Here is a 57671-nt window from a genome sequence, read left to right as displayed (position 1 = left end):
GACACCGACCGCATGTGGGGCATGCGCCAGGGCGCCAAGGCCTACATCACCAAGCCGTTCTCGGAAGATGAACTGTCCGAGGTGCTGGAGCGCGTGTTCGCGGGCCAGGGCTGAGACGCGCGCGGTAGTGCCGGCCGCTGGCCGGCAATCAAACCTCTGCCGGCCAGCGGCCGGCACTACCGGAAGGCGTCTCAGATCGTCTCGCCAAACGCCTTGGCCAGGTTCCGGTAGGCCTTCTTCTGCGCCTCGTCGGTCGCGGCCGGGGCCACGATCTCGATTTCGACGATCTGGTCGCCGTCCGGGCTGCCCGGCAGGCCACGGCCACGCAGGCGCAGCTTGCGGCCGGCATCGGAATCGGCCGGAATCTTGAGTTCCACCGCACCACCCAGGGTCGGCACGCTGATGCTGGTGCCCAGCGCGGCCTGCCACGGCGTGAGCGGCAGCGTATAGAGGATGTTGCGACCATCGACCTCGAACTGCGGGTGGGCGGCGTATTCCACCTCCAGCAGCAGATTGCCGCCATGGTTGCCCTGCCCTGCCAAGCGGATCACCTGGCCCGGGCGGATGCCCTTGGGCACGCGCACGTCCAGCTGCTTGCCGTTGACGGTGATGCGCAGGCTGTCGCCGCTGTAGGCCGCTTCCAGTGGCACCGACAGCTTGGCGCGGGTATCGCGGTTGGGCGCATGGCCCTGGCTGCTGAAGCCCGGACCGCCCCCCGCGCCCGCTCCACCGCGCTGGCGCGCGAACAGGCTTTCGAAGAAGTCGCTGAAGCCGCCGTTGGGGCCGCCGCCACCGAACACTTCCTCGAAATTGAAACCACCGGCGCCACCGTAGTTCGGGGGTACGTTGAACTCCTCGCCCGGGCGATAGCCCTGCGCGCGCAGCTGGTCGTAGGCCGCGCGCTTTTCCGGATCACGCAGCGCCTCGTAGGCCTCGTTGACCGCCTTGAACTTGTCTTCGGCCCCGGCCTCCTTGCTGACGTCCGGGTGGTACTTGCGTGCCAGCCGGCGGTAGGCGGTCTTGATCTCCGCCTCGCCCGCGCTCGGTTCCACCCCCAGGGTGGCGTAGTAATCCTTGAATTCCATCCAGCTACCTCGATTCGCTTCGGCCGCGCCGGTGGCGCCGCCCCGGGTTCATTCTACGCGCCTGCGAGGCTACGCCGCCCCTCGTGCGGCCCCGGTGAGGCCGACTGATCCTGCGCAATGCGGCTGCCATCCCCGTGCGCCACGCTGTGGCTGGAAGCCCCTGCCACAAAGCCGGAAGATGGAGCCTGCACACCGGGTTTCCAATGTCTTGACGCCCCTCTCCCATCCGGCCCACTAGCCTGCCCCAGCAAGGAGTTCCCATGACCATCCATGTCGGCGACCGCATTCCGGAAGTGACCCTCAAGCGCATCCGCGAGGGCATTGAAACGCTTGATACGCATTCGTTGTTCGATGCGCGCAAGGTGGTGCTGTTCGCCGTGCCCGGCGCGTTCACCCCGACGTGCTCGGCACGTCACCTTCCCGGCTACGTCGAAAAGTTCGAGGCCTTCCGCCAGCGCGGCATCGACGTCTACTGCATGGCCGTCAACGACCCGTTCGTGATGAAGGCCTGGGCCGCCGACCAGAGCGTGCCCGACGGCCTTCTGATGCTGTCCGACGGCAATGCCGAGCTGACCCGCGCCTTGGGTCTGGAGCTTGATGCGAGCGCGTCGGGCATGGGAATCCGCTCGCGTCGTTTTGCCCTGTACGTCGACGACGGCGTAGTTCGAGAGGCCTGGGTTGAACAGCCCGGCCAGTTCGAAGTGTCTTCGGCCGAGTACGTGCTGGAGCATCTCCCCACCTGATTCCCCACCGCAGAAGGAAACGGCCAGCCATGTCCACGCAGCCAGCCAAAGCCAGCAAGCCCGCCGCGGAAATTGCCGGCATCAGCGACCGCAAGACCCTGCGCGAACGCGCCCGGCGCAACATCGAAGATGGTGCGATCACCGACAGCTACAGCGCTGACCGCGAGGTGGTGATCAAGCTGCTCAACGACGCACTGGCCACCGAGTACGTCTGCGTTCTGCGCTACTACCGGCACTACTTCATGGCCAAGGGCATGCTGGCCGACGCGGTGAAAGCCGAGTTCCTCGAGCATGCACAGCAGGAGCAGGCGCATGCCGGCAAGCTGGCCGAGCGCATCGTCCAGCTGGGCGGCGAGCCGGATCTCAACCCGGATACGCTGACCGCGCGTTCGCACGCCGAATACAAGGAAGGCAGCGACCTGCGCGACATGGTGCGCGAGAACCTGGTGGCCGAGCGCATCGCCATCGACAGCTATCGCGAGATGATCAACTTCATCGGTGACCGCGATACCACCACCAAGCGCATCCTTGAAGAGATCCTGGCGCAGGAGGAAGAACATGCCGACGAGTTCGCCGACCTGCTGGACGGGTGGATCGGGGAGTAATCGCTACGCCACGCGATCGCTGCCATCTACGGCGTTGTAGAACCGAGCCCATGCTCGGCTGACCGCTGCACGCACGTCGCAGGAGCAGCCGAGCATGGGCTCGGCTCTACAACAGCATGACGACATGCGGGAAGTGCCATCCAAGGTCGGCATCTAGCGCAGGACGTTGAACCGCACCTGCGTCCAGGCGCCGTCGGCTGCCAACGCGGTCAGGGTGTGCGTGCCGGGTTCGGCGAACTCTCGCTGCATCAGCTGCGCGCCGTGGGTCTGTGCAATCCAGCGTCCATCCAGCAGCCACTCCACCGCCTGCTCGCTGCCCAGCGCGCGCAGCTGCAGGCGTACGCCATGTTCCGAATTCGGCGCGCGCGCCAGCGTGGCGCCATCGTTGAGCCCATCGATGTGCAGCGCAACGCTGGCCTCGCGGCCATCATCACGGCAGTCCGGCGCCAGCGCCGGGAGCTGCGAGGCTTCGCGCGTGGCCTTGGACAGCCATGGCGACAGCAACGCTGGCCAGCGCGCGATCTCGCGCGCGACTTCTTCGTGCGGCAAGCGGCAATCGGCTGACACGCGCAGACCGGTACGCGCATCGGCAAGGTAGCGCTGCCGACCTGGTTGCCAGCGCCGTGCTTCGCGCTCGGGGAAGGTCGGTGGTGCCGCGCCTTCCAGCAGATAGGCTGGCATCAGCCGCTGGCAGAGCGCAGCAGGCAGGCCTTCGGCACGCTCACCAGTCGGCCAGCAGATGTCTTCTTGGCTGACGCTGGCCGGCATCGGCGCAGCGGCCGAGTCACCGCGCTGGCGCGGCAGGCTGTCCACCACCTCGAACATCAGCGGCAGCGCGGTCACCGCGCCGTACTGGCCCGGTAGCGGTGTGCCGTCCGGCCGGCCCACCCACACGCCCACGGTGTAGTGGCGGGTGCTGCCAATCGCCCACGCATCGCGGTACCCGTAGCTGGTGCCGGTCTTCCACGCCACGCGCGGGCGGCCACCGACATCGAACGTCCCGACGCTGTACCCCGGCCGCGGATTCGATTCCAGCATCTCGCGCACGATCCAGCTGGCGCCGGGCGAAGCGAGGCGCCGCTCGATCATCGGCTCGTCATCGGTGTAGCGCACGCGCCCGGCGATGCCGTTGCGGTTGAGCGCGGCGAACGCGCCGACCAGGTCTTCCAACCGCGCGCCGGTGCCGCCCAGGATCAGCGACAGATTGGGCGTACTGCCTGGCGGGAAGCGCAGCTGGATGCCCGCGTGCGACAGACGTGCAGCGAAGCGCGCGGCGCCGACCCGCTGCAGCAGGTCCACCGAGGGCACGTTCAGTGACAACCGCAAAGCGCTGGACGCGCCGATCGGCCCGTTGAAGGCCATGTCGAAGTTGCCGGGGCGGTAGCTGCCGAAACTCTGCGGCGCATCGACCAGCAGGCTTTCCGAATGGATCAGGCCATCATCCAGCGCCATCGCATACAGGAACGGCTTGAGCGTGGAGCCCGGCGAGCGCCAGGCCTGCACCATGTCCACGTGGCCGAGCCGCTGGCGGTCGCCGAAGGACAGGGTGCCGACATAGGCACGCGCCTGCAGCGTCTGGTTGTCGACCACCAGCAGCGCGGCCGAGGTGCGCTCGGGCAGCGTCGAGAAATAGCTGGCCACGCGTTCCTCCAGCGTGCGCTGCAGGCCGATATCAATGCTGCTCTGGATGCGCGCTTTGCCCGGCTGCGCTGAATGCAGCCTCTGCGCCAGCAACGCGGCGTGCAGCGGCGGCCGCAGCGAGCGCGCCACCACGTTCTCGATGCGCGCATCATCCACCTCTTCGGCTGTCCACGCGCCCAGCTCGGCCATGCGAGACAACACCTTGTCGCGTGCCTTCTGTGCCGCTTCCGGGTGGCGGTCCGGGCGCAGCCGGCTCGGCGCCTGCGGCAGCACGGCCAGCAACGCGGCCTCGGCATGGGACAGCTGCGCCGCCGGCTTGCCCAGATAGGCCCAGCTGGCCGCTTCCACGCCTTCGATGGTGCCGCCGTAGGGCGCGCGCTCCAGATACAGGGCCAGGATCTGCTGCTTGCTCAGGTGCACTTCCAGCTGCACCGCGCGCAGCATCTGCTTGAGTTTGCCCCAAGGCGTGCGCGAGTGCGGGTCGAGAATGCGCGCCACCTGCATGGTCAGGGTCGAACCGCCGGACACGATGCGGCCGCCGCGCAGCAGCTGGCCGCTGGCACGCAGCATCGCCACCGGGTTGATCCCCGGATGGCGCCAGAACCAGCGGTCTTCGTAGGTCAGCAACGCCTGCAGGTACAGCGGCGAGACGCTGTCGATCGAGGCAGGATAACGCCACACGCCCTCGGCATCGGCGAACGCACGCAGTGGCGTGCCGTCGGCGGCCACCACCAGAGTGCTGGTTTCGCGCTGCTTCGGCAGCGGGGGCGGGAAGGCGAAATCCAGCACCAGCAGCAGCGCCAGCGTGGCGGCCATGCCCCAGCGCAGCCACGGCCACAGAGGCTGCAGCCGGCGGCGCAGGGCTGCCAGCCGGGTCGTCATCCTGTTCTTCATTGCAGGTTGCCAGCAGGACGGGCCGCGCCGTCGCGGCCCGTCCGCGCGGTCACGGCTGTACCACCGTGATCGTGGTCGGGTTGCTGCGGCCAACGCCGCGCAGCTGCGGCCGGTACATGTCCTCCACCAGCGGTGGCGGCACCGAGTAGGTACCCGGGGTCACCGCGCGCACCAGGTAGAACACGTTGGCCTTGCTGCCACGCGAGAGCTTCAGCGCAGCCACGTAGCGGTCGTCGCGGAACTCCTCGTGCTTGGTATCGGCCGCTTCACCGCGGTCGCTGATGGTGATGCCATCGACCACCACATCGGCCCACTGCTTGGCGTCGCCCAGGTTGAAGTTCTCGATCTCCAGGCCCGCCGGCAGCAGGTCGGTCAGCAGCGCATCGGGCATCGTGGTGTCGGCGGTGACGGTGACGCGCACGATCAGTGCTTCGCCTTCCTTCAGCGGTCGCGGCGACCACGGTTTGCCATCGGTACCGAAGTAGCTCCGTTCAATACCCAGCACGCTGTTGTCCGGCGCCGGTGCGCTGCGCGGGATGCCGGCCACGTCGATGCTGGCGAACATCGGCGGCTGCCCCTGCGGAGTGAAGCGCACACCGCTGGCCAGCTCACTGGCGCTGAAGTTGCGGCCGAACAGCTTGCGCTCGCCGATGGCTTCGCTGTTGCCACCGATCACCAGTTCACCGGCCACCAGCGCCTTCTGGTTGGCGGCCAGGGCCTTGCCGAGACGTGCAATCGCCACCTGTTCCTGCGTGCTCAGCCACATCCAGCCGGCATTGCGGCGGGCATCCAGGCCACGGCCGAGATCGACCGCACGTGCGTCCCAGGCGGGCTTGGCCAGCTTGTTCTCGTGGGTCAGCGCGATCATCAGCGCGTCATCGCGGATCGCACTGCCGTAGTCGCCGAAGTACGAGGGGCGCTCGCTGCTGGACTTGGCGAAGGCCGCCGCCAGCGCGGCCTGGCCACGCTTGGCATCGCCCTGCAGCGACAACGCCACGCCCAGATGGACCAGAGACAAGCCGCCCACCGCCTTGCTGCGCTCGTTGTCATACAGCGTGCGCAGGGTACCCAGCGGCGCCCGGTTGACCCGGGCCAGCACATAGCCCGAATAGGCCTGGTTGGCGAACTTCAGCTTCTCGCGGTCGTCCTGGCCGTAGAACTGGTTGCCGCCGGACAGCAGATCCTCGCTAAGCCGGTTGAGCGCCTTCTGCAGCACGTTGTCGGGCACCGCGAAACCGGCATCCTTGGCGTCGAGCAGGAACTCGGCGATGTACGGGGTCAGCCACGGGTTCACGTAGCCGTCGTCACCCCACATCGAGAAGTTGCCGTTGGCCACCTGCATCGACGCCAGGCGACCGAACGCACCTTCCATGCGCTCGCGACGGGTCTTGGCATCCAGGCCGTCGGCACCGAGCATCGACGACGTCGCCTGGTCCAGGATCAGCGCCGCGTAACCCTTGCTGGTGGTCTGCTCGGCACAGCCATATGGATAATTCAGCGCGCCCTGCAGTGCACTGGCGAACGGGATTGGCGGCAGCGGGCTGACCAGCAGGCGCGCGTTCACCGACTCGGCCATCAGGCCGTCGGTCAGGCTGTTGTCGAGGCTGACCGCGGCCAACGGATCAAGCGTGCGCACCTGCGAGCGCAGCACCTGCGGCCACGCCGCACGCACCGGCAGGTCGTAACGGCGATCGGCCTTGAAGCCGTTGCCGTCCACCCGCACCCGCACCTTGGCTACGCTGTGGCCCTCACGCGCGGACAGCGGGAAACTCAGCGTGGTCTTGGCATCGGCATTCAACTGCACGCTGCGGCTGCCCTCACCCAAGTTCAACGGGCCCTCGCTTTCCACCTTCACGTTGAACTGCCCCGGCTTGCCGGTGAAGTTCTGCACGTCCAGGGTCACGGTGCTGCGGTCGCCCGGGGCCAGGACGCGCGGCATGCTGGCTTCGGCCAGGATCGGCGCGCGTACTATGGTTTCCACGTCGCGCTTGCCGTACTGGTCATCGCTGTAGACCAGCGCCGACACCCGCAGGGTGCCGTTGAAATCCGGCACCTTCAGGCGGATGCGGGCATTGCCCTTGGCATCGAGCTGCACCGGGCCGGAGAACAGGTCCACGGTCTGCACGCGCGCGGTCGGGCGCTTGGCCTGCGGCAATGCCTGCAGTGCCATGTCGCCACCGAACTTCAGCTTGCCGCTGCCACCATCGAAGCTCTCGATCACCCGGCTGTAGATGTCATAGGCATCGATGCCGAGGCGACGCTGGGCGAAGAAGTGCGCGCCGGCGTCGGGCACCGGGAAACGGGTGATGTTGAGGATGCCCACGTCCACCGCCGAGACGGTGACGTGCGCCATCTTGCCGGCCAACTGTGGTGCGCTGACCGTCACCGGCAGGTCCTGCTCCGGGCGCATCTGCTTGGGCGCGGCCAGGCCGACGGCCACGGTGCGGCCCTTGCGGTCCATCGGCACATGCACCACACCCACGGCACGGGCCGGAGTGATCTTGCTCGGCGCACTGCCGCCACGGAACACCAGCGCGGTGATGTAGACGTCGTGGCGTTCCCAGTCAGCGGTGACCGGAATCTTGAAGGTCGAACCCGGCTTGGCCTCGATGTCCTGCACGTACAGCATGCGGTCGGTCTCGACCATCAGGATGCCCTTGCCGGCATGCGGCGGGGTCACCGTCACTTCCAGGGTGTCGCCGGCCTTGTAGCCGGTCTTGTCCAGGCCCAGCTTGACCTTGTCCGGGCGCGCGTCCAGGCCGCGGTTGTCATCGCCCCAGCTCCAGCCGGCGCGGAACGGGTAGCGGCTGGTCAGGCCGGTGGACGGATCGAACACGTCCACGCGGTACTCGCCCCACTCCACCGGGAAATCGAAGGCGACCGCGCTGCCGCCGGCATCGACGGTGCGCGTTTCCTTGTTCTCGAAACGGCGGGTGAAATCGTAGTCCCAACGGTTGTCGTTGAAGGTCCAGTGGTAGTCGCGCAGTTCCCGCACCAGGGTGATCTTCAGGCCCTTGGCCGGCTGAGGCGCGCCGGTGGCATCCACGCGCATCAGCTCGAAGCGCGCGTTGCCGTTGGAGTCGGCACCGTCCTCGGGGTTGAACAGCGGGCGCACGCCGACCAGCGCATTGGCCGGCCACATCACCCGCTTCAGGGTACGGGTGACCGTGCGGCCACCGGTTTCATACAGGCTGCCGGACAGCACCACGGCAATCGGTGCCTTGGCCTTGGCCGCCTCTTCCGGCAATGCCACGTCCTCGCGCAGCTGGCCGTTGGCCGGCAGCGTGGTGTCGATCACGTCCTTGGCTTCGCGCGGCAGCTGCAGGGTCGGGTCACCGAAGAAGTAGCCCGGCAGGCCTTCCACCGGCTGCTGCTCGGCGGCCACCGCCATGCGCGCGGTGAAGCGGTTGCCATCGGCCGGTGCCCCGTACAGATAGGCACCATTGGCCTGCAGGCGCAGGTCCTCACCCGGCTTCAGCGTCTTCTGCGCGCTGTCCAGGTCCAGTTTCATGCGCTCGGGCAGGAACTCCTCGATGCGCAGGGTCATGCCCTGGATCGCTTCCTTGCTGGCCGGGTCGGTGCGGAACTCGACCTGCCAGCGCCCGGTCGGCGCCTCGGCGGGGATCACCTGCTCGAAATTGATGTAGCCCTGGTCACCCGGCTGCAGGCGGGTCTCGCGGAACGTCTTGCCGTCGGGCTGCTTCAGGCGCAGGAACACCGGTTGCGCCTTGACCGGCTTGCCATCGTTGTCACGCAGCAGCGCGGACAGGCGCACGGTCTCGCCCGGGCGGTACAGGTCGCGGCCGGACCAGGCATAGACATCGAACCATGCGTTGTCGCGGCCGGCCACGGCGAATTCGCTCAGGTCCAGCGCTGGCTGGTTGAACGGCAGGAAGCTGGTGTCCTTGCCGCTGCTGGCGACCAGCACGTGGGTGGCATCCAGGGTGTAGTTCAGCAGCGCATTGCCGTTGCCGTCGGTGCTGCCCTTCAGCACCACCTCGCCCTTGGCGTCGAGCACGCGCAGGTCGATGCCCTTCAGCGGCGCGCCGTCCTTGAGACCGGCGGTATGCACGAACAGCTTGTCCTTGTAGGCGCGGGTGTGCAGGCCGATGTCACTGACCGAGAAGAACGCGGTATCGAATTCGCCCTCATAGTCGCCGGTGCGCTTGAGCAGTGCGAAGTACAGGCCCGGCTCCTGCAGTTCCTTGATGTCCTGGGTCGGCAGGTAGGTCAGCACCCGCTCGTTCTGCTTGCCGCCAAGGATGAAGCGGTTGACGTAGACCGGCTCGGCCAGCTTGTTGATCGGGCTGCGCTCGTAGTCGCTGCTGAGCTCCCAGCTGCCACGGCGGCCACCGCGCTGGTACTGGCTGAAGAAGGTCGGCAGGTCCTTCTCGCGCACGCGCAGGAACTCGACGTCCACTTCCGGCACGTTCACCGAGACCACCGGCAGGCCACGGCTGTCCTTGGCCGGCAGCACGCTGCCCTGCGAGGCGAACCCAACCACCGGCTTCAGCTCGCCGCTGAACACCTTCTGCTTCAGTTCCTTGCCCAGTCGGCTGCCATCGGCGGCCAGCAGGTCCGGCGAGACCACCAGGCTGAATTCCTTGCCGGCCTCGACGAACGGGTAGCGCAGGGTCAGGCCGTCATCGGACAGCGTCCAGCTGCTGTCGTCGGTGCCGACCTTCTCCTCGAAGCGCACCAGCGTGTCGAAATCCTGGGTGCCGACCAGCGGGCGCGAGAACTCCAGCGCCAGCGACAGGCCGTCATTCTTCTGGTCCGGGTAGGCGCGCAGAAGGGTGAATTCCTTCACCTGCTCGGCCTTGGTGGTGATCGCCTCGCCACTGGCCTTGGGCAACTGCCCGCTGTCGTTGCGGCAGCCGGCCAGGCCCAGCAACAGGCCTCCTGCCAGTACCGCCGCCGCCCATCCCCACCGCTTCCGCCGTGCCGGACCGCTCATGTCGTCACTCCTTGATCGAGGTGGCCATTATAGGCAGGCCGCGTCAAGGTGTTGACGCGATTTCGGCAATTGCCGCGGGTGCGGGTGGTGCCGGCCGCTGGCCGGCAACCGGCATGGCAGGTTGGATGGGATTGCCGGCCAGCGGCCGGCACTACCGATCAAACTACCCCGGCAGGTACAGGTCCACGTAGTCGGTCACCGGCATCGCGGCCAGCGCCACCGGGTCCAGTGAAGCGGCCCAGATGCGCTGCTGCTGGACTGTCGGGAAGCGGTGGGCCAGGTGCCGGCGGAACTTGTCCATCAGCAGCGGAATGCCTTCCTCGCGACGGCGCGCGTGGCCCAGCGGGTACTCCACCAGCACCTCCGGCAGCGCGGTGCCATCGGTGAAGCGCACGCTCAGGCCGTTGGCGATGCTGCGCTTCTCAGGGTCCAGGTAATCGGCGCTGAGCTGCGGATCCTCATGACAGGCCATCTTCGCGCGCAGTGCGTCGATGCGCGGGTCGGCGGCAACGTCGTCCTCGTAATCCTCGGCCGTCAACCGCCCGTGCAGCAGCGCGATGGCGACCATGTACTGCACGCAGTGATCGCGGTCGGCCGGGTTATGCAACGACCCCTGCTTGTCGATGATACGGATGCAGGCTTCCTGGGTGCGGATGGCGATGTGCGCGATGTCCTCGACCCGCCGTTCCATCGCGCGCAGCTGCTGGTGCAGCGTGACCGCCGCCTCCACGGCAGTCTGGCCGTGGAACTCGGCCGGGTAGCTGATCTTGAACAGCACGTTCTCCATCACATAGCTGCCCAGCGGTCGCCCCAGCGTCAGTGCCTGACCGTGCATGGATACGGCCTCGAAACCCCATGTCGGTGCACTCAATACGCTGGGATAGCCCATCTCGCCGCTGGCTGCCATCAGCGCCAGACGCACGCCACGACTGGTCGCATCGCCAGCGGCCCAGCTCTTGCGCGAGCCGGTGTTGGGCGCGTGCCGGTAGGTGCGCAGCGCTTGGCCATCGACCCAGGCCAGCGACAGCGCATTGAGCATGCGCTCGCGGTCCAGCCCGAGCAACTGCGCGACCACGGCCGTGGTGGCCACCTTGACCAGCACCACGTGGTCCAGCCCGACCCGGTTGAAGGAGTTCTGCAGCGCCAGCACGCCCTGGATCTCGTGCGCCTTGATCATCGCCAGCAGCACGTCGTGCACGGTCGGCGGCGGGCGGCGCAGGGCCTGCGCGTTGCGCCCCAGCCAGTCGCAAACAGCCAGGATGCCGCCGAGATTGTCGGAAGGATGGCCCCACTCGGCAGCCAGCCAGGTGTCGTTGAAATCCAGCCAGCGCACCATTGCGCCGAGGTTGAAGGCGGCCTGCACCGGGTCCAGCACGTAGTGCGTACCCGGCACGCGCGCGCCGTTGACCACGCTGATGCCCGGCACCAGTGGACCGAGCAGCTTGCTGCAGGCCGGGAAGGACAGCGCTTCCAGGCCGCAGCCCAGCGTATCAAGCAGGCAGTAGTGCGCGGTCTGGAAGGCCAGCGGCGAGTCGATGCGGGCGTCGCGTACGTAATCGACGATGTCCACCAGCAGCGCATCCCACGCTGCACGCTCGTTGGATGGGGTGTGGCTGTCGGACATCGTCGATCTCCTCGTTGCGGTGCACGGTTGCCCGTGCACCATGCCAACCAAGGTTGGCATCTACCAAAGCAATCGATCTCTGCGGCCCGGTAGTCGCCAACCTTGGTTGGCGTTTACCAACGCATCACTCGGCCGGCACCCGCACCTTGCCTTCCATCAATACGCGGGCGCTGCGGCTCATGATGGCCTTGGTCACTGTCCACTGGCCGTCAACGAGACCTGCCTGCGCACCCACGCGCAACGTGCCCGAGGGATGACCGAACGTAACCGCTTCGCGTTCGCCGCCACCGGCGGCGCGATTGACCAGCGTGCCCGGAATCGCCGCGGCGGTACCGATCGCTACGGCGGCGGTACCCATCATCGCGTGATGCAGCTTGCCCATCGACAACGCGCGCGCATGCAGGTCGATGGCCGACGCCGGAATCGCCTTGCCACTGGACGACACGTAGTCCTGAGCCGGTGCAACGAATGCCACCTTCGGCGTGTGCTGGCGGGTGGCCGCATCTTCCAGGTTCTTGATCAGACCCATGCGCAAGGCGCCGTAGGCGCGGATCTTCTCGAAGCGCTCCAGCGCCCCCTTGTCCTCGTTGATCGCCGGTTGCAGCTCGATACCGGTGTAGCCCAGGTCGGCGGCGTTGAGAAAGATCGTCGGGATGCCGGCCGTGATCATGGTCACCTCGAAGCTGCCCACGCCGGGCACCTCCAGGGTATCGACGAGATTGCCGGTCGGGAACATCGCGCCCGCATCGCCGTCATCAGAAGGATCGATGAATTCCAGCTGGATCTCGGCCGCCGGGAAGGTCACGCCATCCAGCTCGAAATCGCCGGTCTCCTGCACTTCGCCATCGCGCATCGGCACGTGGGCGATGATGGTCTTGCCGATGTTGGCCTGCCAGATGCGTACGGTGCACAGGCCATCGCGCGGCACGCGGGCGGGATCGATCAGGCCATTGGCAATCGCGAACGGGCCGACCGCGGTGCTGAGGTTGCCGCAGTTGCCGCTCCAGTCGACGAAGGCGGTGTCGATCGAGACCTGGCCGTACAGATAGTCCACGTCGTGGTCCGGCACCGAGGCGGTGGAGATGATCACGCACTTGCTGGTGCTGGAGGTGGCGCCGCCCATGCCATCGGTCTGCTTGCCATACGGATCGGGCGAGCCGATCACGCGCATCAGCAGCGCATCGCGCGCGGCGCCCGGTACCTGAGCGGCTTCGGGCAGGTCCTGCAGGCGGAAGAACACGCCCTTGCTGGTGCCGCCGCGCATGTAGGTGGCGGGAATACGGAGTTGCGGGAGGAAGGTCATCGTCGAATCCACGCGTTTGAATTTCAGGAAATGTCTTGCATCAGTGCGTCAAGACCACGATCAACGCACCACACACGCATGATGTCCACGCGGTCCGGTAGATCGAGGTAATAGACGAGGTAGCGTTCGAAGCCCGGAACCAGCATGAACCGCAACGGCACCGGCAGCTGTGCTGCGAGGTCGGCGTGCCGGGTGGAACCCGAGCCTGGAAACACGGCGATGCGTTGAAGCGTGGTCTCCAACTCGGCGAGAAAGCGCCGACCCAGTACCAGCCCACCCTGCCGTGCAAACCACAGCGCGGCATCGGCTGCGTCGGCTTCGGCCCTTGGCCGCCATTCAATCGCCTTCACGCTCCAACCTTTCGGTCAGTTCGCGACGCATGCGCTCGAATGTGTCGGCCGTCACCGCAACGCCTGGACCAGAAGCCAGCCCCTCGGCTATCAACTGCTTGAGCAGCTCTTCGGCCTTGCTGCGCTGGCGCTGGCGGATCAGGTCACGCACGTAGTCCGACGTACTGGAGTAGCCGCCTTCACGCACTTCCTCGTCCACGAACTGCTTGAGCGGGTCGGTCAGCGAAATGTTCATGGTGGCCATGAGACTCTCCATTGGCAGTTTTTGCCAAGTCAGTGTGCGCCCTGCCCGGGTGTCGGACAAGCCCGCCCCCGGCCTCCGGGGGCAGGCATTCAGGCCGGTATCACGCCACCTTGGCCCCTTCCAGGAAGTCTTGGGCGAAGCGCTGCAGCACGCCACCGGCTTCGTAGATCGCCACTTCCTCGTCGCTGTCCAGGCGGCAGGTCACTGGCACGATCACATCCTGGCCGTCGCGGCGGTGGATGACCAGGGTCAGGTCGGCGCGCGGGGTGCGCTCGCCGATCACGTCGAAGGTCTCGGTACCGTCGATGCCCAGGGTCAGGCGGGTGGTGCCCGGCTTGAACTCCAGTGGCAGCACGCCCATGCCGATCAGGTTGGTGCGGTGGATGCGTTCGAAGCCTTCGGCCACGATCGCTTCCACACCTGCCAGGCGCACGCCCTTGGCGGCCCAGTCACGCGAGCTGCCTTGGCCGTAGTCGGCACCGGCGATGATGATCAGCGGCTGCTTGCGCTCCATGTAGGTCTCGATCGCTTCCCACATGCGCATCACCTTGCCTTCCGGCTCCACGCGCGCCAGCGAACCCTGCTTCACGCTGCCATCGTCGTTGCGCACCATTTCGTTGAACAGCTTCGGGTTGGCGAAGGTGGCGCGCTGTGCGGTCAGGTGGTCACCGCGGTGGGTAGCGTAGGAATTGAAGTCCTCTTCCGGCAGGCCCATCTTCGCCAGGTATTCGCCGGCGGCACTGGACGCCAGGATCGCGTTGGACGGCGACAGGTGATCGGTGGTGATGTTGTCCGGCAGCACCGCCAGCGCCCGCATGCCTGCCAGCGTGCGCTCACCGGCCAGTGCACCCTCCCAGTAGGGCGGGCGGCGGATGTAGGTGCTCTGCGGGCGCCAGTCGTACAGCGGGCTGACCGTCGCGCCGTGCTCCACGCGCACATTGAACATCGGGTTGTAGACGCGGCGGAACTGCTCCGGCTTCACCGAGGCCCTGACCACGGCGTCGATCTCGGCGTCGCTCGGCCAGATGTCCTTCAGGCGCACCTCGTTGCCGTCGGCGTCCACGCCCAGCACGTCCTTCTCGATGTCAAAGCGCACGGTGCCGGCGATGGCATAGGCGATCACCAGCGGCGGCGACGCCAGGAACGCCTGCTTCGCATACGGGTGGATGCGGCCATCGAAGTTGCGGTTGCCCGACAGCACGGCCGTGGCGTACAGGTCCCGGTCGATGATCTCCTGTTGGATGGCCGGATCGAGCGCGCCGCTCATGCCGTTGCAGGTGGTGCAGGCGAAGGCGACGATGCCAAAGCCCAGCTTTTCCAGGTCCGGCAGCAGTCCGGCCTCTTCCAGGTACAGCTGCACCGCCTTCGAGCCCGGCGCCAGCGAGGACTTCACCCACGGCTTGCGCAGCAGGCCGCGCTCGTTGGCCTTGCGTGCCAGCAGGCCGGCAGCGATCACGTTGCGCGGGTTGGAGGTGTTGGTGCAGCTGGTGATGGCGGCGATGATCACCGCGCCATCCGGCATCAGGCCCTGCGCCTGCTCGGCCTTGCCCGCTGCCAGCTTGGCCTCGTCGGCGATGCCGCGCTCGGCCAGCTCGGCGGTCGCCACGCGCTTGTGCGGGTTGGACGGGCCGGCCATGTTGCGCACCACGCTGGACAGGTCGAAGCGCAGCACGCGCTCGTACTGTGCGGTGGCCAGGTCGTCAGCCCACAGGCCGGTGGTGCGCGCATAGTTTTCCACCAGCGCGACCTGCGATTCCTCGCGGCCGGTCAGGCGCAGGTAATCGATGGTCTGCCCGTCGATGTAGAACATCGCGGCGGTCGCGCCGTATTCGGGGCACATGTTGGAGATGGTGGCGCGGTCACCGATGGTCAGTGCCGCCGCCCCCTCGCCGAAGAATTCAAGGTACGCGCCGACCACGCGCTCCCTGCGCAGGAATTCGGTCAGCGCCAGCACCACGTCGGTGGCGGTGATGCCCGGCTGCGGCCTGCCGGTCAGCTCGACGCCGATGATGTCCGGCAGCCGCATCCACGAGGCACGACCGAGCATCACGTTCTCCGCTTCCAGGCCGCCCACACCAATGGCGATCACACCCAGCGCATCCACGTGCGGGGTGTGGCTGTCGGTGCCCACGCAGGTGTCGGGGAAGGCCACGCCGTCCTGCACGTAGATCACCGGCGACATCTTCTCCAGGTTGATCTGGTGCATGATGCCGTTGCCCGGCGGAATCACGTCCACGTTCTGGAACGCCTGCTTGGTCCAGTCGATGAAGTGGAAACGGTCTTCGTTGCGGCGATCCTCGATGGCGCGGTTCTTCTCGAAGGCCTGCGGATCGTAGCCACCGCATTCCACCGCCAGCGAGTGATCGACGATCAACTGCACCGGCACCACCGGATTGACCTTGGCCGGGTCACCGCCCTTGTCGGCAATCGCATCGCGCAGGCCGGCCAGGTCAACCAGTGCGGTCTGGCCGAGGATGTCGTGGCACACCACGCGTGCCGGGAACCACGGGAAGTCGAGGTCGCGACGGCGCTCGATCAGCTGCTTCAGCGAATCGCCGAGCGTGGCCGGATCGCAGCGGCGCACCAGGTTCTCGGCCAGCACGCGCGAGGTGTACGGCAGAGTGGCATAGGCGCCGGGCTGGATCGCATCGACGGCGGCGCGCGCGTCGAAATAGTCCAGCGCGCTGCCGGGGAGGTTCTTGCGGTAATCGGTATTCATGGGCTGGCGGAATGCTTGGGGCGGGCCGGGTGCCGGCGGTGCGGCGGCGAAAGCATCCGGCCGGCACGCGGCCGGCCGGATGAGTACAGCAGGTGGATCAGACGCGCTTGTCGATGGCGACGAAGTCGCGGTCTTCCGGACCGATGTAATTGGCGCTCGGGCGGATGATCTTGCCGTCGATGCGCTGCTCGATGATGTGCGCGCTCCAGCCGGCGGTGCGGGCGATCACGAACAACGGAGTGAACATCGCGGTCGGCACGCCCATCATGTGGTAGCTGACCGCACTGAACCAGTCCAGGTTCGGGAACATCTTCTTGATGTCCCACATCACCGATTCCAGGCGCTCGGCGATGTCGTACATCTTCATGCTCGACTGCTCTTCGGACAGCTCGCGGGCCACGTCCTTGATCACCTTGTTGCGCGGATCGGACACGGTATAGACCGGGTGGCCGAAGCCGATCACCACTTCCTTGCGCTCGACGCGGGCCTTGATGTCTTCCTCGGCTTCATCCGGGTTGTCGTAGCGCTTCTGCACTTCGAACGCCACTTCATTGGCGCCGCCGTGCTTCGGGCCACGCAGTGCGCCGATGCCACCGCAGATCGCGCTGTACATGTCGCTGCCGGTGCCGGCGATGACGCGGCAGGTGAACGTCGAGGCGTTGAACTCGTGCTCGGCGTACAGGATCAGCGAGGTGTGCATCGCCTTCACCCACGAGTCCTGCGGCTTCTCGCCGTGCAGCAGGTGCAGGAAGTGGCCACCGATCGAGTCATCGTCGGTTTCCACGTCGATGGCACGGCCGTTGTGGCTCCAGTGGTACCAGTACAGCAGCATCGAGCCGAGGCAGGCCATCAGCTTGTCGGCAATGTCGCGCGCGCCTGGGTGGTTGTGGTCGTCCTTCTCCGGCGCCACGCAGCCGAGCACGGAGACACCAGTGCGCATCACGTCCATCGGGTGTGCCGACGGCGGCAGTTCTTCCAGCGCGGCCTTCACCGCGGCCGGAATGCCACGCAGCGACTTCAGCTTGGCCTTGTACGAAACCAGCTCGGCGCGGGTCGGCAGCTTGCCGTGCACCAGCAGGTAGGCGATTTCCTCGAATTCGCTGGTGTTGGCCAGGTCCAGGATGTCATAGCCACGGTAGTGCAGGTCGTTGCCGCTGCGGCCCACGCTGCACAGCGCGGTGTTGCCGGCAGCGGTGCCGGACAGGGCGACGGACTTCTTCGGCTTGAAGGTGGGGGTTGCGGTCGTATCGTTCATGTTTCCCTCCGAAACTTGATGGTGCAGGGTACTGCTTATTTCTTCGCGGCGAACAGCGCATCGAGCTGCTGCTCGAAGGCGTGATAGCCGATGCGGTCGTACAGCTCTTCGCGGGTCTGCATGGTCTCCACCACGTTGCGCTGATGGCCATCGCGGCGCACCGCCTGGTACACGTTCTCGGCCGCCTTGTTGGCCGCGCGGAACGCCGACAGCGGGAACAGCTGGATGGCGACGCCGGCCGAGGCCAGTTCATCGCGACTGAACAGCGGGGTGGCACCGAATTCGGTGATGTTGGCCAGCACCGGCACCTTCACCGCATCCACGAAGCGGCGGTAGGTGTCCAGATCGTAGGCGGCCTCGGCGAAGATGCCGTCGGCACCGGCCTCGACGCAGGCGATGGCGCGCTCGATCGCCTTGTCCACGCCGTCCACCTGGATGGCATCGGTACGCGCGATCAGGAAGAAGTCCGGATCGGTCTTGGCATCGGCAGCGGCCTTCACACGGTCCACCATTTCGCCCTGCGAGACGATTTCCTTGCCCGGACGGTGACCGCAGCGCTTGGCGCCAACCTGGTCTTCGATGTGGCAGGCGGCCGCGCCTGCCTTGATCAGCGACTTCACGGTGCGCGCGATGTTGAACGCACTCGGGCCGAAGCCGGTGTCGATGTCGACCATCAGCGGCAGGTCGCAGACATCGGTGATGCGGCGCACGTCCACCAGCACGTCTTCCAGGGTGTTGATGCCCAGATCCGGCAGGCCCAGCGAGCCGGCGGCAACACCGCCACCAGACAGGTAGATGGCGCGGAAGCCGGCGCGCTTGGCCAGCAGGGCGTGGTTGGCGTTGATCGCGCCGATCACCTGCAACGGCGATTCGGCAGCCAGCGCCTCACGGAAGCGGGCACCGGCGGAGAAAGGGGCGGAAGCGGTCATGCGGCGATCCAGGTTGAAGTACGGGACAGAGGGCGCAAGCCCCGTGCCAAGCTGCAAGCCTTTGATTTCACAGACATGACCACCCCGCAACAGTGAAACATATGAAACATTGAAACGGATGTATCATGAAACATTCCGACCAATTGCTGCCGTCATGTACCTGCCCCGCACCCCGCTGCGCCACGCCGATGCCGACCCCGGCCGTCCGGTGATCTGGACCGTCAGCGTTTCGCGCCTGACCGGCCTGCTCGGCGACGTCATCCCCGAGTTCGACCGCCGTGCGCGCATCGAGCAGATCAACCTCGGCTTCGAGGAAGCCGTGGACGTGATCGGCAAACGCCTGCGCCGTGAGCATTGCGACGTAGTGATCGCCGGCGGCTCCAATGCCGCCTGGCTACGCGGGCGGCTGGAGCTGCCACTGGTGCCGATCCAGGCCAACGGCTTCGACCTGATGGAAGCGCTGGCCCGTGCCCGCCGCATAGCCAGCCGCATCGGCCTGGTCACCCACGCCAGCGACGTGCCGGTGTTCAGCAACTTCCAGCAGAGTTTCGGCCTGGATATCGAGCATCGCCGCTTCGTCACCCGCGAGGACGCGCGCGACTGCATCGCCGACCTGCGCGCAAACGGCATCGAAGTGATCGTCGGCACCGGCATGGCCATCGACCATGCCGAACAGGCCGGCCTGCCCGGTGTGCTGCTGTACTCGGCCGACTCGGTGCGGCAGGCGTTCGAACATGCGCTGGAACTGACCCAGGCGCTGGCCCGCTCCAGCGGCAACCGAGCCGCCCCGCGCCGGCGCCCGGCAGCGCGTGCCGACACGCATGAACTGCTCGGCGACAGCCAAGCGATGGCCCAGGTGCGCGCACAGATCGCGCTCTATGCACCGCATGACAGCACCGTACTGGTGACCGGCGAAACCGGCACCGGCAAGGAGCTGGTGGCGCGGCAGCTGCACGCAGCCAGTGGCCGTCGCGGACGCTTCGTGGCGCTGAACTGCGGCGCCATCAGCGAATCACTGCTGGAAGCCGAACTGTTTGGCTACAGCGATGGTGCCTTCACTGGCGCACGGCGCGGTGGTCGCGTGGGCCTGGTCGAGGCCGCCGATGGCGGTACGTTGTTCCTGGATGAGATCGGCGAACTGCCGCTGCCGTTGCAGACCCGCCTGCTGCGCGTGCTGGAAGAACGCGAGGTGCTGCGTGTCGGCGCTACCGAATCGACCGCAGTCGACCTGCGCGTGGTGGCCGCCACCCTGCAGTCGCTGGAGCAGCGCGCGGCGACCGGCAGCTTCCGTCGCGACCTCTACTACCGCCTGGCCGCGCTGCGGATTGCCCTGCCCTCGCTGCGGGCGAGGCGTTCGGACATCCCGCTGCTGGCACAGCACTTCTTCCGCCAGCTGCGTGGCATCGACGCGCCATTGGATGAGGATGCACTGGCGGTGCTGAGCGCAGCCCAGTGGCCCGGAAACGTGCGCGAACTGCGCAATCTGGTCGATCGCCTGCGCATCCACTGGCAGCCGGCTGAAGGGCCTATTGATGCTTCGCGACTGCTGCAGCTTGCGCCCGAGCTGGCAAGCGAAGGCGCGACGGCACTGCCGCTGGAAAGCAACGGCAAACGCCCGCCGCGTGCGCAGCTGGAAGCATTGCTGCAGGAACATCGCAATGACCGCGAGGGCATGGCACAGGCGCTGGGCGTCTCACGCACCACGCTATGGCGCTGGCTGCGCGCGGAGGGTTTGTAGAGCCGATCCCATGCTCGGCTGCTTCTGCAGGGACAACAGCCGAGCATGGGCTCGGCTCTACAGCAGCCCCGGCACCGCCCTGACTTACGGATACAGCAGGCGCTTGCTCCAGCGCCCTTCGGCGCCGGCTTCATAGCACCAGCGTTCGTGCAGGCGGAACTGCGCGCCGTACCAGAACTCGATGCGGTCAGGCACCACGCGCAGGCCGCTCCAGCCGTCGGGGCGCGGCACGTCCTTGCCTTCGAAGCGCGCTTCGACCTCGGCCACGCGCGCATCGAATTCCTCGCGCGTTGCCAGCGTCTTCGACTGCTGCGAGGCCCACGCGCCGATCTGGCTCATGCGCGGGCGGCTGGCGAAATAGGCGTCGGCCTCAGCATCGGCGACCTGCTCGACACGGCCCTCGATACGTACCTGGATGCCGGCCTCGCGCAGGCTGCGCCACAGGAACAACAGCGCGGCCTGCGGATTGGCCTGCAGCTCACGGCCCTTGTGGCTGTCCAGGTGGGTATAGAAGACGAAGCCGCGCTCGTCGAAGGCCTTCAGCAGCACGGTGCGCGCCGAGGGACGGCCCTGCGTATCGGCGGTGGCCACCGTCATCGCGTTCGGCTCGACCTCGCGGCTCTGCCTGGCCTCTTCGAACAGGGCGGCAAACGTGGACAGGGCTTCTGCGTACAGGTCGCTCATGATTGCGTTCTTCTCACACGGATTGGGCTATTGTGGCTGCATGGCCGCTGCTGCGTATATGCCCCAGGTGAAAGGATTCCCCGAAACATTGGCCGAACAGATACTGGACGATGCACTGGGCAGCGGCGCAGCAGTTCCAGTATTGGCGATCAGCGGCCTGCAGGGGAGCGGCAAATCGACGCTGGCCGCGCAGGTGGTGGCCCGCGCCCAGGCACGCGGCCTGAGCGCCGCCACGCTGTCCATCGATGATGTCTACCTGACCCGCGCACAGCGGCAGCGGCTGGCCCGCCAGGTGCATCCGCTGCTGATCACGCGCGGCCCGCCGGGCACCCACGACCTGACGCTGGCCCACGCGGTGCTCGACGCCGTAACCGCACGCCAGCCTTTGGCGATGCCCCGCTTCGACAAGCTGGCCGACGAACGCGTGCACGAAGCGCAATGGCCGCGTATCGAGCAGCCCCTCGACCTGCTGGTGTTCGAAGGCTGGTTCCTGGGCACGCCGGCGCAGGATGACGCCGCGCTGGACAGCCCGTTGAACGCACTGGAGCGCGAAGCCGACGCCGATGGTCGCTGGCGGCGCTGGTGCAACCAGGTGCTGGCCCGCGACTACCCGGCGCTGTGGCAGCGCTGCGACCGCCTGTGGTTCCTGCAGCCGCCGGATTTCTCGGTGGTACCGCGCTGGCGCTGGCAGCAGGAGCAGAACCTGCAGGCCGCGCAGCCGGGCCGGCACGGCATGAGCCGGCCACAGCTGGAGCGCTTCGTGCAGTACTACGAGCGGGTCAGCCGCCAGGCGCTGCATGCCCTGCCCGCCCTGGCCGACCACGTGGTGGTGCTGGACGGCCAGCGACAGGTGCAGGACGTGCGCTGAGCGCGCCTATTCCACCAGGAAGGTCACCCGCAGGTTGACCCGCCATTCGGTGATTTCGCCGCTGCCATTGGTCACCACCTTGGTCTCGTTCACCCAGGCGCCCTGGATGCCCTTGACCGTCTCGGAGACCTTCTTCAGACCGCTGCGCACGGCGTCCTCCACGCTCTTCGGCGAGGAGGCGGTGATTTCGATGACCTTGGCGACCGTCATGGCCTGTACTCCGGTTGGCGCGGGAAACCCCGCAGGAACGCCTACCCTGACGTGAAGGACGTAAAGGCCGGGGCACGGAGGTGTTAGCATCAGAGGGCATGAATCCTGCTCCGAACCTGATCCTGATCGGCCCGATGGGCGCCGGCAAAACCTGCATCGGCCGCCGCCTGGCCGAGCGCTTCACGCTGGACTTCATCGATGTCGACCAGGCCATCGTCGACGCCGCCGGCGCCAGCATCCCGACCATTTTCGAGCACGCCGGCGAAGCCGGCTTCCGCAGCCATGAGCGGCAGGCCTTGGCCCGCGTGCTCGAAGGCCGAGGCCAACTGGTCTCCACCGGCGGCGGAGCGGTGCTGGATCCGGACAACCGCGCATTGATTGCCCGGCGCGGCTTCGTGGTCTACCTGCGGGTCGGCGTGGCCGCGCAGCTGGAACGCCTGGCCCGCGACAAGGGCCGGCCGCTGCTGCAGCGCCCGGACCGCGAGCAGGTGCTGCATGATCTGGCCGCACAGCGCGACCCGCTGTACCGAGAACTGGCCGACCTCACGCTCGATACCGACCCGTATACCGCTGCCGACGCGACTGCCCAACTGGTAGTCAAGCTGGCCACGCAATGGCAGCGCCAGGACATGACCACATGACTTCCCCCGCCTTGCTGCAGGTCGCCGTTGGCGGCGATCGCCCCTACTCCATCACCATCGGCGCCGGTGCCCTGGCCGATGGCGCTGCACTGGTTTCACACGTGCGCGGCCGCCATGTGCTGCTGCTCAGCGACAGCGAAGTGGCTCCGCGCTATCTGGCGTCGGCCAAGCAGACGCTGTTGGCCGCACGCCCCGACCTGATCGTCGGCGAGCACGTGCTGGCCGCCGGCGAAGCCTCCAAGACGCTGGCCGAATTCGGCCGTGCCATCGAAGCGCTGGCTGCGCTCGGCGCCACCCGCGATGCCTGCGTGTTCGCGCTGGGCGGCGGCGTGGTCGGTGATCTCGCCGGCTTCGCCGCGGCCTGCTGGATGCGGGGCGTGGACTGCGTGCAGCTGCCCACCACCCTGCTGGCGATGGTCGATTCGTCAGTCGGTGGCAAGACCGCGGTCGACATTCCCGCCGGCAAGAACCTGGTCGGCGCCTTCCATCCACCGCGCGCGGTCATCGCCGATACCCGCGTGCTGGCCAGCCTGCCAGCGCGCGAGCTGCGTGCCGGCCTGGCCGAAGTGGTGAAGTACGGCGCGCTGGGCGATGCCGTGTTCTTCGAATGGCTGCAGCAGCATGCCGATGCGCTGCTGGCCGGCGAGGATGCCACGCTGGCCGAAGCCATCGCGCGCAGCTGCCGGCACAAGGCCGCCATCGTCGAGCGCGATCCATTCGAGAAGGGCGAGCGTGCCCTGCTCAACCTCGGCCACACCTTCGGCCATGCCATCGAAACCGAGCAGGGCTACTCCGCGCCCGGCCGCGATGCGCTGAACCATGGCGAGGCGGTGGCGGTGGGCATGGTGCTGGCGGCGAAGCTGTCCACCGACCTGGGCCTGGCCGACGATGCCGACCGCGCGCGCCTGCAGGCACTGCTGGAACGCCTGGGCCTGCCGGTGGCAATCCCGGCCGGGCTCGACCCGCAGGCCCTGCTCGGCCGCATGCGCCTGGACAAGAAGAACGTGGCCGGCCGCCTGCGCCTGGTGCTGTGGCGCGGCATGGGGCGTGCCGAAGTGGTGCCGGACGTGGATGAGGCGGCGGTGCTGAAGGTGCTGTCGGGCCGGTAGAGCCGAGATGCGCGAGGGGATTGCCGGCCAGCGGCCGGCACTACCGGGATGCGCGGGAGGATTGCCAGCCAGCAGCCGGCACGACCGGGCTGCGCGGCAGGATTGCCGGCCAGCGGCCGGCACGGTCGCGTTGCGGCCGGGGTCACTCTGGCCCCGCTACAATCGTCGGCATGCACGTCTACCTGCAACATCCCGACGCCGGCGCGCAGGCACCGCGCTTCCTGCGCCTGAGCCTGCAGCCGGACCTGTTCGGCGGCTGGGAACTGTTGCGCGAGAGCGGTCGCGTCGGTGGCCGCTCGCAGCTGCGGCGCGAGCTGTTCCTGCAGGCCGACGAAGCCCGCCATGCCTTCGAGAAGGCCCGCGATGCCGAACTGCATCGCGGTTTCCAGATCCTCTCGCACGGCGACTGACGCCGCTGCCAACTTTCGTCCAAGGAATGCCCATCGTGACCAGCCCTCTCCGCAACGATCGCCTGCTGCGCGCCCTGCGCCGCGAACCGGTGGACTGCACCCCTGTCTGGCTGATGCGCCAGGCCGGCCGCTACCTGCCGGAGTACCGCGCGACCCGGGCCAAGGCCGGCAGCTTCCTGGCCATGGCCAAGACCCCGGAGATTGCCTGCGAAGTCACCCTGCAGCCGCTGCGCCGCTTCCCGCTGGATGCGGCCATCCTGTTCTCGGACATCCTCACCATTCCCGATGCGATGGGCCTGGAGCTGTACTTCGTCGAAGGCGAAGGCCCGAAGTTCCGGCACCCGGTGCGTGACGAAGCCGCCATCGCCCGGCTGGCGGTGCCGGACATGGAACAGGACCTGGGCTACGTGATGGATGCGGTACGGCTGATCCGCCGCGAACTGGACGGCCAGGTGCCGCTGATCGGCTTCTCCGGCAGCCCGTGGACACTGGCCTGCTACATGGTGGAAGGCGGTGGCAGCAAGGACTTTGCGCGCATCAAGGCCATGGCACTGAACCACCCGCAGGCCCTGCACCGCCTGCTGGAGGTCACCACCGACGCCGTGATCGCCTACCTTGGCGCGCAGCGCGCGGCCGGTGCGCAGGCGCTGCAGGTGTTCGACACCTGGGGTGGCGTGCTGTCGCCGTCGATGTACCGCGAGTTCTCGCTGCGCTACCTGCAGCGCATCGCCGAAGGCCTGGACCGTGGCCAAGGCAGCGAACGCACGCCGCTGATCCTGTTCGGCAAGGGCACCGGCCTGCACCTGGAAGCACTGTCGCAGACTGGCGCCGACGCGCTGGGCCTGGACTGGACCCTGGACCTGGATGAGGCCATGCGCCGCACCGGCGGCCGCGTCGCCCTGCAGGGCAACCTCGACCCGACCACGCTGTACGCCTCGCCGGATGCGATCGCCGCCGCTGCCGCGCGCGTGCTCGACACCTATGCCGCTGGCAATGGTGGTTCGCGCGAGGGCCATGTGTTCAACCTCGGCCATGGCATGTCGCCGGACATGGACCCGGCGCATGTACAGGTGCTGGTCGACGCAGTGCACGCGCACAGCCAACGCTGAGCATTCCGCATGCAGGTACGGCGCGACCTTGATCGCGCCGTGACCCGCAGTGCGCGATCATGGCGGCCCCCACGCTGCACCGGCCGCACCCCATGTCCACATCGCCATCGACCTACAACCGCCAGCGTCCCCTGCTGTGGCTGGTGTCCCTGGCGATCTTCATGCAGATGCTGGACTCGACCATCGTCAACACGGCGTTGCCGGCGATGGCGGCCAGCCTGGGCGAGAGCCCGCTGCAGATGCAGTCGGTGGTGTTCAGCTATGCGCTGGCGGTGGCCACCTTCATTCCCGCCTCGGGCTGGATTGCCGACCGCTATGGCACCCGGCGCACCTTCCTGGTGGCGATCATCCTGTTCACCCTCGGCTCGCTGGCCTGCGCGTTGGCCCAGCACCTGCACCAGCTGGTCGGTGCGCGCGTGCTGCAGGGCATCGGCGGTGCGATGCTGCTGCCGGTCGGCCGGCTGGCGGTGATGCGCTCGGTGCCACGCGAGGATTTCCTGCGCGCGATGAGCTTCATCGCCATCCCCGCGCTGGTTGGCCCGCTGATCGGCCCCACGCTGGGCGGCTGGCTGGTCGAGATCGCCTCATGGCACTGGGTGTTCCTGATCAACCTGCCGATCGGCGTGATCGGTTTCATCGCCGCGATGAAGATCATGCCCGACCACTACGCCAGCCATCGCACCCGCTTCGACCTGCGCGGCTACGTCATGCTGGCCTTCGCGATGGTGGTGCTGTCGCTGGCGCTGGACGGCATCTCCGGCCTGGGTACGCCACATGCGCTGGTGATGCTGATGACCGTGGCCGGCCTGGCTGCGCTGGTGGGTTACTGGCTGCACGCCGCCAACTCCACCGCGCCGCTGTTTTCGCTGGCCCTGTTCCGTGTGCCCAGCTACCGCATCGGCATCCTCGGCAATCTGTTCTCGCGCATCGGCAGCAGCGCCATGCCGATGCTGATCCCGTTGCTGTTGCAGGTCGGCCTGGGCCTGGGCCCGATGAACGCCGGCCTGATGATGGTGCCGGTGGCGGCGGCCGGCATGGTGTCGAAGAAGCTGGCGGTAAAGCTGGTCGAGCGCTACGGCTACCGCCGCGTACTGATGGTCAACACCGTGCTGGTGGGCCTGGCGATGGCCAGCTTCATCCTGATGACACCGGGCCAGCACCTGGCCTGGCGCCTGCTGCAGCTGGCGTTCTTCGGTGCGGTCAATTCGCTGCAGTTCACCGTGATGAACACCGTAACCCTGCGCGACCTGGACCGCGAGTTCGCCAGTTCCGGCAACAGCCTGCTGTCGATGGTGATGATGCTCGCCGCCGGTTTCGGCGCTGCGGCGGCCGGCAGCCTGCTGGCCGCGTTCGGTAACCACCTGGACAGCAACAGCGCGACCGCCGCGCTGCATGCCACGTTCCTTTGTGTGGGCGCGATCACCCTGACCTCGACGATGATCTTCTGGCAGCTGCCGGATACCAAGCCGGAGCCACGGCAGGTCGAGCACGTCGCGGAGTGAGGGTGGTTCGGCAGGGCCTGCGGCCCTGCACCTGCAGAGGCTTCAAGCCAAGGCAGCAGCAACGGCAAAAGCAGGCATTTCGTGGGATGGCGGGGCGGTGTGGGCTTGCAGGACACGCCGTAAACCCGTCCATGGGGGCTCGATGGCGCCATCCATGGCGCCAACGGTCCTGCAAGCCCACACCGCCCCACCTCTGACAGATTTTCGCGATTGGGTAGATCCACGCCATGCGTGGATGAGCGTCCATTGAAATCGAACATTTCGATATCTGTGAGATTTGAGCCGAGCATGGCTCGGCTCTACACAGGGCGCCGGCAGCTCGCGAGAATCTGTCGAAGGCGGGGTGGGTCCGGTTGCGGGGGCGTGAGCCGCATGGGCCCGAGGCATGCCTCGGGCGGGTTGGGCAGGACGCCCAACCCCGGTCTTGCCGTGTGCGCAGGATTGCGCACACGAGCAAGCGGCGACCGAGCTTACATGGGTGAGGGCGCTTTGCTTGCGAAGCACTGCTTCGCAAGCGCCCGAACGCACAGCCGCCAGCGGCTGGGCCGGGCCCCGGAGGGGGACTTGCAGCGCCCCCCGTAACCGGACCCACCCCGCCATCCCACAGGAAGCCAGCTTTTGCTTCGGCTGTTGCTGTTGCTCCGGCTTGCAGCAGGTGCAGGGCCGCAGGCCCTGCCGCCGCACCCTACCGCCCCATGACCCTGGCGATCGCTTCCAGCAGCAGTTCACCGGTCACCGGCTTGCGCAGGAAACCGCCGATGCCGGCCGCTTCCACCTGCTGCTGCAGGTCCGGATCGGTCCGCGCGGTCACGGCAAGCAGCGGCAGCATGTAGCCCTGGTTGCGCAGGTGCTGGGCCAGTTCGAAACCGCTCAGGCCCGGCAGGTCCAGGTCCAGCAGGCCGACGTCGAAATCGCCGGCACTGATCTCGCGCAGCGCCGCCAGCGCATGGCCTGCATGCACCACCTCATGCCCACGCGCACTCAGCAGCCCGCGTATCACATCGGCCACGGTCGCGTCGTCTTCCACCAGCAGTACCCGCAATGGCGGCATGTTGGCCGCTTCCTGGCGGTGCGTATCACCCTCTGCCTCGGCATGGGCATCGACCACCATCGGCAACGGCAACGTCACGCCGAAGCAGGTGCCACGACCGAGCTGGCTCTCCACCTGGATCCGCCCTTGCATGGCATGCGCCAGTTCGCGGCAGATTGCCAGGCCCAGGCCACTGCCACCGTACTGTGCAGCGGTGCGTGCGCCATCGGCCTGCTCGAAGCGGCGGAAAAGGCGCTGCTGCTGTTCCTGGCTGATGCCCGGGCCGGTGTCGCGCACTTCGAAATGCAGCGATCGCAGTTCGGCGTCGCTGCGGGCGTGCAGGGTGATGGTGCCGCGGCTGGTGAACTTGACCGCATTCGAGAGCAGGTTCAACAGGATCTGCCGTACCCGCATTGCATCGCCGTTGGCCTGCAGGCCGGCGGGCAGCTGGTTGTCGAGCGTGAAACGCAGGCCCTTCTGCGCCGCCAACGGCCCCATCAGCGCGGCCAGGTCCTGCAGCAGGCTGCCCAGTGCGAACGGCTTGTGCTGCAGCTCCAGGCGGCCCGATTCGATCCGCGCCAAGTCCAGCGCATCGTTGACCAGATGCAGCAGGTGCTCGCCGGCATGGCGGATCGATTGTGTATAGCCACGCTGCTGCGGATCCAGCGGCGAGGCCAGCAGCAGCTCGCTCATACCCAGCACACCGGTCATCGGTGTACGTATCTCGTGGCCAAGATTGGCCAGGAAGCGGGTCTTGGCCGCCGACGCCTGTTCGGCCAGTTCCTGCTTGTGCAGCGCAAGCTGGTAGGCGTGGCGACGTTGCAGGCGCCGACGGTAAAGCCAGGCGAACCAGCTGGTCAGCAGCAGCGCGAACGAGGCAAGCATCAACAGGCCGGACAAGCTGCGCCACCACGGTGGCTGCACGCGGAATTCCAGGCTCTGCACACGTGACCAGACATGGTCAGCCGACCGCGCCTGCACTTCCAGCCGATAGCTGCCCGGTGCCAGCCGCGAGAACAAGCGCTCACCGGCCGGCCCCACTTCCACCCAGTCCGGGTCATAGCCGGCCAAGCGGTAACGATAGGTGTTGGACGCCGAATCGGCGAACGACAACAGGCGCGCGACGATGCGCAGATCGCGGTCGCCGTCGGCGATCTGCAACGGCGCGTCGTGGGTGAGGTCCAGCACCTGCTCGTTGCGGCGCACCTCCACCCGCTCGATCACCAGCGGCGCACGCCGCATCGACGGACGTACCTGCTTCGGGTCGAACACCACCACACCGGCCGGTGTACCTGCCACCAGATGACCGTCTGCCGACATCACCAGCGTGTGTTCGCGGAATTCCTGGCTCGGCAGGCCATCGTGCACGCCATACAGGCGCACACTCTGGCCGTCGGCCCCGATGCGCACCAGGCCACGCGCACTGGTTGCCCACGCAACCCCCTGCGCATCGACCACCAGCCCCGAGGCGGAGATCGCCGGGTAGCCCTGCTCTGCACCGATCACGGCCTGCCGCTCCAGCCGGCCCTGGCTCCAGCGGTAGCGCGACAGGCGGCCATCTTCGGACAGCCAGACCTGGCCATCGGTGCCCACGTGCAGTGCATGGATCGCGGTCGCCGGCGCACCCGGCACCGGCTGGAAACGCTCGCTTTCCGGCAGCCACTGCAGCAGGCCACGGCTGCTTGCCAGCCAGATATGGTCCTGTGGCCCGCATTCCACGTCCAGATTGAGCTGGCCCTGCTGCAATCCACGCTGGCCATTATCCAGTTGGCGCCGCAGGCGCCCATCCAGATCGCGTTGCTGAAGCCCCGACGGCAGCATCAGCCAGAGACTGTCACCATCACAGGTCATCATGGATTCGATGACTCCTTCCATGGTCGCGTCGGCGCCGGCATCCCGGCCCCAGCGGCGCAGATCACGCCGCTTCGGGTCATAGCGCAGCAGTGCGTCGTTGGAACCGATCCAGACCTGGCCGCGGCGATCCTCGCGCACCGAGGTCAGCCAGTGCATGCCGTTGACCCAGGTACGGTGCTGTTCGATGCTGCCGGTCTTCGGATCGAAGCGGTCCAGCGCGCCGTGGCTGCCGACCGTCCAGATGCCGCCATTGCTGGAGGGGCTGGTGCCCAGCACGAAGGCATTGCGCAGCGAGCGCGGGTCGTCCTCCAGCCGCGACAGCACCGAGAACTGCCACCAGCGCGGCAACAGGTGCCACAGGCCGGCATTCGTGCTGGCCAACCAGATGCCGCCCTCGCGATCCTCGTAGGCACCTGTCCAGTTCGGGCGCACCGGGCCACGTGCCACCGCGCTGTACAGGGGCACGGCCTGGTACTGGCCATCGACCGCCCGGCCGAGGCCGGTGCGGGTGTCCAGCCAGTGCCCGCCCTGCTCGTCGCGCAGCATCATGCCCAGCACCTGCTCGCCTTCGGGCAGCTTCCAGGACGGTGCCTCGAAACGACCATCGGGACGGCGCACCATGGCACCGGCCATCGTGCTGATCCAAAGGCTGCCATCGGATTCGGCCGTCAAGCCATTGATCAGCAGGCTGGGAATGATGCCGGCCCCGACCCGCTCAAAGTCCGTGCCGGTCCAGCGCGCGACGCCATGCTTGGTGCCGATCCACAGGCTGCCGTCAGCCAGGGTGGCCAGGTACGGCACCGATGCCGCCGGCAGGCTGCGCGGGTTGTTCGCTTCAGGCAGGAAGCGCTGCAACCGGTCCTGGTTGTCCAGGCGGTACAGACCACCTTCGTGGGTGCCGAACCAGACCGAACCATCCGGCGTGGTGGCCAGGCTCCAGACCGTGTTGGTGCCCATCAACGGCTGGCTGCTGCGGTCGTAAAAGTGCAGCTGGCGGCGATCGGCCGACATCCGTACAAGGCCGGCGTTCTCGGTGCCGATCCAGAGCTGGTTGCGGGCATCGACCAGCACCGTCCAGATGCGGTTGTCGCGCAGGCCGTCTTCCGAGCGCCAGATCCGGTAGTTGCGCCCGTCGTAGCGGGCCAGGCCGTCATTGGTAGCGATCCAGAGGTAACCGTAACGATCCTCGGCCATGCGGTTCACGGTGTTGGACGGGAAGCCGTCGAACACCGTCACCTGGCGCGGGGTCGGTGGCACCGGCTGCGCCGCAGCGGGTGACAGGCCGCACAGGAGGACCAGCAGCAGCATCGCCGCCCGCAGATACACCACCGATTGCCTCCTCACGCTGCTTCTGATGATTCCCGCACTACGGGCGTCGGCATGGTAAACCGAAAGTCGCGACGTTCACGCCCGGCGCTGGCGCATTCAAAGGGCGGTTTGTCGTTTTGCGCGCGCCTGGGCAATGGCAGTCACCAGCATGTCACCGGTCACCGGCTTGCGCAGGAAGCCATCGAACCCAGCCGCCAGGACCTGGGCCTCGGCGTAGGCGTCGGACCGTGCAGTGACCGCCACCAAGGGAAGTTCATAGCCCATGGTGCGCAGCTGCCGGGCGATGGCGGTGCCGTCCAGCGCCGGCAGATCCAGATCAAGCAGGCCCACGTCAAAGCCATCGGTGGCGATCTCCGATAGCGCGCCCAAACCATGCAGCACGTGCACCACGTCGTGGCCACGGCCACGCAGCAGGCCGGCGATGACCTCGGCCACGGTCGCGTCATCCTCCACCAGCAGGATGCGTAGTGGCGGCAGCATCGGCAGTACCGGCAATTCGCCCGGCGCATTGGCGGCCTGCCGGTTCCAGGGCAGCGGCAGCCATACCCGGAAGCGGGCGCCCTTGCCCGGCTGGCTGTCCACTTCAATCCGCCCGTTCATGGCCACGGCCAGCTCCTGGCAGATCGCCAGGCCCAACCCGCTGCCTCCATAGCGCGACGCGGTGCGCGGGCCATCGGCCTGTTCGAAGCGATGGAACAGGCGGTCCTGCTGCTCGGCGTTGATGCCCGGGCCGGTGTCATGCACTTCGAAGCAGAGTCCACCACCGTTGTCTTCCAGCCGCACGGCCAGGCCGACGTGCCCGCGCTCGGTGAACTTGATTGCATTGCCCAGCAGATTGAGCAGGATCTGCCGCACGCGCATCTCGTCGCCACTGACGCTGATCGGCCCAGGTGGATCGTCCCCACGGCGGAACTCCAGATTGCGCTGCGTTGCCATCGGCTGCATCAACGCCTGCACCTGGTCGAGCAGGCTGGCCAGATCGAACGGGCGCAGGTCCAGCTCCAGCCGGCCGGCCTCGATGCGGGCCAGATCCAGCGCGTCATTGACCAGCCGCAGCAGGTGGCTGCCCGCCTGCTGGATCGAGCCTGCATAGCTGCGCTGCACTGGATCCAGCGGGGTGGCCAGCAGCAGTTCGCTCATGCCGAGCACGCCGGTCATCGGCGTGCGCACCTCATGGCCCAGCGTGGCCAGGAACCTGCTCTTGGCCTGTGATGCCTGCTCCGCCAGCTGCTGCTTGTGCACGGTCAACTGCCATTGCTGGCGGCGGCGCAGCCGCGCACGGATCGACCACACCACGATGAGCAGCAGCAACGAGCCGATCAGCAGGTAGCCGAAGATCGCCATGCCGCTGCGCCACCAGGGTGGCAAAACCTTTACCTGCAGCCGCTGCGAAGGTGTCCAGGCGCCACTGGCCGTCGCCGCCTGGACTTCAATGACGTAGCTGCCGGTCGGCAGCCGCGACAGCGTGCGTTGGCCGTCACCGCCCTGCTCCACCCAGTTCTGGTCGTAGCCCTGCACCCGGAAGCGGTAGCGGTTGCCCTGCGGGTTGGCATAGGAAAGCAGCCGCGCATCAATCTGCAGGTCACGGTCATCCGGCCCCAGCAACAACGTGCCGCTGGTCGGCAGCGGTTGCCAGCCACGGGCATCATCGCGCCGCACGCGGACCTCGGCGATCACCAGTGACGAAGGCGGCAGCGTGGTATCGGCGGCATTCACATCGAACTCGACCAGGCCGGTCTGGGCCACCGCCAGCACGCGACCGTCGGCATTCACCGCCGGCGGCCGGCTGGTGAACTCGGCGTCGGGCAGGCCATCGCGTTCGTTGAACTGCTGCAGGCGGCGCGCTTTCGGATCCCATCGCAGCAGGCCACGTGGCGTGGTCGCCCACAGGCGGCCGTCTTCGGCCAACGCCAGCCCCCCCATGCTCACCGGCGGCACGCCCGCACTGCCATCAATGCGCTGGATCAGGCGCAGGCTCATGCCATCCCACTGATAGCGCTCGAGCGCACCTTGCCGGGCCAGCCACAGCTGCTGCGGATCGACCCACACCAGGTCATAGATCAGCCCGCGCGAAACGCCCGGCACCGCTTCGAAGCGCCCGGCCTGTTCACGCCAGATCCCCATGTCGCCCATCACCCAGGCCTTGCCCTGGGCATCGAAGCGGATCTGCTCAATCGGTGAATCGGCCGTCTTGCGGAAATCCTCCAGCGGGTAGCTGCGCAGTATGCGGCCGTCGGCACTGCGTTGCTGCAGGCCGAGGTTCATCACCGACAGCCAGACCGTGCCATCGGGGGCCTGCCGCATCAGATCGACGCGCTGGCGCAGGTCCGCGCCCCCGTCGATACGCCAATCGTGCAACGCGCCGGTGGCCGGGTCGTACACGCTGATGCGGCCGGCACGCCCCAGCCACAGGCGCCCGTCCGGCCGCGGCAGCACCGACCACACCGCCCCGCTGCCAATCTCGCGATCGCTGGCCAGCAACCGCAGGGTCCCCTGCGCATCCAGCTGGTACACGCCATGTGCCGAGCCAACGTAGTAGTTCTGGCCATCGCTGGCTGCACTCAACAGGTACTGGCTGTCCAGCGGCTTGCCGTCAAGCTGGTTCCAGATCGAAAACCGGCGCCAGTCCGGGGGCAGGTAGGCCAGGCCCTGGGTCAGCAGCGCCACCCACAATCCGCCCTCGTGGTCCTGCAGCAGATCGAGCACACCACTCTGGGCAGTGAGGAAACCACTGCCGCGGTCGCCATCGAGCCGCCACAGCATGCTGGCATCTCCACGCAACAGGCCATCGGAGGTGCCTGCCCAGTAACCGCCCTGGCGATCAGCCAGCACCAGCGCCGAACGCAGGCGCGCACTGTCGGCCCAGCGTGGACGACTGACCCGGTCCTGCGGGTCGATACGGTAGAGGCCGTCATTCTGGCTGCCGGCCCAGATCGAGCCGTCGGGGTCGCGGCTCAGGCGCAACACGCTCAGCGCCCCCAGTTCGCGCGGTGCGACAGCCTCGAACCCAGTCCCGTTCCAGCGCGCAATGCCCGCCTCGGTGCCGATCCAAAGGCGTCCCTGCGCATCGACCAGGCTGCTGTAGATGGTATTGCTGGGCAATCCCTCGGGACGGGCCGGATCATGCTCGAAGAAGCGCAGGCTGCCATCTTCACCGAAACGGCAGACGCCATGGCCGCTGGTGCCGATCCACAGTGCATCCTCGGCGTAGGCCAGCGTCCAGAACTGGCTCATGCAGGGGCCGTTGACGGTATCAAAGGTCTTGAAGCGGTCGCGGTCGGCATCCAGCCGGGCCACGCCCTTGCCATTGATGCCGACCCAGACGCGGTCCAGGGGATCGACCAGCAGGGTCTCGATTTCGTTGCCGGGCAGCGAGCCCGGCTGCTCCGGATCATGTTCCCACACCCGCAGGTTGCCACCGTCATAGCGCACCAGGCCACCATCGGTGGCGGCCCAGACATGGCCCTGGCGATCCTCGGCCAGCGCCAGCACCATGCGCGAGGGCATGCCTTCGGCGGCACCGAAACGGCGCAGCCGCGGTGTCTCGGCCATGTCCGGGGCCGCAGCCGCCGCGGCAAATGCCATCAGCAGCAGCCCCACTCCCGCGATGCCCCGGCGCCACAGGCGCCAACCGCTCGTCATCCTGAACCCCCTGTCCTGCCCCGATTGTCACACAGCGCCGGGTTCATGGCTGCAACAGGCTGTTTCCACCGGTGGACCCACCACGAACTGTTGCAGCCATGCACGCAACGTTGGCGGGGGGCTGTGCGTATGATCGCAACGTCCCCTTCCGGAGCCCGCCATCGATGCGTCCCTGCCTGGCACTGCTGCCGATGCTGCTCGCCACCGCTCCCGCCTGGGCCGATGCGGATACCTATCGCCTCGATCCGGTGCATACCCGTGTGCTGTTCACCATCGACCACGCCGGTTACTCGCAGGCGATGGGCACGGTCTCCGGCAGTGAAGGACGCCTGCAGTTCGATCCCGACAACTGGCGCGAAGCCACACTGGACGTCGAGGTGCCCGTGTCGCGATTGGACCTTGGTGATGCCAAATGGAACCAGGCCACGCTGGCGCGCAGCCTGCTGGATGGTGAGCGCTTCCCGAAGGCACACTTCGTCTCCAGTCGGGTCGAACCGATCGATGCAAGGCGCGCCCACGTGATCGGCACCCTGACCCTGCGCGGGGTCAGCCAGGAAATCACGCTGGACGTGACCCTCAACGCCATCAAGCGCTACCCCCTGCCCCCATTCCGACGCACCGCCGGTTTCTCGGCCAGCACCACGCTGAGCCGGCGCGCGTTCGGCATCACCGCCTGGCCAGGCGTCATCGGTGATGCAGTGCAGTTGAGGATCGAGGCTGAAGCCACCCTCGACCGCAGCGACGCCCCGGGAACTCCCGCTCCCGTTCCGCACTCCGACCCCAAGATGGCCCGCTAGAGGACCTTTCATGACCGCCAAGAACACCCCCGCCGCCTGGGGGAGTGTCAGCCAGATCCTGCATTGGTTGATCGCACTGCTGATCCTCGCCCTGGGCGTGGTCGGCCTGACCATGGGCGAGCTGCCCAAGACCCCCAAGTATTTCTGGGTCTATACCGCGCACAAGTCGATCGGCATCACGGTGCTGGCGCTGGTGCTGTTCCGCCTGGGCTGGCGCCTGTATGCCGGTGCGCCGAAGCCGGTGCCGGGCGTGCCCAGCTGGCAGGAACGCATCGCCAGCGCCACCCACGTGCTGCTGTACGTGCTGATGTTCGCCATCCCCCTGTCGGGCTGGCTGTACGACTCGGCCAGCGGCCTGCGCCCGTTCCGCTGGTTCGGCCTGGTGGATGTGCCCAAGCTGAGCGGACCCGACCCGCAGGTTGTCGCGGTGTCACATGCCATCCACGAATACGGCTTCTGGCTCTTGATCGCGGTGGTACTGGCCCATGCCGGTGCCGCCTTCTACCACCACCTGTTCCAGCGCGATGCGACCCTGTCCCGCATGTTGCCGCGCGGCTGGCTTGCCTCCCCTCAGAAGGACTGACCGATGAACCTGAAACTGACCACTCCGGCCGCCGTGGCCGCCGCCCTGGCCGGCATGCTGGCTACCGCCCCGGCGCTCGCTGCCGACTATGCGCAGGCCCCCGGCGCCGGCTCGATCCTGGTGTTCGCGACCAAGTACGACGGCGAGGTGTTCACCGGCAGCTTCCCGGGCTTCGCCACCAAGCTCAGCTTCGACCCGGCCAATCCGGCCGCCGGCTCGCTGGACGTGGTGATCCCGCTGGCCGGTGCCAAGAGTGGCAACAGCGACCGCGACTCGACCCTGCAGGGTGCCGACTTCTTCAACGTCGGCAAGTTCGCCACTGCGCGCTACACCGCCAAAGGCTTCCGCGCGGTCGGCAACGACCAGTTCGCCGCCGATGGCACCCTCGAGCTGCGTGGCGTCAGCAAGCCGGTCACCCTCACCTTCACCTGGAAGCCGGGCGCCCAGCCGGTGCTGACCGGCAAGGCCACGGTCAAGCGCCTGGACTTCGGCGTCGGCGGTGGTGACTGGGCCGATACCAAGACCATCCCGGATGAGACCGCGATCAGCACGATCGTGAAGTTCGACGCGAAATAACACGCCTCCGGTAGTGCCGGCCGCTGGCCGGCATCACCGGGAACAGAGGGGTTGCCGGCCAGCGGCCGGCACTACCGATCGACGGCCAGCCAGGCCTGCACCGTGGCCGCGTCGAACGGCCAGTCCAGCTCGCGGTCATCGCGCTCGTCGCGGAGCACCGGCACCCGCGAGCCGTAGCGCGATTCCAGCGCCGGCTGGTCATCCAGGAACACCGATTCGAACTCCGGCGCCCGCGCCTTGGCCAGTTCGGCCAGGGCCATGTCGCACAGGTGGCAATCGTCACGCTGGAACAGAGTCAACACCGGTTTTGCTCCCTCTGCCGAAATGCTGCGCCGCAGCCATGGAAGTGCGGCGTGAGCCGCTAGAATAGCGGTCTCTTCCGGTACCCGCAGTACGGCATCCATGGCTGTCAGCACGTTCGACGTTTTCAAGATCGGCATTGGCCCGAGTTCCTCGCACACCGTCGGGCCGATGAAGGCCGCCGAGCGATTCATCCATCGCTGGCTGCTCGATCCGGGCCGCCTGCCCGAGGTCGCGCGCATCCGCGCCGATGTCTATGGCTCGCTGGCGCTGACCGGCCGCGGCCACGGCACCGACAAGGCGATCCTGCTCGGCCTGGAAGGCCAGCGCCCGAACCTGATCGACCCGGACATCATTCCGGCTACGCTCGAGCGCATCCGCAGCAGCAAGCGCATCCAGCTGATGGGCCAGCACGAGATCGCTTTCGACGAGAAGCGCGACCTGGGCATGAACAAGCGCCAGAAGCTGCCGTACCACACCAACGGCATGCGCTTCACCGCCTACAACGCCGAGGACGAAGTAATCGCTACCCGCGATTACTACTCCGTCGGCGGCGGCTTCGTGGTCAACCAGGACGACGCGGCCGACGACCGGATCGTGCCCGATGAGACCCCGTTGCCCTACCCGTTCAAGAGCGGCGACGAGCTGCTGGCGCAGACCGCACGCAGCGGCCTGAGCATTGCCCAGCTGATGTTCGAGAACGAGAAGTGCTGGCGCAGCGAAGACGAGATTCGTGCCCAGCTGCGCGAGATCTGGAGCGCAATGCAGTCTTGCGTGGCGCGCGGTATCCGCGAGGAAGGCGTGCTGCCGGGTGGCCTGAAGGTGGGCCGTCGTGCGCCGGCGCTGTACCGCGAGCTGTCGTCGAAGCCGGAAGCGGCAATGCGCGATCCGCTGACCACGCTGGACTGGGTCAATCTGTACGCACTGGCGGTGAACGAAGAAAATGCCGCCGGTGGCCGTGTGGTAACCGCGCCGACCAACGGTGCCGCCGGCGTGCTGCCGGCGGTGCTGCATTACTTCGACCGTTTCTGCCCCGGCGCCAATGAGCAGCGCGTATTCGACTTCCTGCTGACCTCGGCAGCGATCGGCATCCTGTACAAGGAAAACGCCTCGATCTCGGGCGCCGAAGTGGGTTGCCAGGGCGAAGTGGGCGTGGCCTGCTCGATGGCCGCCGGTGGCCTGGTCGCGGCACTGGGTGGCAATCCCAGCCAGATCGAGAATGCCGCGGAAATCGGCATGGAGCACAACCTCGGCCTGACCTGCGACCCGATTGGCGGCCTGGTGCAGATCCCCTGTATCGAACGCAACGCGATGGGTGCGGTGAAGGCGATCAATGCCTCGCGCATGGCGATGCGCGGCGACGGCAAGCACAAGGTGTCGCTGGACAAGGTGATCAAGACCATGCGCGATACCGGCCGCGACATGCAGGACAAGTACAAGGAAACCAGCCGCGGTGGCCTGGCGGTGAACGTCATCGAGTGTTGAGGTCGACCGGGCCCGGCGCGATGGCGCCGGCCCGCAGGTAGAGCCGACTGTCAGTCGACTATCGCGCGCAGCGCGGGATGTTCGCGGTCTGATCGAAGAGCAGTCGACTGACAGTCGACTCTACCCCGTTGTCCCTGGCCGGTCGGACGACACCATCACTGCGTTGCGGTTAGGCTCGGGGCTCCCCTGCCCAGGACTGCCCCATGCGCGTGATCGCTACCGCCCTGCTTGCCTGCCTTCCGCTGTCCGCCCTCGCCGCGCCCAGCTATGGGCCGCGCCTGGAGGGCTTCGACTACGGCTATCCAGTGAAGACCTTCGCGCTGGAATCGCAGCGGCAGCCGCTGGAGATGGCCTACCTGGACATCGCGCCGAAGAAGGCGCCCATCGGCGTGGTGGTGCTGCTGCATGGCAAGAATTTCTGCGCGGCCACCTGGAAGGAATCGATCAAGCCCCTGGTTGCCGCCGGCTACCGGGTGATCGCCCCGGACCAGGTGGGTTTCTGCAAATCCAGCAAGCCCGAGCGCTACCAGTACAGCTTCGCGCAGCTGGCCGCCAACACCCATGCGTTGCTGCAGCAACTGCAGCTGGGTGATGTGCCGGTGCACCTGGTCGGTCATTCGATGGGTGGCATGCTGGCAGTGCGCTACGCGCTGATGTTCCCACAGGACCTGCGCAGCCTGGCACTGGTCAACCCGATCGGGCTGGAGGACTGGAAGGCGCTGGGCGTGCCGTGGCGCAGCGTGGACGCGTGGTACGCCGGCGAAATGAACATCAGCTATGACAGCATCCGCCGCTACCAGCTGGACGTGTACTACGACGGCAAATGGAAGCCGGCCTACGAGCCGTGGGCGCGGATGCAGTCAGGCATGTATGAAGGGCCGGGCAAGCAGGCCGTTGCATGGAGCCAGGCCCTGGCCTCGGACATGGTGTTCAACCAGCCGGTGGTGTACGAGCTGAAGAACCTGCAGGTACCCACCACGTTGTTCATCGGCCAGAAGGACCGTACCGCGATCGGCCGTGACCTGGCGCCGCCGACGGTGAAGGCGACGCTGGGCAACTATCCGGCACTCGGCAGAGCGGCAGCCGCGGCGATTCCGGGCGCGACGCTGATCGAGTTCGCCGAACTGGGCCATTCGCCACAGGTGCAGGACCCGAAGCAGTTCAACAGCGCGCTGTTGAAGGCGTTGAAGTCGCGCTGACCGGCAAGCGTGTCCCTGTAGAGCCGAGCCCACGCTCGGCTCATGCGGCAAGATGGGGATTCTGCCAGGAGCAGCGGGGCGTGGGCTCGGCTACAGGAGCGGTGCGATCAGCCGACGATCCGCAACACATCATCCAGCAGCGCGGCCGCAGTCACTTCCGCACCCGCGCCCGGCCCCTGGATCAACAGCGGCTGCAGGCGATAGCGATCACTATGGATGGCGACGCGGTTGTCGGTGCCCGCGCCCTGCGCCAAGGGATGGTCGGCCGGAAGCTCACGCAGGCCCACTTGTGCACCCTCGGCATCAACGCGGCCAACGAAACGCAGCACACGACCATTGTCGCGCGCCTGCTGCCAGCGCGCCTGCAACGGCGCATCCAGCTGATCGAGCGCCGCCACCGCATCCTCCAGCGGCAGCGCTGCCAGCGCTTCAGGCACCAGTGAATCCACCTCTACCTGCGACGCATCCAGCGCCAGCCCGCTGCTGCGGGCCAGGATCAGCAGCTTGCGCCGCACGTCCTCGCCGGACAGGTCAAGTCGCGGATCCGGCTCGGTGTAGCCGGCCGCCAGCGCCTCGCGCACCGCCGCCGAGAACGGCGACTTGCCGTCATAGCGATGGAACAGCCACGCCAGCGAACCGGACAGCACGCCCTCGATGGCATGGATGTGATCACCACCGGCCAGCAGCGCACGCAGGCTGCTCAACAGCGGCAGGCCGGCGCCGACGGTAGCGCTGTCGCCGTAGCGCGCACCCGTGTCTGCGCAACGCTCGGCAATGGCCTGCGCGCGTGCCAGCTGCGCACCACGCCCCAGCTTGTTGGCGGTGACCACGTGCACGCCGCGCGCCAGCCACTGTACGTGGCGCGCGGCTACGTCTTCGCTGGCGGTGGCGTCGACCACCACGTCGCCACGCTCCAGTCCTTCGGCACTCGCCCACGGTGGCGAACTCTGGCCATCGCGCGGTGCACGCCGTGCCAGTTCCAGCGGCACCGCCAGGTCACGATCGATCTCCAACGCAGTGCGTGAATTGGCCAGCCACTGCACGCTGGGCAGTTCCAGCCCACGTGCCTGCAACGCCTGGTAGCGTTGTACGAAGGCCGAGCCGACCGTGCCGGTGCCAAGCAGCGCCAGTCGTCCCACGCCCAGAGCAGGAATCTCTGCGGCGAGCGCGCTCATGCATCCACCGCCTGTTTGCGGCGCGCAGCCGCATCAATCACCGCTTCGGCACGCTGCAGAGCGGCGCCGAGATCGGCCAACAGGTCACGCTCGGCCTCGATGCCGACCGACAGGCGCAGCAGGCCTTCGCTGATGCCGGCAGCGGCTCGCGCTTCGGCGCTCATCGCGGCGTGGGTCATGGTGGCCGGATGCGCGATCAGGCTTTCGACGCCGCCCAGTGATTCGGCCAGCGTGAAACAGCGCAGGCCATCGACGAATGCACGCACTGCGGCATGCGGATCGTCGCCTTCGCAGTCGGCCAGTTCGAACGAGAGCATCGCACCGAAACCACTCTGCTGGCGCGTGGCGATGCTGTGGCCTGGGTGATCGGCCAGCCCCGGGTAATAGACGCGGCCGACCGCCGGATGCTGGTCCAGCAGGGCAACGATCGACGCGGTGTTTTCCTGGTGCACGCGCAGGCGCGCATCCAGCGTGCGCAGGCCGCGCAGGGTCAGGAAGGCATCGAACGGTGAACCCGTCAGGCCCAGCGCGTTGCCCCACCACACCAGCTGCTCGTGCAGTGCCGGATCACGCGCGACCACTGCCCCGCCCACCACATCGCTGTGGCCGTTGATGTACTTGGTGGTGGAGTGCAGCACCAGGTCCGCACCGAACGACAGCGGTTGCTGCAGCGCTGGCGACAGGAACGTGTTGTCGACCACCACGAGTGCGCCGGCCTTGTGCGCGGCATCGATGACGAAGCGCAGGTCGGTGATGCGCAGCAGCGGGTTGGACGGCGTTTCGACCAGCACCAGCTTCGGCTGGGTGGCCAACGCCTGCGCCAGTGCACGCGGATCGGTCAGGTCGGCGGTGACCAGTTCAAAGTGGCCCTTCCTGGCCAGCGCATTGAACAGGCGCCAGCTGCCGCCGTACGCATCGTGCGGCACCACCAGGGTATCGCCCGGCTGCAGCAGTGCGTTCAGCACCAGGTTGATCGCGCCCATGCCGGTCGCCGTGATGACGCCACCGGCGCCGCCCTCCAGTTCCGCCAGCGCCTCGCCCAACAGGTCGCGGGTCGGGTTGCCACTGCGCGTGTAGTCGTACTGGCGCTTGTTGCCGAAACCTTCAAAGCTGAAGTTCGACGACAGCACGATCGGCGGCGTGACCGCGCCATGCGCAGTGTCCCGATCGATGCCGGCACGGACAGCGGCAGTGGTGCGGCTACAGGACGGCTCGTTGGCGTGCAGGCTCATGCGGACTCTCCAGAAGTACGGAAGGCGGTGGCGAGGATCGCGTCAATGCGATCGGTTTCTTTGAGGAAGGCGTCGTGGCCATAGGGCGAGCGCAGAACGCGCAGGCTGCCGCGCGGGCCCAGCCCTTCGACCAGGCCGACCAGGTCGGCCAGCGGCACCAGGCGGTCGCCCTCCACGGCCACCACCACGGTCGGCGGCAGGATCGCGGCCGGGTCGACGCGGTGCAGATCGATCGATTCGGACAGGCGCAGGTAAGCGGTCACCGGCGTGCGCGCGACGTACTGCGCGCCGGCCGCGTCGAGATAGTCTTCGGCAGCCACGCGCACGCGGCCATTGATCACTTCCGGTGCGGCATCGAAGCGCTCGCCGAATTCTTCCGGGGTACGGTAGCTGAGCATGGCAAACTGCCGCGCCAGGGCCAGGCCGTGGTCTTCGCCGCACTGCAGCTGGCCCAGCGCGACCGCGCGACGCTGCAATGCGCGCCAGGCGGCGGCATAAGGGTGCGGACGATGCGCACCGCTGGCCAGCACCAACTGGCGCACGCGGGCACGATGCCGGATCGCGAACTGCTGGCCGACCAGCGCGCCATACGAATAGCCGACGAAGGCTTTCAGCGCGCGAATGCCGAGATGATCCAGCACCAGCGCCAATGCGTCGGCCTGATCGGCGGTATCGATCGGCACGTCCAGCGCACCGTCGGCACCGACGAAATCGACGGCCAGCACGCGCAGCAGCTGCGGATCCAGCGCGCGCCCGCTGCCGACCAGGCCTTCGGCCCAGCCCTTCTCGCTGAACTGTGCATTGGACGCCACGTGGCGATGGGCGGAAATGCCACCGGCCAGTACCACCACCGGCGCATTGGCCGGGCCGACCCATTCATAGCGCAGGCGCACCGGACTGGGACCTGCGTGACGCATCGACAACACTGCGGCGAACTCGCCGCGCTCGGCATGCACGCGGTCTGCGACCGGCACGCTGACGGGGACAAAGGGTTCGGGGCGAATGGCGGTGCTGGCGGCGAAGCTCATGGCGGGATCCGGTTGGGGAATCGGCCATCGAGCCTTCGCGGGGCCCGCGTTCGAGATGCACGTGCGGTGCATGGTTCGAACCATCTTTCGGTGGACGCCACGGTCCCCGCAGGATTTGGCACCTACGCAGACGCTTGCGCGCCTGCGGGCTGCCCCGGCTTCAAAGGGCCTGTCCCTCTGCCGGTCTCGATGGTGGAGTCACGATGCCAGCCCTTTCCGGCACTGTCAATCCTTTCATGCGGATAAAGCGATAGATATTTCCAGGGTCACTCTGCGAGAGCCGTCCCGGTCGCCTCGTTCAGGATCGGGTACAGTCCCGGCGGTCCTCTCGCTGGAAACCCCGATGCCGCGCCTGCCCCTGTCCTGCCTGCTGTTGCCTCTGCTCGCGAGCGCGACCGTACACGCCGGCGACTGGCGCCAGGGCTGGGGACTGGCTCCCCCTTCCGCCCGTACCACCCGCGCAGGCAGTGCCGAGGGCGCCGCCCCCATGGCCCAGTTGCGCCTGCAGCCGGTCGGTACGCAATGGCAGGCGCGGATCGACAACGGGCTGGCAGGGCCGCTGCAGATCCAGCTGCGCGCCGCCCCCGGACACCCGGTCGAAGGCCTCCCGGTCGAGTCGCTGATCCAGGGCGACAGCAGCCTGGTGGTCGGCCACCTGCCCGCCCCGATCGATGGCCGCATGCTGGATCTGCGACTGCAGTCGGTGCCGGGCAACCCGGCCGCACAGGCCGAAGATGTCGCCTATCGCCTGCCGTTCGATGCGGCCCGCCTGCGTGTGGACCAGGCTCCGCAGGGGCGATTCAGCCATGACGACGAGGAGAACCGCGACGCGGTCGACTTCGCACTGCCGGAGGGCACCCTGGTGCTGGCCGCGCGCGAGGGCACGGTGATGCAGATCCAGGATGGCTTCCGTGGCAATGGCCAGGACCGCGTGCGCGATGGTGCCCGTGCCAATTTCATCCGCGTGCTGCACAGCGACGGCAGCATGGCCCTATACGGCCACCTCCAGGACGGCGGCATGCGCGTGCGCCGCGGCCAGGCGGTGGGAGCCGGGCAACCGATCGGCCTGTCCGGCAACAGCGGCTACAGCACTGCGCCGCACCTGCACTTCGTGGTGCAGGTCAACCGCGGCATGGGCCTGCGCTCGGTGCCGGTGCGCATCTTCGCCGGGCAGGGACAGCTGCAGTTCGCCCGCCAGGGCGAAGCAGACGGCGGTACCGGGCGCTGACCGGCCCCGGCCGGTATAATCGGGCGCTTATCTCTTTGAATAGCGCCCCGGGCGGGCGCCACTGCCATGTCCGAAGTCGCCAACGAAGCGTCGCGTCGCCGCACCTTCGCCATCATTTCCCACCCTGACGCCGGCAAGACCACGCTGACCGAAAAGCTGCTGCTGTTCGGAGGCGCGATCCAGATGGCCGGTTCGGTCAAGGGCCGCAAGGCCGCCCGCCACGCCACCTCCGACTGGATGGCACTGGAAAAGGAGCGCGGCATCTCGGTCACCTCCTCGGTGATGCAGTTCCCGTACGAAGGCAAGATCGTCAACCTGCTCGACACCCCCGGCCACGCCGACTTCGGCGAGGACACCTACCGCGTGCTGACTGCGGTGGACTCGGCGCTGATGGTGATCGACGTGGCCAAGGGCGTGGAAGAGCGCACCATCAAGCTGATGGAAGTCTGCCGACTGCGCGACACCCCGATCATGACCTTCATCAACAAGCTCGACCGCGAGGGCAAGGACCCGATCGAGCTGCTGGATGAAGTGGAAACCGTGCTGGGCATCCAGTGCGCCCCGGTCACCTGGCCCATCGGCATGGGCCAGCGCCTGAAGGGCGTGGTGCACCTGCTGACCGGCGAAGTGCACCTGTATGAGCCGGGCCGCAACTTCACCCGCCAGGATTCCACCATCTTCCCGTCCATCGATGCCCCCGGCCTGGCCGAGAAGATCGGTGCACAGATGCTGGCCGACCTGCGCGACGAGCTGGAACTGGTGCAGGGCGCCAGCCACCCGTTCGACCTGGACGCCTACCGCGCCGGCAAGCAGACCCCGGTGTTCTTCGGCTCGGGCGTGAACAACTTCGGCGTGCAGCCACTGCTGGACTTCTTCGTCGAGCACGCGCCATCGCCGCAGGCGCGCTCCACCACCGGCCGCCAGATCGCACCGGAAGAGAACAAGCTGACCGGCTTTGTGTTCAAGATCCAGGCCAACATGGACCCGCAGCACCGTGACCGCGTGGCCTTCATGCGGGTCTGCTCGGGCCGTTTCAGCGCCGGCATGAAGACCTTCCACGTGCGCACCGGCAAGGAAATGAAGCTGGCCAACGCGTTGACCTTCATGGCCAGCGATCGCGAGATCGCGGCCGAGGCGTGGCCGGGCGATGTGATCGGCATCCACAACCACGGCACCATCTCCATCGGCGATACCTTCACCGAAGGCGAAGCGGTCACCTTCACCGGCATTCCCAACTTCGCCCCGGAACTGTTCCGTCGCGCACGCCTGCGCGATCCGCTCAAGCTCAAGCAGCTGCAGAAGGGCCTGGCCCAGCTGTCCGAGGAAGGCGCAACCCAGTTCTTCCGCCCCCTCACCAGCAACGACCTGATCCTGGGTGCGGTGGGTGTGCTGCAGTTCGACGTGGCCGCCTACCGCCTGAAGGACGAGTACGGCGTGGAAGCCACCTTCGAGCCGGTCAGTGTGACCACCGCGCGCTGGGTCCACTGCAGCAACGAGAAGAAGCTGGAAGAATTCCGCGAGAAGAACGCGCTGAACCTGGCCCTGGATGCGGCCGGGCACCTGGTCTACCTGGCGCCGACCCGGGTCAACCTGCAGCTGGCGCAGGAACGCTCGCCGGACGTGCGCTTCTCGGCCACCCGCGAAGCGGCGCATACCGTTTCGGTGGGCTGATGCCACGGAGGCGGATCCGCGCCTGGTAGATCCACGCCATGCGTGGATAGGCGCGGATTCATCCCCCATACGGTGACGGGCGTGCACATGGCGGCCATCGCGGCGATGATAGGGGGACGCGGGTCCCCCTCCCCGCGAACAACGCCCATGCCCATGTCCACGACGTCCATTGCTTCGATCCGTGAAGAAGTCGCCAGCGCCCTGACCCATGGCCTGGGCGCGGTATTCGCCCTGGCCGCCAGTGCGGTGTTGATCACCCTGGCTGCGATCTACGGCGACGGCTGGCAGCTGGCCAGCGCGATCGTATTCGGTATCGCGCTGCTGCTTCTGTACACCGCCTCCACCCTGTATCACGCCATCCAGCATCCGGTCGCCAAGGGCCGGCTGAAGGTGTTCGACCACTGCGCGATCTACGTGCTGATCGCGGGCACCTATACCCCGTTCACCCTGATCGGCCTGCGCGGTCCGTGGGGCTGGGGCCTGTTCACTGCGATCTGGGCGCTGGCGCTGGCGGGTGTGGTGTTCAAGCTGTTCTACACCGGCCGCTTCAAGGTGCTCTCCACGGTGATCTACATCGCCATGGGCTGGCTGGTGATCGTGGCGATCAAGCCGATGTGGGCCTCGATCGACGGTGGCACCCTCGCCTGGCTGTTTGCCGGCGGCCTGTCGTACACGCTGGGCACCTATTTCTACCACCGTGAATCGATCCCGTACTCGCATGCGATCTGGCACCTGTTCGTGATCGGCGGCAGTGTCTGCCACTTTGTCGCGGTCACCATGCAGGTGTTGTAAACGACCGCTCGAACGCAGCGCGTGCACGCCATGCACATGGACGCTTCGCGCCCTGTCCACGAAGAGGGGGCAACCATGGCAGCGTGAATGCTGCCGCCTCCCCTGCTGCAAAGCGCACGCACCGCTGGCGCCTCCGCCGTCCCGGCCCACGTGGCCGGCGCTGGCTGACGATCCTGGTCTTCATGCTGGCGGCAATACTGGTGCTGTTCGCGTTGTGGGACTGGAACTGGTTCAAGGGGCCCGTGGAGCGTGCGGTGCAGGCACGCACCGGCCGCGCACTGCACATCGGGAACCTGGATGTCGACCTCGGCCGCACCAGCACGATCCGCGCCGATGCGATCACCTTCGCCAATGCCAGCTGGGCAAAACAGCCCGCCATGGCCACGGCGGACCGCGTCGAGATCGATGTGCGGGTGTGGCCCCTGCTGCGCGGCAGCGTGCAGCTGCCCGAAGTACGCCTGACCCGGCCGGATGTGCTGCTGGAAACCGCACCGCGCAAGGGAGACCCGGGCAACTGGGATTTCCTCGGCGGCAGCACCGGCGGGGCAAGCCCCCAACTCAAGCGGCTGCGCATCGACGACGGTCGCCTGCAATTCCTCGACACGCTGGGCCGCACCGACATCCTCGTGGACGTGCGCAGCGGCCAACCGAAGCAGGCCGACACTGCGCCACCGCTGCTGGTGCAGGGTAAAGGCCGCTGGCAGGGCAATCCGTTCACGCTGCGCGGCGGCACTGAATCCCCCCTGGAACTGACCGACAGCGACCACCCGTTCCGCATCCATCTCGATGGCCGGGCCGGCGCCACTCACGCAGTCGCCAGTGGCACGCTGACCAACCCCTTCCAGCTGCGCGTGTTCGACCTGCAGTTCGCGCTCAGCGGCCCGGACCTGGCCGATCTCTACCCTCTGCTCGGCATCGCCATCCCGCCCTCACCGCCCTATGCGTTGAACGGACGCCTCAAACGCGACCACGACGTCTGGCGTTACGACAGCTTCACTGGCAAGGTCGGCGACAGCGACCTGGGGGGCAACCTGCAGTTCGAGGTGGGACGCGATCGTCCACGGCTGACCGCCACGCTGCAATCCAGGCGCCTGGACTTTGATGACCTTGCCGGCTTCGTCGGCGCCCCGCCAAAAACCGGCGGCGGCGAAACGGCCAACGCAGAGCAGAAGGCCGAGGCCGCACGGATTGCCGCCCGTGCACGGGTGCTGCCCGACACGCCCTACAACCTGGGCAAGCTGCGCGCCATGGATGCCGACGTGCGCTGGAAGGCCCACCGCATCAACGCCCCTTCGTTGCCGCTGGACGACATGGATGCGCACCTGTTGCTGGATGACGGCGTGCTGCGGTTGGACCCGCTGAACTTCGGCGTCGCCGGCGGCGACATCCGCAGCACGATCCGCATGGACGCGCGCCGTCCGCAGATCAGCACCGCGCTGAAGGCCAGCGTGCGCGGCGTGCAGCTGGGCCAGTTGTTCCCTGACGCCAAGCTGGCTGAACAGGCCAAGGGTGGCATCGGCGGCGAGGTGGACCTGAGCGGCCACGGCAACTCGGTCGCCGCAATGCTCGGCAGCAGCAGTGGCAAGGTCGGCCTGGCGATGGGCCGCGGCCATGTCGGCAACCTGGTAATGGAACTGGCGGGGCTGGACATCACCGAATCGCTGAAATTCCTGGTGACCGGCGACAAGCAGATCCCCCTGCGCTGCGCCTTCGCCGACTTCGGCGTGCGCGACGGCCTGATGACCAGCCAAGCGATGGCGGTGGACACCACCGACACGATCCTCATCGGCGAAGGCACGGTGAGCCTGCGCGACGAGACCCTGGACCTGCTGCTGAAGCCACGCCCGAAGGACAGGAGCATTCTGGTACTGCGTTCTCCGCTGCACATCAGTGGCACCTTCAAGGACCCGTCATTCCGGCCCGACTTCAAGGCGTTGGGTATTCGTGGCGCCGTGGCCCTGGCGCTGGGCAGCATCGCGCCGCCGGCGGCGTTGCTGGCGACGATCGAACTGGGGCCGGGGAAGGATGCCGACTGCGGCGGGCAGTATGCGAAGTAGGTTTACAGCGTTGTTCGCGGCGCCTGCATTGATCGCGGCTTGAGGGGGACGGGTGACGCAGGCAGGACACGCCGTAAATACGTCCCTGTAGGCTCGGTCGGCGCATCCATGCGCCTCACGGTCCTGCCTGCCGCCTTGCTCCGGCTCCCGACAGTTTCCTGCGCGCGCGGAACGAGAGCGGAAATTCAAAGTCAATGAAAAAGCAAAGTCAAAAGCTGCTGCCAACCAAGGTTGGCAGCTACCAAAGGCGAGGCACCGCGCATGTAAACACCGCGCTCGCAGAAATGTATCCAGAGGCGGAGGGTGCGGCTGGGCAGGACCGTTGGCGCCATGGATGGCGCCATCGAGCCCCCATGGATGGGTTCACGGCGTGTCCTGCCCAGCCCCACCCTCCGCCTCCCAACGTATCAGGAAGGCGCTGCTTTGGCTTTGGCTTTGGCTTTGGCTTTGAGCTTCGAAAAGCGGGCCGGCGGGCCGCAGGCCCGCCAGCGACACCCTCACCCGGCGACGATGTACTGCTGCAGCTGGTCCAGCTCGCGCCGCTGCGCATCGATCACCGACTTCACCAGGTCGCCGATCGAGATCACCCCCAGCACCTGCGCGCCTTCCACCACCGGCAGGTGGCGGATGCGGTAGTCGGTCACCAGCTGCAGGCAATGCTCCACCTGCTCGCCCGGCGAGACCGTCACCACCTGTGCGGTCATGATCTCGGCCACCGCCGTATCTCGTGAGGAACGATCACGCAGCACGATCTTGCGCGCGTAATCGCGCTCGGAAAGAATGCCGACCAGCCGCGGCCCCTCCATCACCAGCACCGCACCAATACCCTTTTCCGCCATCAGCCGGATCGCATCGATCACCGCCGCCTCCGGCGCGACCGCATGCACTTCAGGAGACTTGCCGTCCAACAGTTGCCGTACCGTGGTCATCTGCCTGCCCTCCAAGGGTGGGTTGCAGGGCAGAGTCTGCCACGGCGGATGCTAGCCACGTGTCAACCAGGTACAACGGCCGCTGCTTGGACTCTTCGTACAGCCGCCCCAGGTACTCACCGATCAGGCCCAGCGCGATCAGCTGCACCCCGCCCAGGAAAAGGATCACCGCCATCATCGTCGGCCAGCCCGCCACCCGGTCGCCATACAGCGCCGCCTTGATGATCACCCACACACCGAATACGAAGGCCACCGCCGCCGTTGCCAGCCCCAGGTAGGTCGCCGCCCGCAACGGCACGGTGGAGAAGCCGGTAATGCCCTCCAGCGCGAAGTTCCACAGCCGCCACAGGCTGAACTTGCTGGTGCCGGCCACGCGCGCATGGCGGTGATAGGGGACCGCGATCCGCTTGAAACCCACCCAACTGAAGAGCCCCTTCATGAAGCGGTGGCGCTCACGCATCTCGCGCAGCGCGCTCAGCGCACGCGGCGACAGCAGGCGGAAATCACCGGTATCGGCCGGGATCGGCGTGCGTGACAGACGACCGATCACCCGGTAGAACATCGCCGCCGTGGCGCGCTTGATCCAGGCCTCGCCGTCGCGGGCCATGCGCGTGCCATACACGTTGTCATGGCCCTCACGCCAGCGCGCGACGAACTGCGGCACCAGTTCCGGCGGATCCTGGCCGTCGGCGTCGAGGATCATCGCCGCGCCTTCGCGCACCAGGTCCAGCCCGGCGGTCAGCGCCGCTTCCTTGCCGAAATTGCGCGACAGCTTCAGTGCGGAAACCCGCGCATCGGACTGGGCCAGCCCGGCGATCACCTCCCAGGTGTCGTCGTGGCTGCCGTCGTCCACATAGAGGATGTGGCCGTCGAGTTCGGGCATGCCGTCGAGCACCGCGCACAACCGCGGATGCAGCAACGGCAATGCCAGGGCCTCGTTGTAGGCGGCGATGACGAAAGTAAGCCGTTCGCGGGTCATGCCCGGATTGTACGTTGCCGCCGCCCGCAGATCAGGCAGCGCGCGCTCACTCTTCCGAAAGGTACGCGGCCCCACCCAGCTGCCGTGCCTGGCGCTGGATCCAGGCCGCACGCCGCTGCACGTACGGCCCTGGCTTTGCCGCGTTGTAGCGCCGCGGCGCCGGCAACACCGCCGCCAGCCGCGCGCTATCGGCCGGGCTCAACCTGGCCGCGTCCTTGCCCCAGAACTTCTGCGCCGCCGCCTGAGCTCCGTACACGCCATCACCGAACTCGGCGATGTTGGCGTACATCTCCAGGATGCGCTCCTTTGGCCACAGCGCTTCGATCAGCACGGTGTACCAGACCTCCAGCCCCTTGCGGATCCAGCTGCGGCCCTGCCAGAGGAACAGGTTCTTGGCCACCTGCTGGCTGATCGTGCTGGCGCCACGCAGTCGCCCGCCCTTGGCATTGTGGTCGCGGGCCTTCTCGATGGCCTGCAGGTCGAAGCCATTGTGGACGGGGAAGCGCTGGTCTTCGGCCGCCACCAGCGAGATCGGCAGGCTCGGCGCCATCTGGTCCAGGTCGCGCCACTGGTAATGCAGGCGATAGGACCAATCGGCCTCGCCCAGCGCCTCGCCATAGCGCCACAGCATGACCGTGGATACCGGCGGGTCGATGAACCGCAGCACCAGCACCTGCAGGCAGCTGAAGGCCGCCAGCAACACCGGCAGCCACAGCAGCCGTTTCCAGCGCCAGCGCCTGCGGCGTGGGCCTTCTGCTACGGCTTCCACCTTGTGCTGCTCTCCCCCTGCCCCCATTACTGGTGCATCCTTCTTCTATCTGGTTGTCGGCGCATTATCCGGCAACCGCCCCCGTTTACGCGCGATGTGAGCCGATGACCGCCAACCCCGATTCCCTGATCCGCTTCCTGCTGCCCGACGCTGGCGTCCGTGGCGTCCACGTGCGCCTGCAGGCCACCTGGCAGGAAATCCTGTCCCACGCCGCGTACCCGGACACCGCTGCCGAACTGCTCGGCGAGGCCTGTGTTGCCTCGGCGCTGTTCACTGGCCATACCAAGATCGATGGGCGCCTGTCGATCCAGCTGCGTAGCAGCACCGCCCTGCGCACCCTGTTCGCCGAATGCACCGCCGCCGGTACCCTGCGCGGCATCGCCCAGCTCAGCGAGGGGGCCGATGCGCCGCGCGACCTGTCCAGCCTGGGTGATGACGCCCTTCTCGCGATCACCATCGAAAACCCGGGCCTGGACCCGCGCGAGCCGCAGCGCTACCAGAGCCTGGTCGCACTGACCGCACCGGAGCTGGACGAGGCCTTCGAGGACTACTTCCGCCAGTCCGAGCAGCTGCCGACGCGCCTGCTGCTGGCCGCCGACCGCAATGGCGCCGCCGGCCTGCTGCTGCAGAAGCTGCCAGGCGATGAGGGTGACGAGGACGGCTGGGCGCGTGCCAGCGCCCTGTTCGAGACCCTGGGCAAGGCCGAACTGCTGGCCACCCCGGCCGAGCAGCTGCTGCACCGCCTGTTCCACGAGGAGAAGCCGGAACTGATGGGCGACAAGCCGCTGTCCTTCGCCTGCTCCTGTTCCCGCGAGCGGGTCGCATCGATGCTGCAGTCGCTGGGCGAGGACGAGGCACGTGCCGCGGCCGCGGACACCGGCGCCGTCGAGGTCCGTTGCGAATTCTGCGGGCGGGAGTATCACTTTCCTTTGACGGAGTTCGGCATACTGTTCCACGGTGCCGAGGGGACTGTACCGGCGCCCGAACGGCTTCAGTGAACAGCTTGTCTTGCATCTGGGGGGATCAAGGCTTGTTAAGAATTCATAAACACCCTACGATCAAGTTCCCGTCTCTACGGGAACTTCCGTTGTCCGTCCTTGTCTGAACTGGTCCGATGCGTACCTTCCTGCGTCTACCGCTGGCCCTGCTGATCGCCCTTGGCGCGATCACGGGCGCGCACGCGCAGAGCAAGGACACCCGGACCGTGCTGCCGGTATGGAACAAGGGCAGCGGCAAGGTCGAGGCATTGCTGTACCTGGAGCCCACCGGTGAACAGGCTGCCGGCGCCCGCTGGCACTTCGGCCGCAACTCGCTGGATGCGGCCTTCGGCCTGTCCTCCGGCGATTCGCTGGGCCTGCTCTGCAACAGCAGCAGCGGGACCAGCATGAGCGGCCTGGCCAGTCACTGCATGCTGGCCAGCCTGGGTGACGATGACGACCTCAACAGCCGCCGCTTCACCGGGACTGCCGCGCTGAACCGCGGCAGCGGCCGCCTCGGCATCACCGCGGGCGCGGGCCGTGAAACCCTGCCGGCGTGGCTGTCCGGCCCGAACAAGACACCCTCGCTGCGCGCCGAGCAGAACGATCTGACCGTGTTCGCGCAGAAGAACATCGGTCGCGAGGGTTTTGTCTCGATTGCCGGTACCTACGCCAAGGCGCGGCTGGTACCGTTGGCCGACGCAGCGCCGTCCATCGCCGACCGCTGGGACAGCAAAAGCCTGAGCATTGGCGCCGGGTACGGCAATTTCACCGGCAGCATCATCGGCCGCGTGATCGACGTGCCGGGCAAGCCTGGCAAGTGGGAAGGCCTGGGCATCGGCCTGACCTGGCGCACCCCGTGGTCCGGCCAGCTGACCGTTGGCGCCGAGAACGTGATCAGCCGGGGCAAGAATCCGTTCTCCCCGCGCAATGAAAGCAATGACGACGGCACCGTGCCGTACGTGCGTTACGAACAGGATCTCTGACCCGGCCCACGTGGGTCTTCACTGCACTGACTTCTTCCGGGCGCCGAAAGGCGCCCGTTGCATGTGCGCGCTCGTGATACACGCAGCGCGCTTTTCGGCGTACTGGATACCGCGCAACGCATGCCGACACACTGTGATACACATCAACGAGAACTTTTTTCGTCACTTTGCGCTAACAAACGAGACATCGTCAGCGCACGTGCACTTCAACCCTTTGATTTCCACTGTGAAATTTCATTTTTACCAAAATCACAGGCTTGATTAACGCAGCTTTAATTCTTGGCCAACGCCCGCTACTATCGGTTCAGCCCTCGCGATTTGGGAGCGCTTTTCGCTCCCCCGCCGGGCATTAACCCAGCCAAGATTTCTTGGAGAGAGAGAGCCAATGAATTTCCAGTCCAACAAGCTGCGCGACGCCGTTCTGGTCGCGCTCGTTGCCGGTGTGGCGTCCACAGCCACCGCCCAGGCTCAGGAAGCGACCAACCTTGACCGCATCTCGGTCACCGGTTCGCGCATCAAGAGCACCGACATCGAAACCTCGCAGCCGGTCCTGAGCCTGACCCGCGCCGACATCGAAAAGCAGGGCGTGACCTCGGTCGCCGACATCCTGCAGCGCGTCGCCGCCAACGGCGCCGCGCTGAACCGTACGTTCAACAACGGCGGTGATGGCTCGGCCGGCATCAGCCTGCGCAACCTGGGTTCTGCGCGTACCCTGGTGCTGGTCAATGGCCGTCGCTGGACCACCGGTCTGGATGGCAGCGTCGACCTGAACACCATCCCGACCGCGATGATCGAGCGTATCGACGTCCTCAAGGACGGCGCGTCGACCATCTACGGTTCGGACGCGATCGCCGGCGTGGTGAACATCATCACCAAGCAGAACTTCGATGGCGCGGAAGCCAACTTCTACAAGGGCCAGTACAGCGCTGGTGACGGCGAACGCGAAGCAGCCGACTTCACCATCGGTACCACCACCGATCGCGCGTCGCTGATGCTGGGTGTCTCCTACGTGAAGGAAGACAAGGTCATGGCTGGTGATCGCAAGATCTCCGCCGGCGGCCCTCCGTTCTTCGACGGCCAGAGCAGCACCGGCATGCCGGGTTCCTACCTGCGCAATGATGAGCGCTATGTCCTGATCAACGGCGTGGAAACGCCGTTCAATGCCAACGTCCACGGCTACAACACCGCACCGGACAACTACCTGCTGACCCCGCAGGAGCGCACCTCGCTGTTCGCATCGGGCTCGTACAACATCACCGACAACGTCACCTTCCGCACCGAGGCGATGTACAACGAGCGCAAGTCCGAACAGCTGCTGGCCGCCATGCCCGTCACCGGCATGCGCCTGAGCAAGGACAGCATGTACAACCCGACCGGTGAGGACCTGACCGGCGTCAACCGTCGCTTCAACGAGAGTGGCGGCCGTTCGTTCAACCAGAACGTCAAGAACTGGCACTTCTACGGTGGCTTCGAAGGCTTCTTCGAGTTCGCCGATCGCAACTTTGACTGGGACGTCGGCTACCGCTACGACAAGACTGACCAGAACGACCTGACCTATGGCCTGTTCAACCTGGCCAACCTGCGCAACGCCTATGGTCCGTCCGAGCTTCGTGGTGGCGTGCCGGTGTGCGTTACCGCTCCGGGTGGCGACATCATCCAGGGTTGCGTGCCGGTCAATGCGCTGGGTCCGGAAGGCTCGATCAGCCAGGGTGCCATCGACTACACCTCGTTCACCGCCCACGACTCTTCCAACCTGGTGTCCAAGGGCTACTACGCCAACATCTCCGGTGAAATCGCCCAGCTGCCGGCAGGTGCCCTGGCGTTCGCCGCAGGCTACGAGTACCGCAAGGAATCCGGCCAGTTCGATCCGGACGCCTTCATTGCTGCGGGCCTGAGCACCGGCAACGGCGCCAAGCCGACCAAGGGCAGCTATGACCTGGACGAGTTCTTCCTGGAACTGTCGATCCCTGTCCTGGCCGATCTGCCGGGCGCCAAGCTGCTGGACTTCAGCGCGGCAACCCGCTACTCGAAGTACAGCAACTTCGGCAACACTACCAACAACAAGTTCGGCTTCCGCTGGAAGCCGATCGACGACCTGATGATCCGCGGCAACTACTCGGAAGGCTTCCGCGCGCCGAGCATCAGCAACCTGTTCGCAGGTGATGGCGATTCGTTCGAAACCTACGCCGATCCGTGCGCGGCCGCCAATGGCCCGACCGGTGCAGTGCTGGCGCAGTGTATTGCCCAGGGTGTTCCGGCTGGCTTCGTGCAGCCCAATACCCGCGACGATGACGGCGTGCCGCAGTCCGGTGCCGCCCAGACCGCCGAGCCGTTCACCTGGAAGTCCAACCCGAACCTGAAGCCGGAAACCTCGACCAGCAAGACGCTGGGCCTGGTGTGGAGCCCGAGCTTCGTGACCGGCCTGAACGTGACCCTGGACTGGTGGCAGATCAAGATCGATGATGCCATCACCCGTCCGGCAATCCAGGACATCATGAACTACTGCTACGGCGGCTCGCCGGCTGAGCAGGCAGCCTACTGCGGCCTGATCACCCGTGACCCGACCTACGGCACTGCCGCCGAGCGCTACACCATCACCAACGTCGACATGCCGCTGCAGAACCTGGCGTCGTACAAGGTGGAAGGCTGGGATCTGGGCATCCTGTATCGCCTGCCGGAAACCTCGATCGGCCAGTTCACCATTACCCTCGACAGCACCTACCTGAGCAAGTGGGAAACCAAGGCCACCGAAGACTCGCAGGTCGAAGGTCGCCAGGGACGTTACCTCGATCAGGATCCGTACTGGCGCATCCGTTCCAACCTGTACGTCGACTGGTCCTATGGTGATTTCGGCGTCAACTACGGCCTGCGTTACAAGTCGGGGATGACCGAGTCCTGCCTGCTGGGTGGTTCGCTGCGCAACTACTGCTCGGATCCCGAGAACCGCGAGAACCACATGGGCGCGACCACCTACCACGACGTCCAGTTCCGCTACAACACGCCGTGGAAGGGCACCATCATGGTCGGCCTGAACAACGTGTGGGACAAGGATCCGCCGGTCTCGTACTCGACCTCGTACAACATGTTCGACCCGCAGTACGACCTGCCGGGCCGCTACATGTACATGCAGTACAAGCAGAAGTTCTGATCGATCCACTGATCGGCTGATGCAGCAACGGCCCCGCAAGGGGCCGTTGTTTTTTGTGCATTCCAGGCTGCGGCAGCACCCAACGAAAAAGGCCGCGGCAATTGCCGCGGCCTTCTGCACTCAACGAAGCAACAACGCTCAACCGTTAGGAATCAGCGTCTCGATCAGGTGCTCCACGTAGGCTTCGAAATCCTCGCGCGCCTGCTTCGGCTGCTGCAGCTGCAACGACAACTGCAGGAAGCCGACATAGGCGGCGTAGGCCAGGCGTGCGCGATGGCGTGCATCGGTCGAGCTGAGCCCTGCCTGGCGGAACGAGGCAACCAGATAGTCGAGGCGACGCTGCGAAACCCGGTCGATCACCGGCCGCACCATCGGATGGTCCAGCGCCTTCAGCAGCTCGCTGTAGATGATGTGCGGCTGCACTTCATGCGCCACCATCTGGAACAGCTGGCGCAGGCGCACACGCGGATCCGGTACGTCTTCCAGGCTGCCGAACACCTGTTCCTGTTCGAACAGTTCCCAGCGCTCCAGCGCCGCCTGCAGCAATGCGTCGCGCGAAGGAAAATGCCAGTAGAAACTGCCCTTGGTCACGCCGAGTCGCCGCGCCAGCGGTTCCACCGCAACGGCGCCTACGCCTTGTTCAGCAATCAGGTCGAGGGCCGCCTGGGCCCAGTCTTCGGCACTCAGGCGGCTGTTGCGGCCGGCGCGCGGTTCGCCGGCGGAAGCGTCAGGTTGATTCATGGACTGATTTAACCATACGCCGGGGTTCGTTGCAGTACGCCGTTGCAGGCGAAACCGTCAAAGCCCCCCCCCTGGACCCTACCGCAACGCACCATACGATGCAGTATTGACTTCCCCCGCAAGCGATCCATACTAGCAAGTATGGTTATGTCCCCTACTCCCGCTGCGTTCCATGACCTGCGCCTGGAGGCCGCCCATGGCGCCCGCCTCGCGGCCACGGCCAGCGAGCACGGTCGTCGTGGTCGCGTGCTGTTCGCGCACGGCTTCGGCCAGACCCGCCACGCCTGGAACGCCACCGCACGCGCCCTGTCTGCGGCCGGCCTGCAGACACTCGCTTACGACGCGCGCGGCCATGGCGATTCAGACTGGAATGCCACCGACCTGCCCTATCACGGCGAACAGTTCGCTGATGACCTGATCGTGCTGGCCGGTGAACAGCCACGTGCGCCGGTGCTCGTTGCAGCGTCGATGGGCGGGCTGTTCGGCCTGCTGGCTGAGTCGCGCTGGCCCGGCCTGTTCTCGGCGATGGTACTGGTCGACATCA

Annotated in this window: 45 protein-coding genes and 1 riboswitch (2 of these 46 running past the window's edge); of the genes, 23 read left to right on the top strand and 22 right to left on the bottom strand. The window is 66.9% G+C overall.

From position 1 onward, the window contains the following. Nucleotides 1-114, top strand: the end of a protein-coding gene (gene pilH / locus AC5P6A_RS13795) for a twitching motility response regulator PilH (RefSeq protein ID WP_005410644.1). The gene continues 258 nt to the left of window position 1, outside the view; 114 of the gene's 372 nt are visible here — the last part of the coding sequence; the start codon falls outside the window, past its left edge; the stop codon is at nt 112-114. A 77-nt stretch (nt 115-191) separates the two neighbouring features. Here the strand turns inward: pilH and AC5P6A_RS13790 are convergent, their stop codons facing one another. After that, nucleotides 192-1085 (bottom strand): DnaJ C-terminal domain-containing protein, encoded by an 894-nt coding sequence (locus AC5P6A_RS13790; protein ID WP_021204418.1) that lies wholly within the window; start codon nt 1083-1085, stop codon nt 192-194. A gap of 260 nt (nt 1086-1345) precedes the next feature. Here AC5P6A_RS13790 and AC5P6A_RS13785 point away from each other — a divergent pair, with 260 nt between their 5' ends. Both AC5P6A_RS13785 and AC5P6A_RS13780 read left to right on the top strand, forming a co-directional pair. After that, nucleotides 1346-1828: a peroxiredoxin gene (locus AC5P6A_RS13785; protein WP_005410646.1), complete on the top strand. Its 483-nt coding sequence runs from the start codon at nt 1346-1348 to the stop codon at nt 1826-1828. A gap of 29 nt (nt 1829-1857) precedes the next feature. Beyond that, nucleotides 1858-2433, top strand: a complete 576-nt coding sequence (locus AC5P6A_RS13780; protein ID WP_019660039.1) for a ferritin-like domain-containing protein — start codon at nt 1858-1860, stop codon at nt 2431-2433. 153 nt (nt 2434-2586) lie between these two features. On the opposite strand, the gene pbpC is transcribed toward AC5P6A_RS13780, so the two are convergent. The 9 genes from pbpC to prpB all read right to left on the bottom strand — a co-directional run bounded on the left by pbpC (nt 2587) and on the right by prpB (nt 18349). Continuing rightward, a complete protein-coding gene (pbpC, locus tag AC5P6A_RS13775; protein WP_180877986.1) occupies nt 2587-4968 on the bottom strand; it encodes a penicillin-binding protein 1C in 2382 nt (793 codons plus the stop codon). A gap of 49 nt (nt 4969-5017) precedes the next feature. Further along, a complete protein-coding gene (locus tag AC5P6A_RS13770; protein ID WP_171952948.1) occupies nt 5018-9925 on the bottom strand; it encodes an alpha-2-macroglobulin family protein in 4908 nt (1635 codons plus the stop codon). Nucleotides 9926-10088: 163 nt separating this feature from the next. Next, complete coding sequence (locus tag AC5P6A_RS13765) at nt 10089-11549, bottom strand: bifunctional 2-methylcitrate dehydratase/aconitate hydratase (RefSeq protein WP_180877985.1); 1461 nt, start codon at nt 11547-11549, stop codon at nt 10089-10091. Between the two features lie 124 nt (nt 11550-11673). Beyond that, nucleotides 11674-12852 carry a 2-methylaconitate cis-trans isomerase PrpF gene (gene prpF, locus AC5P6A_RS13760; RefSeq protein ID WP_134732030.1) on the bottom strand — a complete coding sequence of 393 codons (1179 nt, stop codon included), beginning with the start codon at nt 12850-12852 and terminating at the stop codon, nt 11674-11676. 23 nt (nt 12853-12875) lie between these two features. Next, nucleotides 12876-13202, bottom strand: a complete 327-nt coding sequence (locus AC5P6A_RS13755; RefSeq protein ID WP_134732028.1) for a type II toxin-antitoxin system RelE/ParE family toxin — start codon at nt 13200-13202, stop codon at nt 12876-12878. After that, the gene (locus tag AC5P6A_RS13750) at nt 13189-13446 is read right to left on the bottom strand and encodes a type II toxin-antitoxin system ParD family antitoxin (protein ID WP_014648042.1); all 258 of its coding nucleotides are present in this window, start codon (nt 13444-13446) and stop codon (nt 13189-13191) included. Before AC5P6A_RS13750 ends, AC5P6A_RS13755 begins: the two co-directional genes overlap by 14 nt. A 100-nt stretch (nt 13447-13546) precedes the next feature. Next, nucleotides 13547-16165, bottom strand: coding sequence for a Fe/S-dependent 2-methylisocitrate dehydratase AcnD (acnD, locus tag AC5P6A_RS13745; RefSeq protein WP_180877984.1), 2619 nt, complete (start codon nt 16163-16165; stop codon nt 13547-13549). A gap of 97 nt (nt 16166-16262) precedes the next feature. Next, nucleotides 16263-17420 carry a bifunctional 2-methylcitrate synthase/citrate synthase gene (prpC, locus tag AC5P6A_RS13740; protein WP_005418357.1) on the bottom strand — a complete coding sequence of 386 codons (1158 nt, stop codon included), beginning with the start codon at nt 17418-17420 and terminating at the stop codon, nt 16263-16265. Nucleotides 17421-17455: 35 nt separating this feature from the next. After that, nucleotides 17456-18349 (bottom strand): methylisocitrate lyase, encoded by an 894-nt coding sequence (gene prpB / locus AC5P6A_RS13735; RefSeq protein ID WP_005418360.1) that lies wholly within the window; start codon nt 18347-18349, stop codon nt 17456-17458. A 154-nt stretch (nt 18350-18503) separates the two neighbouring features. Between prpB and prpR the strand changes: the two genes are divergently transcribed. Further along, complete coding sequence (gene prpR, locus AC5P6A_RS13730) at nt 18504-20087, top strand: propionate catabolism operon regulatory protein PrpR (RefSeq protein ID WP_227844697.1); 1584 nt, start codon at nt 18504-18506, stop codon at nt 20085-20087. Nucleotides 20088-20171: 84 nt separating this feature from the next. Here the strand turns inward: prpR and pdxH are convergent, their stop codons facing one another. Further along, nucleotides 20172-20771, bottom strand: a complete 600-nt coding sequence (pdxH, locus tag AC5P6A_RS13725; protein WP_019660049.1) for a pyridoxamine 5'-phosphate oxidase — start codon at nt 20769-20771, stop codon at nt 20172-20174. Between the two features lie 40 nt (nt 20772-20811). Here pdxH and AC5P6A_RS13720 point away from each other — a divergent pair, with 40 nt between their 5' ends. Further along, nucleotides 20812-21639, top strand: a complete 828-nt coding sequence (locus AC5P6A_RS13720) for a kinase (protein WP_227844696.1) — start codon at nt 20812-20814, stop codon at nt 21637-21639. A gap of 6 nt (nt 21640-21645) precedes the next feature. On the opposite strand, the gene AC5P6A_RS13715 is transcribed toward AC5P6A_RS13720, so the two are convergent. Next, nucleotides 21646-21849, bottom strand: a complete 204-nt coding sequence (locus AC5P6A_RS13715) for a dodecin family protein (RefSeq protein ID WP_005410663.1) — start codon at nt 21847-21849, stop codon at nt 21646-21648. Between the two features lie 98 nt (nt 21850-21947). Here AC5P6A_RS13715 and AC5P6A_RS13710 point away from each other — a divergent pair, with 98 nt between their 5' ends. From AC5P6A_RS13710 to mdtD, 5 genes are all read left to right on the top strand, one after another. After that, entirely contained in the window at nt 21948-22490 is a 543-nt protein-coding gene (locus tag AC5P6A_RS13710) for a shikimate kinase (RefSeq protein ID WP_019660051.1), read from the top strand. Continuing rightward, nucleotides 22487-23599 carry a 3-dehydroquinate synthase gene (gene aroB / locus AC5P6A_RS13705; RefSeq protein WP_019660052.1) on the top strand — a complete coding sequence of 371 codons (1113 nt, stop codon included), beginning with the start codon at nt 22487-22489 and terminating at the stop codon, nt 23597-23599. Before AC5P6A_RS13710 ends, aroB begins: the two co-directional genes overlap by 4 nt. Nucleotides 23600-23769: 170 nt before the next feature. Then, entirely contained in the window at nt 23770-24009 is a 240-nt protein-coding gene (locus AC5P6A_RS13700) for a WGR domain-containing protein (RefSeq protein ID WP_019660053.1), read from the top strand. Nucleotides 24010-24035: 26 nt separating this feature from the next. Further along, complete coding sequence (gene hemE, locus AC5P6A_RS13695) at nt 24036-25118, top strand: uroporphyrinogen decarboxylase (RefSeq protein ID WP_019660054.1); 1083 nt, start codon at nt 24036-24038, stop codon at nt 25116-25118. A 92-nt stretch (nt 25119-25210) separates the two neighbouring features. Next, nucleotides 25211-26620 (top strand): multidrug transporter subunit MdtD, encoded by a 1410-nt coding sequence (gene mdtD, locus AC5P6A_RS13690; RefSeq protein WP_026347030.1) that lies wholly within the window; start codon nt 25211-25213, stop codon nt 26618-26620. Between the two features lie 685 nt (nt 26621-27305). On the opposite strand, the gene AC5P6A_RS13685 is transcribed toward mdtD, so the two are convergent. Both AC5P6A_RS13685 and AC5P6A_RS13680 read right to left on the bottom strand, forming a co-directional pair. Continuing rightward, a complete protein-coding gene (locus AC5P6A_RS13685) occupies nt 27306-30833 on the bottom strand; it encodes a hybrid sensor histidine kinase/response regulator (RefSeq protein WP_495222328.1) in 3528 nt (1175 codons plus the stop codon). A 96-nt stretch (nt 30834-30929) separates the two neighbouring features. Beyond that, a complete protein-coding gene (locus tag AC5P6A_RS13680) occupies nt 30930-34475 on the bottom strand; it encodes a hybrid sensor histidine kinase/response regulator (RefSeq protein ID WP_346715149.1) in 3546 nt (1181 codons plus the stop codon). A gap of 164 nt (nt 34476-34639) precedes the next feature. Here AC5P6A_RS13680 and AC5P6A_RS13675 point away from each other — a divergent pair, with 164 nt between their 5' ends. From AC5P6A_RS13675 to AC5P6A_RS13665, 3 genes are read left to right on the top strand one after another with little or no spacing between them, the layout of a single operon-like run. Further along, nucleotides 34640-35272 (top strand): YceI family protein, encoded by a 633-nt coding sequence (locus AC5P6A_RS13675; RefSeq protein WP_021202033.1) that lies wholly within the window; start codon nt 34640-34642, stop codon nt 35270-35272. Between the two features lie 10 nt (nt 35273-35282). Beyond that, nucleotides 35283-35855, top strand: a complete 573-nt coding sequence (locus AC5P6A_RS13670) for a cytochrome b (RefSeq protein WP_005410672.1) — start codon at nt 35283-35285, stop codon at nt 35853-35855. Nucleotides 35856-35858: 3 nt separating this feature from the next. After that, complete coding sequence (locus AC5P6A_RS13665) at nt 35859-36431, top strand: YceI family protein (RefSeq protein WP_134734745.1); 573 nt, start codon at nt 35859-35861, stop codon at nt 36429-36431. Between the two features lie 71 nt (nt 36432-36502). Here the strand turns inward: AC5P6A_RS13665 and AC5P6A_RS13660 are convergent, their stop codons facing one another. Further along, nucleotides 36503-36733: a glutaredoxin family protein gene (locus tag AC5P6A_RS13660; RefSeq protein WP_026347031.1), complete on the bottom strand. Its 231-nt coding sequence runs from the start codon at nt 36731-36733 to the stop codon at nt 36503-36505. A gap of 100 nt (nt 36734-36833) precedes the next feature. On the opposite strand from AC5P6A_RS13660, the gene AC5P6A_RS13655 reads away from it, so the two are divergent. Both AC5P6A_RS13655 and AC5P6A_RS13650 read left to right on the top strand, forming a co-directional pair. Further along, nucleotides 36834-38216 (top strand): L-serine ammonia-lyase, encoded by a 1383-nt coding sequence (locus AC5P6A_RS13655; RefSeq protein WP_021202030.1) that lies wholly within the window; start codon nt 36834-36836, stop codon nt 38214-38216. A 203-nt stretch (nt 38217-38419) separates the two neighbouring features. After that, on the top strand, nt 38420-39415 hold the full coding sequence (locus tag AC5P6A_RS13650) for an alpha/beta fold hydrolase (protein ID WP_019660062.1): 996 nt from the start codon (nt 38420-38422) through the stop codon (nt 39413-39415). Nucleotides 39416-39522: 107 nt separating this feature from the next. On the opposite strand, the gene AC5P6A_RS13645 is transcribed toward AC5P6A_RS13650, so the two are convergent. The 3 genes from AC5P6A_RS13645 to metX are packed head-to-tail and all read right to left on the bottom strand — an operon-like array spanning nt 39523 to nt 42850. Then, the gene (locus AC5P6A_RS13645) at nt 39523-40590 is read right to left on the bottom strand and encodes a homoserine dehydrogenase family protein (RefSeq protein ID WP_019660063.1); all 1068 of its coding nucleotides are present in this window, start codon (nt 40588-40590) and stop codon (nt 39523-39525) included. After that, nucleotides 40587-41822 carry an O-succinylhomoserine (thiol)-lyase gene (locus AC5P6A_RS13640; protein WP_111098789.1) on the bottom strand — a complete coding sequence of 412 codons (1236 nt, stop codon included), beginning with the start codon at nt 41820-41822 and terminating at the stop codon, nt 40587-40589. Before AC5P6A_RS13640 ends, AC5P6A_RS13645 begins: the two co-directional genes overlap by 4 nt. After that, nucleotides 41819-42850, bottom strand: coding sequence for a homoserine O-succinyltransferase MetX (gene metX / locus AC5P6A_RS13635; RefSeq protein WP_019660065.1), 1032 nt, complete (start codon nt 42848-42850; stop codon nt 41819-41821). Before metX ends, AC5P6A_RS13640 begins: the two co-directional genes overlap by 4 nt. 77 nt (nt 42851-42927) lie before the next feature. After that, a riboswitch (SAM riboswitch) is annotated at nt 42928-43046 on the bottom strand. Nucleotides 43047-43193: 147 nt separating this feature from the next. Here metX and AC5P6A_RS13630 point away from each other — a divergent pair. The 4 genes from AC5P6A_RS13630 to AC5P6A_RS13615 all read left to right on the top strand — a co-directional run bounded on the left by AC5P6A_RS13630 (nt 43194) and on the right by AC5P6A_RS13615 (nt 48598). Next, nucleotides 43194-44078 carry a M23 family metallopeptidase gene (locus AC5P6A_RS13630; protein WP_346474952.1) on the top strand — a complete coding sequence of 295 codons (885 nt, stop codon included), beginning with the start codon at nt 43194-43196 and terminating at the stop codon, nt 44076-44078. Between the two features lie 66 nt (nt 44079-44144). Further along, nucleotides 44145-45749 carry a peptide chain release factor 3 gene (locus AC5P6A_RS13625; RefSeq protein WP_019660067.1) on the top strand — a complete coding sequence of 535 codons (1605 nt, stop codon included), beginning with the start codon at nt 44145-44147 and terminating at the stop codon, nt 45747-45749. A 153-nt stretch (nt 45750-45902) separates the two neighbouring features. Beyond that, complete coding sequence (gene trhA, locus AC5P6A_RS13620) at nt 45903-46541, top strand: PAQR family membrane homeostasis protein TrhA (RefSeq protein ID WP_021202025.1); 639 nt, start codon at nt 45903-45905, stop codon at nt 46539-46541. 83 nt (nt 46542-46624) lie between these two features. Beyond that, nucleotides 46625-48598: an AsmA family protein gene (locus AC5P6A_RS13615; protein ID WP_346715148.1), complete on the top strand. Its 1974-nt coding sequence runs from the start codon at nt 46625-46627 to the stop codon at nt 48596-48598. Between the two features lie 497 nt (nt 48599-49095). On the opposite strand, the gene AC5P6A_RS13610 is transcribed toward AC5P6A_RS13615, so the two are convergent. Genes AC5P6A_RS13610 through mtgA form a run of 3 tightly spaced genes read right to left on the bottom strand, consistent with a single transcriptional unit; the run spans nt 49096 to nt 51302 of the window. Further along, complete coding sequence (locus AC5P6A_RS13610) at nt 49096-49527, bottom strand: CBS domain-containing protein (protein WP_019660070.1); 432 nt, start codon at nt 49525-49527, stop codon at nt 49096-49098. Then, complete coding sequence (locus AC5P6A_RS13605; RefSeq protein ID WP_019660071.1) at nt 49487-50506, bottom strand: glycosyltransferase family 2 protein; 1020 nt, start codon at nt 50504-50506, stop codon at nt 49487-49489. The genes AC5P6A_RS13610 and AC5P6A_RS13605 overlap by 41 nt, the downstream gene beginning before the upstream one ends. A gap of 46 nt (nt 50507-50552) precedes the next feature. Next, nucleotides 50553-51302 (bottom strand): monofunctional biosynthetic peptidoglycan transglycosylase, encoded by a 750-nt coding sequence (gene mtgA / locus AC5P6A_RS13600; RefSeq protein ID WP_134732307.1) that lies wholly within the window; start codon nt 51300-51302, stop codon nt 50553-50555. Nucleotides 51303-51379: 77 nt separating this feature from the next. Between mtgA and hslO the strand changes: the two genes are divergently transcribed. The 3 genes from hslO to AC5P6A_RS13585 all read left to right on the top strand — a co-directional run bounded on the left by hslO (nt 51380) and on the right by AC5P6A_RS13585 (nt 56386). Continuing rightward, entirely contained in the window at nt 51380-52273 is an 894-nt protein-coding gene (gene hslO / locus AC5P6A_RS13595) for an Hsp33 family molecular chaperone HslO (RefSeq protein WP_021204702.1), read from the top strand. 116 nt (nt 52274-52389) lie between these two features. Beyond that, a complete protein-coding gene (locus tag AC5P6A_RS13590) occupies nt 52390-53238 on the top strand; it encodes an XOO1806 family protein (protein WP_134732305.1) in 849 nt (282 codons plus the stop codon). Between the two features lie 385 nt (nt 53239-53623). Then, nucleotides 53624-56386, top strand: a complete 2763-nt coding sequence (locus AC5P6A_RS13585; protein WP_111098784.1) for a TonB-dependent receptor plug domain-containing protein — start codon at nt 53624-53626, stop codon at nt 56384-56386. A 138-nt stretch (nt 56387-56524) separates the two neighbouring features. Here AC5P6A_RS13585 and AC5P6A_RS13580 read toward each other — a convergent pair whose 3' ends face one another. Beyond that, nucleotides 56525-57127, bottom strand: a complete 603-nt coding sequence (locus tag AC5P6A_RS13580) for a TetR/AcrR family transcriptional regulator (protein ID WP_005418411.1) — start codon at nt 57125-57127, stop codon at nt 56525-56527. 141 nt (nt 57128-57268) lie between these two features. On the opposite strand from AC5P6A_RS13580, the gene AC5P6A_RS13575 reads away from it, so the two are divergent. Continuing rightward, nucleotides 57269-57671, top strand: the start of a protein-coding gene (locus AC5P6A_RS13575) for an alpha/beta fold hydrolase (protein ID WP_021204705.1). Its footprint extends 515 nt past the window's final position; 403 of the gene's 918 nt are visible here — the first part of the coding sequence; the start codon lies at nt 57269-57271; its stop codon lies off the right edge, out of view.

The organism is Stenotrophomonas sp. YJH_SMC_20 (genome assembly GCF_059367845.1).
Note: the sequence above shows the minus strand (reverse complement) of the source record. Positions and strands in the feature narration are given on the sequence as shown.

Bases quoted from the DNA above. Each gene is read 5' to 3' on its own strand.
- AC5P6A_RS13790 (WP_021204418.1), bottom strand. From the start codon at position 1,085: ATGGAATTCAAGGATTACTACGCCACCCTGGGGGTGGAACCGAGCGCG.
- AC5P6A_RS13785 (WP_005410646.1), top strand. From the start codon at position 1,346: ATGACCATCCATGTCGGCGACCGCATTCCGGAAGTGACCCTCAAGCGC.
- AC5P6A_RS13780 (WP_019660039.1), top strand. From the start codon at position 1,858: ATGTCCACGCAGCCAGCCAAAGCCAGCAAGCCCGCCGCGGAAATTGCC.
- pbpC (WP_180877986.1), bottom strand. From the start codon at position 4,968: ATGAAGAACAGGATGACGACCCGGCTGGCAGCCCTGCGCCGCCGGCTG.
- AC5P6A_RS13770 (WP_171952948.1), bottom strand. From the start codon at position 9,925: ATGAGCGGTCCGGCACGGCGGAAGCGGTGGGGATGGGCGGCGGCGGTA.
- AC5P6A_RS13765 (WP_180877985.1), bottom strand. From the start codon at position 11,549: ATGTCCGACAGCCACACCCCATCCAACGAGCGTGCAGCGTGGGATGCG.
- prpF (WP_134732030.1), bottom strand. From the start codon at position 12,852: ATGACCTTCCTCCCGCAACTCCGTATTCCCGCCACCTACATGCGCGGC.
- AC5P6A_RS13750 (WP_014648042.1), bottom strand. From the start codon at position 13,446: ATGGCCACCATGAACATTTCGCTGACCGACCCGCTCAAGCAGTTCGTG.
- acnD (WP_180877984.1), bottom strand. From the start codon at position 16,165: ATGAATACCGATTACCGCAAGAACCTCCCCGGCAGCGCGCTGGACTAT.
- prpC (WP_005418357.1), bottom strand. From the start codon at position 17,420: ATGAACGATACGACCGCAACCCCCACCTTCAAGCCGAAGAAGTCCGTC.
- prpB (WP_005418360.1), bottom strand. From the start codon at position 18,349: ATGACCGCTTCCGCCCCTTTCTCCGCCGGTGCCCGCTTCCGTGAGGCG.
- prpR (WP_227844697.1), top strand. From the start codon at position 18,504: ATGTACCTGCCCCGCACCCCGCTGCGCCACGCCGATGCCGACCCCGGC.
- pdxH (WP_019660049.1), bottom strand. From the start codon at position 20,771: ATGAGCGACCTGTACGCAGAAGCCCTGTCCACGTTTGCCGCCCTGTTC.
- AC5P6A_RS13720 (WP_227844696.1), top strand. From the start codon at position 20,812: ATGGCCGCTGCTGCGTATATGCCCCAGGTGAAAGGATTCCCCGAAACA.
- AC5P6A_RS13715 (WP_005410663.1), bottom strand. From the start codon at position 21,849: ATGACGGTCGCCAAGGTCATCGAAATCACCGCCTCCTCGCCGAAGAGC.
- AC5P6A_RS13710 (WP_019660051.1), top strand. From the start codon at position 21,948: ATGAATCCTGCTCCGAACCTGATCCTGATCGGCCCGATGGGCGCCGGC.
- aroB (WP_019660052.1), top strand. From the start codon at position 22,487: ATGACTTCCCCCGCCTTGCTGCAGGTCGCCGTTGGCGGCGATCGCCCC.
- AC5P6A_RS13700 (WP_019660053.1), top strand. From the start codon at position 23,770: ATGCACGTCTACCTGCAACATCCCGACGCCGGCGCGCAGGCACCGCGC.
- hemE (WP_019660054.1), top strand. From the start codon at position 24,036: ATGCCCATCGTGACCAGCCCTCTCCGCAACGATCGCCTGCTGCGCGCC.
- mdtD (WP_026347030.1), top strand. From the start codon at position 25,211: ATGTCCACATCGCCATCGACCTACAACCGCCAGCGTCCCCTGCTGTGG.
- AC5P6A_RS13680 (WP_346715149.1), bottom strand. From the start codon at position 34,475: ATGACGAGCGGTTGGCGCCTGTGGCGCCGGGGCATCGCGGGAGTGGGG.
- AC5P6A_RS13675 (WP_021202033.1), top strand. From the start codon at position 34,640: ATGCGTCCCTGCCTGGCACTGCTGCCGATGCTGCTCGCCACCGCTCCC.
- AC5P6A_RS13670 (WP_005410672.1), top strand. From the start codon at position 35,283: ATGACCGCCAAGAACACCCCCGCCGCCTGGGGGAGTGTCAGCCAGATC.
- AC5P6A_RS13665 (WP_134734745.1), top strand. From the start codon at position 35,859: ATGAACCTGAAACTGACCACTCCGGCCGCCGTGGCCGCCGCCCTGGCC.
- AC5P6A_RS13655 (WP_021202030.1), top strand. From the start codon at position 36,834: ATGGCTGTCAGCACGTTCGACGTTTTCAAGATCGGCATTGGCCCGAGT.
- AC5P6A_RS13650 (WP_019660062.1), top strand. From the start codon at position 38,420: ATGCGCGTGATCGCTACCGCCCTGCTTGCCTGCCTTCCGCTGTCCGCC.
- AC5P6A_RS13645 (WP_019660063.1), bottom strand. From the start codon at position 40,590: ATGAGCGCGCTCGCCGCAGAGATTCCTGCTCTGGGCGTGGGACGACTG.
- AC5P6A_RS13640 (WP_111098789.1), bottom strand. From the start codon at position 41,822: ATGAGCCTGCACGCCAACGAGCCGTCCTGTAGCCGCACCACTGCCGCT.
- metX (WP_019660065.1), bottom strand. From the start codon at position 42,850: ATGAGCTTCGCCGCCAGCACCGCCATTCGCCCCGAACCCTTTGTCCCC.
- AC5P6A_RS13630 (WP_346474952.1), top strand. From the start codon at position 43,194: ATGCCGCGCCTGCCCCTGTCCTGCCTGCTGTTGCCTCTGCTCGCGAGC.
- AC5P6A_RS13625 (WP_019660067.1), top strand. From the start codon at position 44,145: ATGTCCGAAGTCGCCAACGAAGCGTCGCGTCGCCGCACCTTCGCCATC.
- trhA (WP_021202025.1), top strand. From the start codon at position 45,903: ATGTCCACGACGTCCATTGCTTCGATCCGTGAAGAAGTCGCCAGCGCC.
- AC5P6A_RS13610 (WP_019660070.1), bottom strand. From the start codon at position 49,527: ATGACCACGGTACGGCAACTGTTGGACGGCAAGTCTCCTGAAGTGCAT.
- AC5P6A_RS13605 (WP_019660071.1), bottom strand. From the start codon at position 50,506: ATGACCCGCGAACGGCTTACTTTCGTCATCGCCGCCTACAACGAGGCC.
- mtgA (WP_134732307.1), bottom strand. From the start codon at position 51,302: ATGGGGGCAGGGGGAGAGCAGCACAAGGTGGAAGCCGTAGCAGAAGGC.
- hslO (WP_021204702.1), top strand. From the start codon at position 51,380: ATGACCGCCAACCCCGATTCCCTGATCCGCTTCCTGCTGCCCGACGCT.
- AC5P6A_RS13590 (WP_134732305.1), top strand. From the start codon at position 52,390: ATGCGTACCTTCCTGCGTCTACCGCTGGCCCTGCTGATCGCCCTTGGC.
- AC5P6A_RS13585 (WP_111098784.1), top strand. From the start codon at position 53,624: ATGAATTTCCAGTCCAACAAGCTGCGCGACGCCGTTCTGGTCGCGCTC.
- AC5P6A_RS13580 (WP_005418411.1), bottom strand. From the start codon at position 57,127: ATGAATCAACCTGACGCTTCCGCCGGCGAACCGCGCGCCGGCCGCAAC.